This window comes from Bradyrhizobium sp. Arg237L, from assembly GCF_029990105.1.
Taxonomy (GTDB): domain Bacteria; phylum Pseudomonadota; class Alphaproteobacteria; order Rhizobiales; family Xanthobacteraceae; genus Bradyrhizobium.
Map to the genome: position 1 here is coordinate 113,567 of NZ_JAQMIL010000006.1, position 55,778 is coordinate 169,344.

The 55,778-nt window shown below is 63.9% G+C and carries 54 protein-coding genes, 1 tRNA gene and 1 pseudogene (2 of these 56 running past the window's edge); 25 read left to right on the top strand and 31 right to left on the bottom strand.

The genetic code is table 11. The annotated features are described in order from the left end of the window. Positions 1–1,222, bottom strand: partial view of a KUP/HAK/KT family potassium transporter gene (locus tag OZ411_RS05405; RefSeq protein ID WP_282527116.1) — the 5' portion only. 689 nt of this gene lie to the left of the window's left edge; 1,222 of the gene's 1,911 nt are visible here — the first part of the coding sequence; it begins with the start codon at positions 1,220–1,222; its stop codon lies beyond the left edge, outside the window. Between the two features lie 123 nt (positions 1,223–1,345). Further along, entirely contained in the window at positions 1,346–1,603 is a 258-nt protein-coding gene (locus tag OZ411_RS05410; RefSeq protein ID WP_130580989.1) for a hypothetical protein, read from the bottom strand. Between the two features lie 215 nt (positions 1,604–1,818). Here OZ411_RS05410 and coaD point away from each other — a divergent pair, with 215 nt between their 5' ends. The 5 genes from coaD to queA all read left to right on the top strand — a co-directional run bounded on the left by coaD (position 1,819) and on the right by queA (position 5,034). Next, on the top strand, positions 1,819–2,316 hold the full coding sequence (gene coaD / locus OZ411_RS05415; RefSeq protein ID WP_282527117.1) for a pantetheine-phosphate adenylyltransferase: 498 nt from the start codon (positions 1,819–1,821) through the stop codon (positions 2,314–2,316). Between the two features lie 38 nt (positions 2,317–2,354). Beyond that, complete coding sequence (locus OZ411_RS05420) at positions 2,355–2,918, top strand: peptidylprolyl isomerase (protein WP_130580991.1); 564 nt, start codon at positions 2,355–2,357, stop codon at positions 2,916–2,918. A gap of 9 nt (positions 2,919–2,927) precedes the next feature. Continuing rightward, positions 2,928–3,362: a hypothetical protein gene (locus OZ411_RS05425; protein WP_282527118.1), complete on the top strand. Its 435-nt coding sequence runs from the start codon at positions 2,928–2,930 to the stop codon at positions 3,360–3,362. Beyond that, positions 3,338–3,802 (top strand): peptidylprolyl isomerase, encoded by a 465-nt coding sequence (locus tag OZ411_RS05430; protein WP_282527119.1) that lies wholly within the window; start codon positions 3,338–3,340, stop codon positions 3,800–3,802. Before OZ411_RS05425 ends, OZ411_RS05430 begins: the two co-directional genes overlap by 25 nt. A 140-nt stretch (positions 3,803–3,942) precedes the next feature. Continuing rightward, complete coding sequence (gene queA, locus OZ411_RS05435) at positions 3,943–5,034, top strand: tRNA preQ1(34) S-adenosylmethionine ribosyltransferase-isomerase QueA (protein WP_282527120.1); 1,092 nt, start codon at positions 3,943–3,945, stop codon at positions 5,032–5,034. A 91-nt stretch (positions 5,035–5,125) separates the two neighbouring features. Here queA and OZ411_RS05440 read toward each other — a convergent pair whose 3' ends face one another. From OZ411_RS05440 to OZ411_RS05450, 3 genes and pseudogenes are all read right to left on the bottom strand, one after another. Further along, a complete protein-coding gene (locus OZ411_RS05440) occupies positions 5,126–5,689 on the bottom strand; it encodes a PepSY domain-containing protein (RefSeq protein ID WP_282527121.1) in 564 nt (187 codons plus the stop codon). A 699-nt stretch (positions 5,690–6,388) separates the two neighbouring features. Further along, a complete protein-coding gene (locus OZ411_RS05445; RefSeq protein ID WP_282527122.1) occupies positions 6,389–7,102 on the bottom strand; it encodes a TetR/AcrR family transcriptional regulator in 714 nt (237 codons plus the stop codon). Positions 7,103–7,203: 101 nt separating this feature from the next. After that, positions 7,204–8,237 (bottom strand): annotated as a pseudogene (locus OZ411_RS05450) (aspartate-semialdehyde dehydrogenase). A gap of 305 nt (positions 8,238–8,542) precedes the next feature. Between OZ411_RS05450 and tgt the strand changes: the two are divergent. Continuing rightward, complete coding sequence (tgt, locus tag OZ411_RS05455) at positions 8,543–9,679, top strand: tRNA guanosine(34) transglycosylase Tgt (RefSeq protein ID WP_282527123.1); 1,137 nt, start codon at positions 8,543–8,545, stop codon at positions 9,677–9,679. Positions 9,680–9,740: 61 nt separating this feature from the next. Here tgt and OZ411_RS05460 read toward each other — a convergent pair whose 3' ends face one another. Beyond that, positions 9,741–9,956, bottom strand: a complete 216-nt coding sequence (locus OZ411_RS05460; RefSeq protein WP_282527124.1) for a hypothetical protein — start codon at positions 9,954–9,956, stop codon at positions 9,741–9,743. Between the two features lie 232 nt (positions 9,957–10,188). Between OZ411_RS05460 and cysK the strand changes: the two genes are divergently transcribed. Then, positions 10,189–11,166, top strand: a complete 978-nt coding sequence (cysK, locus tag OZ411_RS05465) for a cysteine synthase A (RefSeq protein WP_282527125.1) — start codon at positions 10,189–10,191, stop codon at positions 11,164–11,166. A gap of 2 nt (positions 11,167–11,168) precedes the next feature. Then, entirely contained in the window at positions 11,169–11,408 is a 240-nt protein-coding gene (locus tag OZ411_RS05470; protein ID WP_130580131.1) for a BrnA antitoxin family protein, read from the top strand. A gap of 74 nt (positions 11,409–11,482) precedes the next feature. On the opposite strand, the gene OZ411_RS05475 is transcribed toward OZ411_RS05470, so the two are convergent. Then, complete coding sequence (locus OZ411_RS05475; protein WP_282527126.1) at positions 11,483–12,913, bottom strand: caspase family protein; 1,431 nt, start codon at positions 12,911–12,913, stop codon at positions 11,483–11,485. Between the two features lie 181 nt (positions 12,914–13,094). After that, positions 13,095–13,973 carry a DMT family transporter gene (locus OZ411_RS05480; RefSeq protein ID WP_282527127.1) on the bottom strand — a complete coding sequence of 293 codons (879 nt, stop codon included), beginning with the start codon at positions 13,971–13,973 and terminating at the stop codon, positions 13,095–13,097. 291 nt (positions 13,974–14,264) lie between these two features. On the opposite strand from OZ411_RS05480, the gene OZ411_RS05485 reads away from it, so the two are divergent. Both OZ411_RS05485 and OZ411_RS05490 read left to right on the top strand, forming a co-directional pair. Then, positions 14,265–14,663 (top strand): RidA family protein, encoded by a 399-nt coding sequence (locus OZ411_RS05485; RefSeq protein WP_028165541.1) that lies wholly within the window; start codon positions 14,265–14,267, stop codon positions 14,661–14,663. Between the two features lie 10 nt (positions 14,664–14,673). Next, positions 14,674–14,874, top strand: coding sequence for a hypothetical protein (locus OZ411_RS05490; RefSeq protein WP_282527128.1), 201 nt, complete (start codon positions 14,674–14,676; stop codon positions 14,872–14,874). A gap of 51 nt (positions 14,875–14,925) precedes the next feature. Here OZ411_RS05490 and OZ411_RS05495 read toward each other — a convergent pair whose 3' ends face one another. The 7 genes from OZ411_RS05495 to OZ411_RS05525 form a co-directional block, all read right to left on the bottom strand. Next, positions 14,926–15,477 carry a hypothetical protein gene (locus OZ411_RS05495; RefSeq protein ID WP_165421222.1) on the bottom strand — a complete coding sequence of 184 codons (552 nt, stop codon included), beginning with the start codon at positions 15,475–15,477 and terminating at the stop codon, positions 14,926–14,928. Continuing rightward, positions 15,422–15,778: a hypothetical protein gene (locus OZ411_RS05500; RefSeq protein WP_080663820.1), complete on the bottom strand. Its 357-nt coding sequence runs from the start codon at positions 15,776–15,778 to the stop codon at positions 15,422–15,424. The genes OZ411_RS05495 and OZ411_RS05500 overlap by 56 nt, the downstream gene beginning before the upstream one ends. A gap of 198 nt (positions 15,779–15,976) precedes the next feature. Next, positions 15,977–16,576 (bottom strand): formyltransferase family protein, encoded by a 600-nt coding sequence (locus OZ411_RS05505; RefSeq protein ID WP_130580137.1) that lies wholly within the window; start codon positions 16,574–16,576, stop codon positions 15,977–15,979. A 197-nt stretch (positions 16,577–16,773) separates the two neighbouring features. Then, positions 16,774–18,063, bottom strand: coding sequence for a hemolysin family protein (locus tag OZ411_RS05510; protein WP_130580138.1), 1,290 nt, complete (start codon positions 18,061–18,063; stop codon positions 16,774–16,776). A gap of 270 nt (positions 18,064–18,333) precedes the next feature. After that, a complete protein-coding gene (locus OZ411_RS05515) occupies positions 18,334–18,582 on the bottom strand; it encodes a hypothetical protein (protein WP_282527129.1) in 249 nt (82 codons plus the stop codon). A 119-nt stretch (positions 18,583–18,701) separates the two neighbouring features. Continuing rightward, positions 18,702–18,905 carry a hypothetical protein gene (locus OZ411_RS05520; protein ID WP_130580140.1) on the bottom strand — a complete coding sequence of 68 codons (204 nt, stop codon included), beginning with the start codon at positions 18,903–18,905 and terminating at the stop codon, positions 18,702–18,704. Positions 18,906–18,974: 69 nt separating this feature from the next. Next, a complete protein-coding gene (locus OZ411_RS05525; protein WP_207234510.1) occupies positions 18,975–19,166 on the bottom strand; it encodes a hypothetical protein in 192 nt (63 codons plus the stop codon). 185 nt (positions 19,167–19,351) lie between these two features. Between OZ411_RS05525 and OZ411_RS43350 the strand changes: the two genes are divergently transcribed. Continuing rightward, the gene (locus OZ411_RS43350; RefSeq protein ID WP_165421223.1) at positions 19,352–19,855 is read left to right on the top strand and encodes a hypothetical protein; all 504 of its coding nucleotides are present in this window, start codon (positions 19,352–19,354) and stop codon (positions 19,853–19,855) included. A 409-nt stretch (positions 19,856–20,264) separates the two neighbouring features. Continuing rightward, complete coding sequence (gene greA / locus OZ411_RS05535) at positions 20,265–20,753, top strand: transcription elongation factor GreA (protein WP_282527130.1); 489 nt, start codon at positions 20,265–20,267, stop codon at positions 20,751–20,753. 35 nt (positions 20,754–20,788) lie between these two features. Here greA and OZ411_RS05540 read toward each other — a convergent pair whose 3' ends face one another. From OZ411_RS05540 to OZ411_RS05585, 10 genes are all read right to left on the bottom strand, one after another. After that, positions 20,789–21,019, bottom strand: coding sequence for a hypothetical protein (locus tag OZ411_RS05540; protein WP_028165532.1), 231 nt, complete (start codon positions 21,017–21,019; stop codon positions 20,789–20,791). Positions 21,020–21,361: 342 nt separating this feature from the next. Continuing rightward, the gene (locus OZ411_RS05545; RefSeq protein ID WP_165421224.1) at positions 21,362–21,535 is read right to left on the bottom strand and encodes a hypothetical protein; all 174 of its coding nucleotides are present in this window, start codon (positions 21,533–21,535) and stop codon (positions 21,362–21,364) included. A 47-nt stretch (positions 21,536–21,582) separates the two neighbouring features. After that, a complete protein-coding gene (locus tag OZ411_RS05550; protein ID WP_165421225.1) occupies positions 21,583–21,867 on the bottom strand; it encodes a hypothetical protein in 285 nt (94 codons plus the stop codon). A 663-nt stretch (positions 21,868–22,530) separates the two neighbouring features. Continuing rightward, the gene (locus OZ411_RS05555; protein ID WP_130580143.1) at positions 22,531–22,737 is read right to left on the bottom strand and encodes a hypothetical protein; all 207 of its coding nucleotides are present in this window, start codon (positions 22,735–22,737) and stop codon (positions 22,531–22,533) included. Between the two features lie 1,016 nt (positions 22,738–23,753). Then, a complete protein-coding gene (locus tag OZ411_RS05560; protein WP_130580144.1) occupies positions 23,754–24,194 on the bottom strand; it encodes a hypothetical protein in 441 nt (146 codons plus the stop codon). A gap of 3 nt (positions 24,195–24,197) precedes the next feature. Beyond that, on the bottom strand, positions 24,198–24,566 hold the full coding sequence (locus OZ411_RS05565) for a nuclear transport factor 2 family protein (protein WP_165421226.1): 369 nt from the start codon (positions 24,564–24,566) through the stop codon (positions 24,198–24,200). Between the two features lie 81 nt (positions 24,567–24,647). Beyond that, positions 24,648–25,118, bottom strand: a complete 471-nt coding sequence (locus tag OZ411_RS05570; protein ID WP_028165529.1) for a MarR family transcriptional regulator — start codon at positions 25,116–25,118, stop codon at positions 24,648–24,650. A gap of 384 nt (positions 25,119–25,502) precedes the next feature. Next, positions 25,503–25,578: transfer RNA gene (locus OZ411_RS05575), tRNA-Lys, on the bottom strand. A gap of 258 nt (positions 25,579–25,836) precedes the next feature. Then, a complete protein-coding gene (locus tag OZ411_RS05580) occupies positions 25,837–28,515 on the bottom strand; it encodes a glycosyltransferase (protein ID WP_282527131.1) in 2,679 nt (892 codons plus the stop codon). A gap of 189 nt (positions 28,516–28,704) precedes the next feature. Beyond that, positions 28,705–29,295: a beta-1-3, beta-1-6-glucan biosynthesis protein gene (locus tag OZ411_RS05585; RefSeq protein WP_282527156.1), complete on the bottom strand. Its 591-nt coding sequence runs from the start codon at positions 29,293–29,295 to the stop codon at positions 28,705–28,707. A 244-nt stretch (positions 29,296–29,539) separates the two neighbouring features. On the opposite strand from OZ411_RS05585, the gene OZ411_RS05590 reads away from it, so the two are divergent. Further along, on the top strand, positions 29,540–31,165 hold the full coding sequence (locus tag OZ411_RS05590; protein ID WP_282527132.1) for a beta-(1-6) glucans synthase: 1,626 nt from the start codon (positions 29,540–29,542) through the stop codon (positions 31,163–31,165). Here the strand turns inward: OZ411_RS05590 and OZ411_RS05595 are convergent. Beyond that, positions 31,125–31,505 carry a hypothetical protein gene (locus tag OZ411_RS05595; RefSeq protein WP_282527133.1) on the bottom strand — a complete coding sequence of 127 codons (381 nt, stop codon included), beginning with the start codon at positions 31,503–31,505 and terminating at the stop codon, positions 31,125–31,127. The genes OZ411_RS05590 and OZ411_RS05595 overlap by 41 nt on opposite strands. 96 nt (positions 31,506–31,601) lie before the next feature. Further along, positions 31,602–32,939 carry a hypothetical protein gene (locus OZ411_RS05600; RefSeq protein ID WP_282527134.1) on the bottom strand — a complete coding sequence of 446 codons (1,338 nt, stop codon included), beginning with the start codon at positions 32,937–32,939 and terminating at the stop codon, positions 31,602–31,604. Positions 32,940–33,108: 169 nt separating this feature from the next. Between OZ411_RS05600 and glmU the strand changes: the two genes are divergently transcribed. The 6 genes from glmU (at position 33,109) to OZ411_RS05630 (ending at position 39,910) form a co-directional block, all read left to right on the top strand. Continuing rightward, complete coding sequence (gene glmU / locus OZ411_RS05605; protein ID WP_282527135.1) at positions 33,109–34,467, top strand: bifunctional UDP-N-acetylglucosamine diphosphorylase/glucosamine-1-phosphate N-acetyltransferase GlmU; 1,359 nt, start codon at positions 33,109–33,111, stop codon at positions 34,465–34,467. 403 nt (positions 34,468–34,870) lie between these two features. After that, positions 34,871–36,697: a glutamine--fructose-6-phosphate transaminase (isomerizing) gene (gene glmS, locus OZ411_RS05610; RefSeq protein WP_282527136.1), complete on the top strand. Its 1,827-nt coding sequence runs from the start codon at positions 34,871–34,873 to the stop codon at positions 36,695–36,697. Positions 36,698–36,789: 92 nt separating this feature from the next. Then, on the top strand, positions 36,790–37,572 hold the full coding sequence (locus tag OZ411_RS05615; RefSeq protein ID WP_130581782.1) for a DUF502 domain-containing protein: 783 nt from the start codon (positions 36,790–36,792) through the stop codon (positions 37,570–37,572). Positions 37,573–37,645: 73 nt separating this feature from the next. Continuing rightward, positions 37,646–37,885: a hypothetical protein gene (locus OZ411_RS05620; protein ID WP_282527137.1), complete on the top strand. Its 240-nt coding sequence runs from the start codon at positions 37,646–37,648 to the stop codon at positions 37,883–37,885. A 4-nt stretch (positions 37,886–37,889) separates the two neighbouring features. Further along, positions 37,890–38,966 (top strand): hypothetical protein, encoded by a 1,077-nt coding sequence (locus OZ411_RS05625; RefSeq protein ID WP_282527138.1) that lies wholly within the window; start codon positions 37,890–37,892, stop codon positions 38,964–38,966. Between the two features lie 86 nt (positions 38,967–39,052). Then, entirely contained in the window at positions 39,053–39,910 is an 858-nt protein-coding gene (locus OZ411_RS05630; RefSeq protein WP_282527139.1) for an NAD(P)-dependent oxidoreductase, read from the top strand. A 225-nt stretch (positions 39,911–40,135) separates the two neighbouring features. Here OZ411_RS05630 and recG read toward each other — a convergent pair whose 3' ends face one another. Beyond that, positions 40,136–42,244 carry an ATP-dependent DNA helicase RecG gene (gene recG / locus OZ411_RS05635; protein WP_282527140.1) on the bottom strand — a complete coding sequence of 703 codons (2,109 nt, stop codon included), beginning with the start codon at positions 42,242–42,244 and terminating at the stop codon, positions 40,136–40,138. A gap of 161 nt (positions 42,245–42,405) precedes the next feature. Between recG and OZ411_RS05640 the strand changes: the two genes are divergently transcribed. From OZ411_RS05640 to OZ411_RS05650, 3 genes are all read left to right on the top strand, one after another. Next, positions 42,406–42,690, top strand: a complete 285-nt coding sequence (locus tag OZ411_RS05640; RefSeq protein ID WP_130581778.1) for a succinate dehydrogenase assembly factor 2 — start codon at positions 42,406–42,408, stop codon at positions 42,688–42,690. After that, positions 42,687–46,205, top strand: coding sequence for a transcription-repair coupling factor (mfd, locus tag OZ411_RS05645; RefSeq protein WP_282527141.1), 3,519 nt, complete (start codon positions 42,687–42,689; stop codon positions 46,203–46,205). The genes OZ411_RS05640 and mfd overlap by 4 nt, the downstream gene beginning before the upstream one ends. Positions 46,206–46,387: 182 nt before the next feature. Further along, on the top strand, positions 46,388–46,831 hold the full coding sequence (locus tag OZ411_RS05650; protein ID WP_282527142.1) for a hypothetical protein: 444 nt from the start codon (positions 46,388–46,390) through the stop codon (positions 46,829–46,831). Between the two features lie 9 nt (positions 46,832–46,840). On the opposite strand, the gene OZ411_RS05655 is transcribed toward OZ411_RS05650, so the two are convergent. Beyond that, positions 46,841–47,662, bottom strand: a complete 822-nt coding sequence (locus OZ411_RS05655; RefSeq protein ID WP_282527143.1) for a helix-turn-helix transcriptional regulator — start codon at positions 47,660–47,662, stop codon at positions 46,841–46,843. Between the two features lie 350 nt (positions 47,663–48,012). On the opposite strand from OZ411_RS05655, the gene OZ411_RS05660 reads away from it, so the two are divergent. The 3 genes from OZ411_RS05660 to OZ411_RS05670 all read left to right on the top strand — a co-directional run bounded on the left by OZ411_RS05660 (position 48,013) and on the right by OZ411_RS05670 (position 53,935). Further along, positions 48,013–51,015: an autotransporter domain-containing protein gene (locus OZ411_RS05660; RefSeq protein ID WP_282527144.1), complete on the top strand. Its 3,003-nt coding sequence runs from the start codon at positions 48,013–48,015 to the stop codon at positions 51,013–51,015. Positions 51,016–51,381: 366 nt separating this feature from the next. Next, entirely contained in the window at positions 51,382–52,776 is a 1,395-nt protein-coding gene (locus OZ411_RS05665) for an FAD-dependent oxidoreductase (RefSeq protein WP_282527145.1), read from the top strand. Positions 52,777–53,062: 286 nt separating this feature from the next. Further along, positions 53,063–53,935 carry a hypothetical protein gene (locus tag OZ411_RS05670; protein ID WP_282527146.1) on the top strand — a complete coding sequence of 291 codons (873 nt, stop codon included), beginning with the start codon at positions 53,063–53,065 and terminating at the stop codon, positions 53,933–53,935. 62 nt (positions 53,936–53,997) lie between these two features. Here OZ411_RS05670 and OZ411_RS05675 read toward each other — a convergent pair whose 3' ends face one another. Together OZ411_RS05675 and OZ411_RS05680 are read right to left on the bottom strand one after the other, a co-directional pair. Further along, on the bottom strand, positions 53,998–55,224 hold the full coding sequence (locus OZ411_RS05675; RefSeq protein ID WP_282527147.1) for a GGDEF domain-containing protein: 1,227 nt from the start codon (positions 55,222–55,224) through the stop codon (positions 53,998–54,000). A gap of 186 nt (positions 55,225–55,410) precedes the next feature. Beyond that, positions 55,411–55,778 carry the 3' end of a class I adenylate-forming enzyme family protein gene (locus OZ411_RS05680; RefSeq protein WP_282527148.1) on the bottom strand. 1,135 nt of this gene lie beyond the right edge of the window, so only the last 368 of its 1,503 coding nucleotides appear in the window; its start codon lies beyond the right edge, outside the window — the gene reads right to left on this strand; its stop codon occupies positions 55,411–55,413.

Below are 55,778 nucleotides of genomic sequence, written 5' to 3' on the forward strand. Positions count from 1 at the left end.
CGATCAGCGGCGAGTAGCCCCACTGGATCGCAACCAGCGCCGCCAGCAGCGTGGTGATCGCCATCAATAAGGACACCGCGATGCCATAGGCGCCGGCGAGGGCATCCGAAGTGCCAAAGCCCAGTACCGCGCCAAGCGTCGCGGCGGCGAGCAGCCAGTTCACCAGCGGCACATAGATCTGCCCGATCGCGTCGCTGGTGGTGTGGAGGATGTGCATCCGCGGCAGGAAGCCGAGCTGGATCGATTGCTGGGTCAGCGAGAACACGCCCGAGATGATCGCCTGGGAGGCGATCACGGTGGCGATCGTGGAGAAAGCGACCAGCGGGTAGTGCAGCCAGTCGGGCGAGAGCTGGAAGAATGGATGGTCCAGCGCGCTCGGATCGGTGATCAACAGCGCGGCCTGCCCGAAATAGTTGAGCACCAGCGCGGGCAGGCAGACCGCGAACCAGGCGAGCCGGATCGGAAACCGCCCAAAGTGCCCCATGTCGGCATACATCGCCTCACCGCCGGTGACCGCGAGAAAAGCTGCGCCGAGGATGGCGAAGCTGATGTGGAAATTCTGGTGGATCAGGAAATTGAAAGCATAGAACGGGCTGAGCGCCGCGAGCACTCCAGGCGCCTGAACGATGCCGTGGATGCCGAGCGCGGCGAGAACAAGGAACCAGCCGAGCATCACCGGTCCAAAGATCCGGCCGATGAAGCCGGTGCCCTGCTTCTGCATCGCAAACAGGCCGACCAGAATCACGATGGTGATCGGCACGACCGCCGGCGCCAGCGATGGCGCGTCCACCTTCAATCCTTCGATCGCGCTCAAGACCGAGATCGCCGGGGTGATTGCGCCGTCGCCATAGAGCAGGGCGGCGCCGATGAGGCCGACGACCAGAAGCTGCGCGCGCCAGGTGCCCGGCGGCGCATTGCGCGCGTGGAGCAGCGCCAATATCGCCACGATCCCGCCTTCGCCGCGGTTGTCTGCACGCAGGATCAGGAGCGCGTATTTGATCGAAATGATCAGGATCAGCGCCCACAGGATCAGCGATACCACGCCCAGGACGGCGTCCGGCGTGATAGTGCCGCCATGGGCGGCCGCCCTGGCTGCCTCCTTGAGCGCGTAAAGGGGACTGGTCCCGATATCGCCATAGACGACGCCAAGTGCGCCGATGGTTGTTGCAAGAGGAAGCGGGCTCGGCGGATGGCCTGAGGCAATGGCGGGCGTGCTTGACATCGGCGAGACCCCCGATTGCATCGCACCCACCGGATCGTCCGAAGGGCGCGACCAAGACGGCAGTCTGCGACGAGACGTCGCAAATTACCACTGTGTTGCTGCGGGGGCGGGGGAAAGCGGAGGTTACGGGGTACGATCGGCCGTGACGAGGCGGGCTTCGCGAACACCGTTCTGGGTGCCGGCGTTGCGGAGGCAGGAAGCGTCGAAGTTCGGCCAGGTCTGCTGCGAGCAGTCCTTGGCGGCGGGGCGGATATCCAGCCGGTCGGCCTTGGCGAGAGGGCGGGGCACGCTGGCTTCGACCTGGGGCGCAAAGCCGGGAAGAACGGTGAGCGCGGCGGCAATGAAGGCGGCAACGGCGACGGCGGAAAGTGCCTTGATCATGACGGTTCCCTGTCAGTGGGCCTTGGCGGCCCGTCGTTTCGTTGGCGGGGGTGATAGAGGTCGCCCGTTTCCTGCCGTCTTCACCGGGGGCGAAAATGATTTCGTTGCCCCGGGATTTTGTTTCGTCGGCGCCAGATAGATGAAACATTGGGGTTCAGGGCCGCCTGGGAACCCGGCTGGCTTGCCGGCCAGCCCTAGGCAGGTTAGAGGGGGATATGCCTCGCACCGCGCTTTATCCCGGCTCGTTTGACCCGGTTACCAACGGCCATCTCGACGTGGTCAAGCACGCCGTCGTCCTCTGCGACCGCCTGATCGTCGCCATCGGCGTCCATCCGGGGAAGAAGCCCCTGTTTTCGGTCGAGGAGCGCCTGGTGATGCTGCAGGAGGTATTCGGCCCCGTCGCCGCCAAAGCCGGCTGTGGGTTCGAATGCATCACGTTCGATGACCTTGTCGTCACCGCGGCGCAACGCGCCGGTGCTACGATTCTGATCCGGGGCCTGCGGGACGGCACCGACCTTGACTACGAGATGCAGATGGCCGGCATGAACGAAGCCATGGCGCCCCAGGTGCACACCGTGTTCCTGCCGGCCTCGCCGACGGTCCGGCCGATCACGGCCACCCTGGTGCGCCAGATCGCCGGCATGGGTGGCGATGTCTCCAACTTCGTGCCCAAGGCCGTTGCCGTCCGACTCAAGGCCAAATTCGCCAGCTAGCTCTCGCGCTCTTCTCAGATATCCGTTCCGGAGTTTTCATGATCCGAATCCTCGCCGTTCTCGCCGCGCTCCTCTGTGTGGCTCCCGCGGTCGCGCAGCCCTTGCCGGCCAATCTGGACAAGGCCAATGCAATCGTGATCGACACCAGCAAGGGCCGCATCCTCATCAAGCTTAGGACGGACATCGCACCGCAGCATGCCGAGCGCATCAAGCAGCTCGCGCGCGAGGGCTATTACAACAACGTGCCGTTTCACCGCGTGATCGATGGCTTCATGGCGCAGACCGGCGACGGCCAGAACTTCAACGGCACCGGCGGCTCGAAATACCCGAACCTGAAGCAGGAATTCTCGAACGTCCCCTTCAAGCGTGGTATCGTAGGCATGGCGCGGCGCGGCGACAGCGTCGATAGCGCCAACTCGCAGTTCTTCATCATGTTCGCGGACGGCCCGAGCCTGAACAACCAATACACCGTGATCGGCGAAGTGGTGTCCGGCATGGACGTGGTCGACAAGTTGAAGAAGGCCCCCGCAGGCTCCCCGAGCGGTGCGGTGACCGATCCCGACAAGATGGTGAAGGTGCAAGTCGCATCCGACATCAAGTGAGTTCAGGCGATGCTGCGCGGCAAACCATTTCTCTGGTTTGCAGCGCCGCTGATGCTGCTTGCCTGCACGGCGTGGGCGCAGCCGGCGCCCGAGAAGCTCGATACGCTCAAGGATCTTTTCATAAAGCTGCACAGTTGCTTCAAGCCGCCGCCGCTGTCGCAGGCCAACCCGATCGACATCACCGTGATCGTCAGCTTCAACCGCCAGGGCGCAATCCTCGGCCGTCCCAGGATCACCTATGAGACGGCAGAGGCCAGCGAGAATGACCGGTTGCAATACCGCATCGCCGTGATGCAGGCCTTGGAACGCTGCACGCCGTTGCCATTTACCGATGCACTGGGCGGAGCGGTCGCCGGCCGGCCGATGGCGATCCCTTTCCGAACCCGCAAACGTCAACCCGAAGCCAAAGAGAGGCGAGCATGGCTGTCACCGAAAACACTCTGATCCTCGAAACCACCCAGGGGCCCGTCACCATCGAGATGCGGCCGGACGTCGCGCCGAACCATGTCGCCCGCATCAAGGAACTGGTGCGCGAGGGCTTCTACGACGGCATCGTGTTCCACCGCGTGATCGAGGGCTTCATGGCCCAGACCGGCTGCCCGCAAGGCACCGGCACCGGCGGTTCCGGAAAGAAGCTGAAGGCCGAGTTCAACAAGGAGCCGCATGTCCGTGGCACCGCCTCGATGGCACGCGCCGCCAACCCGGATTCCGGCGACAGCCAGTTCTTCATCTGCTTCGACGACGCCTCCTTCCTCAACGGCCAGTACACGGTCTGGGGCAAGGTCACCGAGGGCATGGAGAACGTCGACAAGATCAAGCGCGGCGAGCCGGTGCAGAACCCGGACAAGATCGTCAAGGCAAGGATGGCTGCCGACGCGGAGTAATTGTTTCCCCTCATGGTGAGGAGGCGCAACGCGCCGTCTCGAACCATGAGGCCCCTATGCTGCCACAGCCGGGCCTCATCCTTCGAGACGCGCGTTCCGCGCTCCTCAGGATGAGGGTCTGATGTACGTCGCTTGGCCCGATGCGCACCGACCTCTTCGACTTCGACCTCCCGCCTGAACGGATCGCGCTGCGACCCGCGAGTCCGCGCGACGCTGCGCGGATGCTGGTGGTGCAGGGGGACGGCGTGCTGCGCGACCGCACCGTGGCCGAGCTGCCGCAATGGCTCGAGCCGGGCGACCAGCTCGTGGTCAACGACACCAAGGTGATCGCGGCGCAGTTGAAGGGCCGGCGCATCGGCCGCGAGACCGAGCCGAAGATCGAGGCGACGCTGATCAAGCGGCTCGATGGTTCGCGCTGGCAGGCGCTGGTGAAGCCGGCGAAGAAACTGGCGGAAGGCGACACTGTCCGCTTCGGCAATGAGGGCAGGGTCTGCCTGCTAGGGCATCTCGATGCGCAGGTCGAAGCCAAGGGGCAGGAAGGCGAGGTGACGCTGTCATTCTCCTTCCACGGGCCTGCGCTCGACCAGGCCATCGCCGATCTCGGCGCTCCGCCGCTGCCGCCTTACATCGCCTCCAAGCGCACGCCTGATGATCAGGACGCCGCCGACTACCAGACCATGTTCGCGGCCAATGAGGGTGCGGTCGCAGCCCCGACCGCGGGCCTGCATTTCACGCCGGCGCTGGAAGCCGCGCTGCGTGGCCGCGGCGTCGATATTGTCAGGCTGACCCTGCATGTCGGGGCAGGGACGTTCCTGCCGGTGAAGGTGGACGACACTTCCGAGCACAGGATGCATTCCGAATGGGGCTGCGTCTCCGCAGACGCCGCCGCCGCGCTGAACGCTGCGCGCGCCAAAGGCGGGCGCATCGTCGCGGTGGGCACCACCTCGCTGCGGCTGCTCGAAAGCGCGGCGAGGGAGGATGGCACGATCCAGCCATTCACCGGCGACACCGCGATCTTCATCACGCCCGGCCACCGCTTTCGCGCGGTTGATATCCTGCTGACCAATTTCCATCTGCCGCGCTCGACCCTGTTCATGCTGGTGTCGGCCTTCTCCGGCCTCGAGACGATGAAGCAGGCCTATGCGCATGCGATCGCGGCGGGCTATCGGTTCTATTCGTACGGCGACGCGTGCCTGCTCTTTCGCGCGCACGAGGGACGCGAGTTTCTGTAGGGCCGGTAGGGTGGGCAAAGCGCAGCGTGCCCACCATCCGCACTCCGCAAGAAATGGTGGGCACGCTTTGCTTTGCCCACCCTACCAACTATCAGCGGCTCTTGCGGCGGGGCGGTTCGAGGATCACCTGCTTCAGATCCAGTCCGCTGACGATGATGACCACGAAGCTCAGCTTGCCGCGTTCGCGTGTCAGGCCTCCGCTGATTGCCTTGCCCGAGGCGGCGCGTTCCGCCACCCGCACTGCATCCGATAATTGCTGGTCAACACCCGACAGCGAGGCGATATTGGTGCGGTCCTCCGCATTGAGTTCCTTCAGGGACGACACCAGCCGATCCGTCGAGATCTCGCCGGTGGCAGCATCGATGGCATGTTCCCAGAGCTGGCCGTCATGAAACGTCCTGACCCGGTACACCGGCGCACCTGATCCCCCATCGAAGCTGACATCGGAGGTCCTCGCGCCGGTATGCGCCCGCTCGGCGATCTCGATCGCCCGGCTGAGCGAGACCTGGGCGGTCCGGAACAGCTCTATTTGGTGGGCGACCGCCTTGTCGTCGGGCTCCGTTGCCTGCTCCTGGCCGGAAGAGGACTCAGGGGTAGAAGGGGCGGCGACAGCGAACGAGGGCGCGGATGCGAGCAGCGTCAGCAGACCGATCACGAGCAGACGCCGTGTCGTTCTGGACATCGCCCTCGTGGAGAGCGTACGCGGACTCACCATCGATCCACCTCCGTGACTCAAAGCATCTGATCTGCAGGCGTGCATCTCGCATCATTTGGTACTTCGATCCGGCATTTTTGAGTTCCGAACCGACATCACACCGCGGCATTTTTCGCTCAACCGCCGCTTATTTGCGTGAAGGCACGAAACAATCTGGTCGGTGTCCGGGATGGAACCGGAGCAAAATCGGAAGACATCGGGTGTGCAGGCCTCGCGCTCTTCCGGCGTTCCCCGATCTTCTGCACCGGCTCGCGCTGTGCATGACAGCGCCGTAATCGCAAGACCGACGACCACGAGTTGGATGCATCTTTGCAACAGGGCGGGGGCCAATGAGAGGATCCTTCCTGGTCGGGACGACGACCGCGCGTTGCGTTCGTGCGCCGAAAGGACACGGCCGACCCGTGTCCGGGCCGGCCGTCCGAACAGCGCAAGCCGGGCTTGGGGGCCAGGAAGACACGGGTTGCGCCGATCGAAGTCTGCGACGGCGTGAGCACTAGGCGGCATCAGGTGCGGCGGACATCGCCGGCTCACTTAACTAAACTGTACGGTATCGTTTCGTTATCGTCAACAGCGTTCCGACGCCGATAGCCGCCCAAATCGCGGGGCAGCCCGCTGCGTCGGGCATGGCTTATCGAGATGTCAGCGGGACGGGCGGGTCCGTGCGCCGGATTTCTGCGGCCGACCGCCAGGTCCGCCGATGCCGGTCATCAAAAGCCGCAAGGACGCCCGCAAGCGTTTTTCCTCAGCCTTCCGGTCAATCGGAATGCCGTTGGTCGCCTGCCGGAAGGTGTGGCCGACGGTGATGTTGAGATAGACCTCGGCGGCGGTTGTCGTGTCCTCGATCTGGACCGCTCCCTCGGCGACCAGGCGATCAAACAGACGGGTCATCGTCGAAACGGCTTTCAGGTAGCCTTCTTCCTCCGCGAGCCTTGCGAGCTCGGGAAAATTGGTTGCCTGCGCCGCCACAATGCGGCCCAGAGCCCCCGGCTCGGGCCCGCTGATCAAATTGAGCATCTGCCGCGCCAGATCGAGGAGAACTTGCTCGACGGAAACGCCGGAAACATCGCTGCACTGCATTTCCGCCGCTGTCGAGAGCGGAGAGAGCCAGCGCGCAATCTCGCGCCGCAACACGGCCTCGAACAGGCCCCGCTTGTCGCGATAGCGGGCGTACACGGTGGGCTTGCTGACCCGCGCCGTTTCCGCGACGGCGTCGATCGATGTCGCCTCGAAGCCGCGCTCCAGAAAAAGCCGGGTGGCAACCTCGATCAACCGCAGGTCGCGCTGGATGGCGGCGCTTTTTGTCGGGCGGCCGCCGCGAGATTTCGCAACGCTCTGCCGTGCCGCCCGTGCCATTAACCTCGTCAGTGGTTCCGTCCTCTCGGCGCTACAATGTCCCCCGCTCTATATCGTGCCGCCGTGCAGCCGTCATCGCCAATCTGCCGGCGGCGCCGGCCTCATGCCATCACGCGCTCGGGCAACAGCTCCGCGATCTGGACCGCGTTCAGCGCAGCGCCCTTCAGGAGCTGGTCGGCGGCCACGAAGATCGAGATCGAATGGCCGCTGGGGTCGCTCAGATCCTTGCGGATGCGGCCGACCAGCACGTCGTCCTGGCCGGAGGCATCGATCGGCATCGGAAAGTAATTCCCGGCGCGATCGTCCACGATCCGCACGCCCGGCGCGGACGCAAGAAGCGCGCGCACCTGGTCCTCGCTAACAGGCTTCTCGCATTCGAAGGTGATGGCCTCGCAATGTGCGCGCAGCACCGGCACGCGGACGCAGGTGACGCCGACTGCTATTCTGTCATCCTCGAAGATCTTGCGGGTCTCCTTGATGACCTTGGTCTCCTCGTCGTTGTAGCCGGTCTCGGGATCGACGGCGGTGTTGTGGTTGAACAGGTTGAAGGCGTAAGGGTGCGGCATCACCTTCGGCGTATAGACCTGTCCGTTCAGATTGGCGCGGGTCGATTCCACCAGCTCCTCCATTGCCGCGGCACCGGCGCCGCTTGCGGCCTGATAGGTCGAGATGATCACGCGCTTGATGCGGTTCTTCTGGTGGATCGGCCACAGCGGCACGAGCGCAGTGATCGCCGCGCAGTTCGGGACGGCGATGATGCCCTTGTGCTCGCGGATGCGGGAGGCGTTGATCTCCGGGATCACCAGCGGCACGTTCGGGTCCATGCGGAAGGCGGAGGAATTGTCGACCACGACGGCGCCGGCCTTCACCGCGATCGGCGCGAACTTCTTCGAGACGCCGCTGCCGGCCGAGAACAGGGCGATGTCGACGCCCTCGAGCGCTCGTTGAGCTCCTCGATGACGATCTTTTGCCCGCGGAAGTCGATGGTCTTGCCCGCCGAACGGCTGCTCGCCAGCGGCTTCAGCTTGCGCACGGGAAAGCCGCGTCGGTCCATGGTGGCGATGAACTCGGCACCGACGGCGCCGGTCACGCCGGCAATGGCAACAACGGGATCGTTCTTCACGGGAGTCTCCATTCATTTGAGCATGATCTTTTTCGGAAAACCGGTGCCCACTTTTCCGGATCATGCTTCAGGCAATAAAAAAAGCCCCGGACCTTCATCAGGCGGGGCTTCGGTTTGAGATGATGCGGTCGGTCCGACTACGCGCGCACGCCTCCCAAGGCCCCGGAGAGCTTTTTGGTCGTGGTGGTGCGTTTGGTCGCGATGATCATGGTGGTGGAACTTATGCGGGAGGTTTTGGGCTCCGTCAACGGCATTCCAGCCGGAAATCGCCGTCAATGCGGTTGAACAGGGGCAGTTGTCACGCCATAAGCGGCCGCATGGACCTTCCCAATCATTTCGAATTGCTCGCGACCGACGGTAATGCCCGTACCGGCCGGCTGACCACGCCGCATGGCGTGGTACGCACGCCGGCCTTCATGCCGGTCGGCACCGCCGGCGCAATGAAGGGCATGCACTGGCGCGAGGTGCGCGATGCCGGCGCCGACATCGTGCTCGGCAACACCTATCATTTGATGCTGCGGCCCGGTGCCGAGCGCATCGCAGCCCTGGGCGGCCTGCAGACGTTCACCGGCTGGAACGGGCCGATGCTGACGGACTCCGGCGGCTTCCAGGTGATGTCGCTGTCGGAGCTGCGCAAGGTCAGCGAGAACGCCGTGACGTTCCGCTCGCATATCGATGGCGCCAAGGTCGAGCTGTCGCCGGAGCGCTCGATCGAGGTGCAGCGATTGCTCGGCTCCGACATTGCGATGCAGATGGATGAATGCGTGCGATTGCCGGCGGAGCGCGACGATATCGAGCGCGCGATGCGGCTGTCGCTGCGCTGGGCCGAGCGCAGCAAGCGCGCGTTCGAGACCGCACCTCACGGCTACATGCTGTTCGGCATCGTGCAGGGCGGCGATGTGCCGGAGCTGCGCAGGCAGAGCGCCAAGGAGCTGGTCGAGATCGGTTTTCACGGTTACGCGATCGGAGGGCTTGCGGTCGGCGAGCCGCAGGCGGTGATGCTGGCGATGATCGAGGAGACTGCGCCGGTGCTGTCCGCGGACCGTCCGCGCTATCTGATGGGCGTCGGCACGCCCGAGGACCTCCTGGAGGCAGTCGCGCGCGGCATCGACATGTTCGACTGCGTGATGCCGACGCGGAACGGACGCCACGGCGTGGCGTTCACCCGGTTCGGGCCGGTGAACCTCCGCAACGCACGACACGCCGACGATCCGCGTCCGCTGGACGAGGAGAGCGCGTGGCCTTCCGCGCACAGCTATTCGCGCGCCTATCTGCATCACCTCGTGAAATCGGGCGAGACGCTTGGGGCAATGCTGCTGTCGGAAATCAACATCGCCTATTACCAGCAGCTCATGCAGGACATTCGCGCCGCGATCGCAGGCGAAAGTTTTGAGGACTTCCAAAAGCAAACGCGCGCCGACTGGGCGCGCGGTGACATCGCTACGAAGCTTTAGGTTGACTGACGCGTTTTCTTCACGCGAACCGGTCTCCACTTCGCTCGAAAACGCTATGTTATCAGTTGCAGGCGAAGCGCTTGACCGAGTGCTTGGTCACGAAACCGTAACCGCAGGTGTCGCAGGTCCAGAGATAGCTGATGATATAGTCGTGCAGATAGGCGGACGCTTCCGCGGCTATCATGGAGTCAGCGCACACCGGACAGGTCGGCAGATCGCACCCGCGCGGGTCCGGACGAACCGCGATGGTCGACGGGATTTCAGCGATTGCTGTCATCGTGACCTCCTGGCGATCTGTGGGGTGTTTAACTCAGGGGTAACTTATACACCGATTTATTTGACGTTGTCGCAACACAAATACGTTGGTTTATCGCGATTTAGAAACATTTCGCTATTGCGATGCAGCGATTTGTTAATCGATTATTTCCCTTCTTGCGCTGCGGCGTGCTCCGTTCCTAACTAACGAGAACCGCGATTTTCGCGGCACATTTTTGTCAGGGAGCCCCGCGATGGATGCGCCTTCAACTACGCGTGCAGTGCAACGACCGGGACGAGGGCTGGTCTATGACTCCATCGTGGATGCGATCGGCAACACGCCGATCGTCCGCCTGCGTCGGTTGCCGCAGGCCCACGGCGCGCACGCGACGATCCTCGCCAAGCTGGAATATTTCAATCCGGCGGCGAGCGTGAAGGATCGTATCGGCGCGGCGATGATCATCGCGATGGAGAAGGCCGGCATCATCAATGCCGACACCGTGCTGATCGAGCCGACCTCGGGCAATACCGGCATCGCGCTGGCGTTCGTTGCGGCCGCGCGCGGCTATCGGCTGAAACTGGTGATGCCGGAATCGATGTCGATCGAGCGCCGCAAGATGCTGGCGTTCCTTGGCGCCGAGCTCGTGCTGACGCCGGCGGCGCAGGGCATGAAAGGCTCGATCGCGGCCGCGGAAGAGCTGGTGCGCACGACGCCCAATGCGGTGATGCCGCAGCAATTCAAGAACCTCGCCAACCCCGAGATCCATCGTCGCACCACGGCGGAGGAGATCTGGAACGATACCGGCGGAAACATCGACTACTTCGTCGCAGGCGTCGGCACCGGCGGCACTATCACGGGCGTCGGGCAGGTGTTGAAGCCGCGCAAGCCGTCGCTGCGCATCGTCGCAGTCGAGCCCGAGGAGAGCTCGGTGCTGTCAGGCGGCCAGCATTCGCCGCACAAGATCCAGGGCATCGGCGCTGGTTTCGTTCCTGACATCCTCGATCGTTCCGTGATCGACGAGATCGTCAAGGTCAACAGCACGACCGCAATCGAGACCTCGCGCGCACTGGCGCGCAACGAGGGCATTCCCGGCGGCATCTCTTCAGGGGCGGCGATCGCTGCGGCGCTAGAGATTGGCAAGCGGCCGGAAGCGGCGGGGAAAACCATCTTGGCTGTGGTGCCGTCGTTCGCCGAGCGCTATCTGTCGACCGTGCTGTTTGAAGGGATCTAGCAATGGCCGATCAACCCAGGCGACCGCGCACGCTGAACGACGCCCGCAGCGAGGCGGAGGCGGCGTTCAAGCGCGCCACCACCAAGGTGGCCGAAGCGCTGCCGAAGAAGAACGCCGCTCCCGGAGTGAAAGAGCAGGTCACGCTGCGCATCGATCAGGACGTGCTGGAATGGTTCCAGGAGAGCGGCCCGGGCTGGCAGGACCGCATCAACGAGGCGTTGCGCAAGGCGGCGGGGAAGTAGCTCCAACGAGGAGCCGCCAGAAACCAGAAAAGCCCGGCAGGAGCCGGGCTTTTCGTTGAACGCTTCCAAGGGCGTTAGCGACGGAACGCGCCGCCCAGCATGCCACCCACGACGCCGCCGACGAAGGCTGCTCCCGGATCGATGCCACCGCCGTGGTGGCGGGGGGGAGGGGGAGCGCTGCCGCCACCACCGCTGCTGGCGCGGCGCCGTGGGCGCTCTTCATCGCTCGAGCTCGTCGACGTGGTCGCCACGACCTCGGTCAGCAGCGCCTTGTGCTGCAGCCTGTTGAGGTAGCCGCTCTTGGGATAGCCGCGCGCGGCCTGCCAGCGCGTGATCACGGCGCGGGTGGGCTCGTCGAATTTGCCCGTGGCCTTGACGTCGAAGCCGAGCCCGTTCAGGCGGCGCTGCACGTCGCGGCGCTGGCCCTTGTCGAGGCCGATCTGGTCCTCGGTGACCTGGCTCGCTTCCTCGGTGAAGGTCGCAGGATCGATGCCGGCGGTGAGGTTGCGCGTCTGCGTGCTCGGTGCCGCACCGCTCTCAAGCGCGGCGATGCGGGCCAGCGCGAGCGAGCGGAACTGGCCGTTCGGATAGCTCGAGAGATAGGCGTTGAACTCTTCGGTCTTGTTGGAGTCCTTGATCGAACGCCAGAACTCGAGCTCGACGTCCGAGCTCGGCGCGGCTGCGACCGCGGTCGATGCCGCAGGCGTGCCCGCCGCGGTGGCCGGGTTGTTCGCCGGCGCGCCGTTGAGATAGACCGAGCCGATCAGGTTGGTGTGACCCCAGGGCAACTGGCCCTTGTTGGTCTCCTCGTTGACCTGGGCGCGGACCTTGGTCATCGCCTGCTGGATCTCGACGCCGGGCTGGGTGATGTTGGCGATCAGTGCGCGCGTGAACGGGCTGTTGGCGCCTTCCTGGCCGTCGAGCGCGGTCTGGCCCGGGCCGGTTGCGAACGCGATCAGCGTGCCTTCGCCGGATTTCATTTCGGCGAGGCCGGCCTGCACGTTGACGCTGCGGGTCGGCGAGTTCGACTTGATCTTGGCGGCGAACGGATTGTCGCGGCAGGCATCGAGGAACACCAGCTTGACCTTGGCGTCGCTCATGGTCTGGTCGAGCGTGAGGTCGATGTTGATGGCCGCGCCGAGCTTGACGTCCATCTCCGACTTGATGTCGGCATCGACAGGCAGGAGATAGTTGGTGCCACCGATCGCGATGCCGTGGCCGGCATAGTAGAACACCGCGACATCGGCTCCCTGCGCCTTCTTGCCGAAGTCGAGCAGCTTCTCGGTCATTTTGTCGCGGGTGAGGTTGGTGCCCTCGACCACTTCGAAGCCGACATTGCGCAATGCGCTCGCCATCGACTTGGCGTCCATGGTCGGATTGGGCAGCGGCGTCACGTTTTTGTAGGCGCCGTTGCCGACGACGAAGGCGACGCGTCGCTCGGCATGGGCGGCGGTTGCGGTCAGCGCCATGCAGATCAGCGAGGCGAGGAGGGTAAGGCTGCGCATTGAAATCCCCCAGCAGAATCGAAAAGACTTTGACTCTATCGCGTTGCGTCAGCCTACACGAAAACACCATCGTTCGCGCAGCATAAAAATACCGCTGCGTCGACGAGAGAATCGCGTCGCCATAAGGCATGCCATGAAACGCGCCGCAGCTACGTGATCTACGTCACAAGCGCGTCGATCGTCAGGTCCCCGCGCGCGCGTGAGCCGGCGCGTTCGGTTTCAAGTTCAGGAGATTACCGGCCAGGATCAGCACCGCGCCGAGCACGGTGAACAGATCGAGCCGTTCCGAATAGATCAGCCAGCCCGCGGTCGCGGTCAGCGGCACCCGGAGGAAGTCCATCGGAATCACGACGGTCGCATCCGCGTGCAGCAGCGCGCGCGCCATGCAGTAGTGCGAAAAAGTGCCGCAGAAGGCGATCAGGACGACCCAAACCCAGACATGCGCCGGCGGCCATGTCCAGACATAGAGCGACGGCAACAGGCCTGCGGCCGACTGCACGACCAGCATCCAGAAGATGATCGCCAGCGTCTGCTCGGTGCGGGTCAGCGACTTCACCATCGCAACCGAAATGCCGAAACCCACGGCAGCCGCAAGCGCGATCAGTTGGCCCGGATTGACCTCGCCCGTGGCGGGGCGGACGATGATGATCACGCCGATCAGGCCAAGCACGATCGCCGTGATCTTCCACATCGTCATGCGCTCGCCGAGGAAGGCTGCGGCGAGGATCGCCGTCCAGATCGGCATCGTGAATTCGATCGCCACCACCTGGCCGATCGGGATCAGCGTCAGCGCGAAGAACCAGCCAAGCTGCGCGCCGTAATGAATCAAATTGCGCGCGATGTGCATGTGCACGCGCGCGGTCTTCAGGATCGAAAATCCGCCACTCGCGTGGATCAGCGGGTAGAGCATGAAGAAGCCGAGGATCGAGCGCGCTTCCATGAGCTGAAACACGTTCATGTCCCGCATGGCTTCGCGGCCGGAAATCGCAATCACCAGCATCAGCGTGAGCCAGCCTGCCATCCACAGCGCGGCCTTGGTCTTGGAAGGGGTGCGGTCCATCGGTGATGCGGAAAAAGGAGAGGGGGCGAGCGGGAACATCCGTATCGGCGAGGCCCACGCGATTTGCAACTCGCAATTCCGGGAAGGCAGCGATGCAGGTCCTTCAGCTTTGCCGTGACCGTCCGTTCGGTGCTAAGCATCGTCCCGCATTCGAGCATGATCCGGAAAAGTGGAAACCGGTTTTCCCTCGCGACAAACGCGAAGCGTTTGCGCGGAGATCATGCTCAAACAAAGAGATGAGATCATGATCCGATTCCGTCTAATCGGATCATGATCTGGGAGGATAAATTCATGCATGTCTTGCAACCGGCCGAATGGTCGAAACCCCGCGGCTTCTCGCACGGCGTCAGCTTCGACGCATCAGGCAAATGGATCGTGCTGGCGGGCCAGACCGGCGGCGATGAGAAGGGCGATTACGCGCCGGATATGGCGGCGCAGGTCGCCACTGCACTGAAGCGGATCATCAAGCTCTTGAGCGAAGCCGGCGCCGGGCCTGAGCACATCGTGCGCCTGACCTGGTACCTGACCAATCGCGCTGAATACGAGGCTGCGGGCGCCGGGATCGGCGCGGCCTGGAAGGAGACGTTGGGGCGCAACTTCCCGCCATCCACCTTGCTTTATATCGACGGCCTGGTCGATCAACGCGCCAAGGTCGAGATCGAAGTCACCGCCTTCGTCCCCGCGGCATAGGGTGGTGAGAATGGCAAACCGTAAGACGTCAGCGGATATCGTGACCGGCTTCGCCACCGGCTGGCCCGAACATCAGCCCGATATCATGGTGCTGTCGCTGACGACGCACAAAGGCGTGCAGGATTTTGCGTTCAACAAGGAGCAGGCCCTGCTGATCGCCAAGACCATCAAGGACACCGCCGAGCGGCTGACGAAGCCGAAGACGAGCTAAACGGGTTTCCTGAATTGTCGCCCGCTTCCGCGGGCGACCGGCGCGCGCGAGCTATCTCGAGAGCGAGATGTTCGCTTCGCGGAACCCGTTGTCGGCCCTGATGCTGACGGATTGCTTGTTGCCGCTCGTTCGCATGCTGAGGTTGGCGTTAAACCCGCCAGCATTGGCGGCCACCTGGAAATTACCGCCGCCACCGCGGCCCTGCAGGCTGCCGCTGATCCCGCGGCTGGCCTCGGTCCAGTTGCCGGAGATCGCGCCGCCCTGGGCGACCACATCGGCTTGCAGGTTGAACTTGTAGGCGTCGCTGGCGCAGGTCAACGACATCGCCATGTTGACGCCGCCGACGCGGTAGACGGCGCGGCAGCGGATGCGCTCCCTGGAGCCGTCGTCCAAGGTCACGCTGCCACCGCCAGACCAAGTGCCGGCCATTCCGGCAAACGGGCCCGACTGAGCATGGCTGGGGGAGACTGTAAACGTTGCCGCAGCAAATGCCGCCGCGAAGGTCAGCCGCCGTGCGGAGGGGAACAGCTTCGAGGTCCGGTGGATCTTACTGACGGGAAGCTTCCCATCGACCGCTGCACGGTACGCCTGCTGATGCCCCATTCCACTTCCCCGATCCGGAGTTGCCACTGAGCTGTCCGTTGGCATATGCACCATTGATCGAGACTCGCACAAGGCCCTCACGGCCGACCCTGCCCGAGATGCCGGCGCCCGGCGCGGAGATTTGACCGTCCGTGACCGTAACCGTGGAAGAGGTCGAAGGCTCGCAGGTTCCGGTTTTGGTGACAACGGTGACCTGCCAGAGGCCGTCATAGGGCTGCTGGGCCGAAACAGGGGCAGAAATCAGGGCAGCAGAACCGAGAAAGGACGCAAACAAGAGCGCGCGAATGCGGTCAGGACGCATGGATCAGATTTCCTTGAAATTTATGTGATCAACTTAGCTTATCCGGACACAATGTGTTCAAAATGGGCCGTCCTGTGGAAGGCAAAAAGTTCCTGTGAGATCAAACACATCATGGTGAACTTGCATAGTGAATGCGCATCGTGAATCGGCGCACCCGGGAGAAGGGTGCGTTCGATTCCTGCGGCAGACCTTAGGCGTTCAGTGCCTGGCGTCCGAGAGACTCGGTGCCTTGGTCGCGAATTGCTCATCCTGCGGCTTGGCGGGAAGGCTGCCGTGAGCTCTGCCGTAGTCGATCACCTCGGCGAGCAGCCGGAGCCCCAGCGGCGCCAGCGCACGCTCCCAGAGCTCTCGCGCGGTTTCGCCCTTCTTGACGAACACCCAGTCCTGCGCCGCGATGGCGCCAGCATCCATGCGGTCGGCGAGATGATAGATGCTGCCGCCGGCGATCGGATCGCCTTCCTTGACGGTCCATTCCACGGCAGCCATGCCGCGATGCCGGGGCAGTAGCGAGGGATGGTAGCCGATCCCGCCGAGTTTCGCGGCGGCCAGCGCTTCCTTGCTGACGCGGGCGTGGCTGTGGGCCGTTACGATCAGATCGGTGTTGGGGGCGATCTCGGAGGCTACGACGAGCTTTGGATTGGCCTGCACCACCACATCGATCCCTGTGGCCCGGGCGGCCGCCGCCAGCCGGTCTTCTCCATCGTGCACCACGACCCTGACGACATCGACTTCGCGTTGGCGCAGCATATTCAAGGTCGCCACGCCGAAATGGCGGGAACCGACGAGGGTAATCCGCATATCTGTGTTCCGTACCTGATCTTGCCGTTATGCCGATAGCACAGGGCAGCCGATTGTCCTGCCGCCGGGGATGGAGAAGTTCCTGGTTATCAACAGCACGGCGCTGCAGCGAGCCGGTCTGGCGCATGGGACGGGTGCGCAACAGCGGTCATGGCGGGGCCGGGAACCGGTGGGGTTCCCAGGCTACGAGAGCTCGATCATGCCTCTTCCACGCGGCTGGCCAAGGCCTTGTCGATCCTCCGGCCGTCGAGATCGACGATCTCGAACTGCCAGCCATGGGCCGTGACCTTCTCGCCGACATTGGGGATGGCGCCGAATTCCTGCAGCAGGAAGCCCGCAAAGGTCTGGTAGGGCCGCGGCGAGGGCAGGGTGATGCCGAGCAGGTCGGCAAATTCGAGCGCCGGCATCCATCCCGAGATCAGGTAGGAGCCGTCATCGCGCTTGACCGAGGCGGGTTCGGCCGGCCCCTCCTCGGTGTGGAACGCGCCGACGATCGCTTCCAGGATGTCGGCGCTCGTCACCACGCCCTGGAAGGTGCCGTATTCATCGTGCACCAGCCCGATATGAACGGCGGAATCGCGCAGGATCGCGATCACGTCGCGTGCGTCGACGGTCTCCGGAATCACCGGCGCCTGACGGACCAGCGAGCGGATGTCCGGCGTTCCCCCGGACAGATACGCATCGAGCAGATCCTTGGCTTGCACGATGCCAAGTGCAACGTCGCGATTGCCGTCGAACACGACCGCGCGCGAATGGTTGGTCTTGAGCAGCGTCGCATGGATCTCGGAAGGGGGATCGGAGAGGTCGATCGAACTGACCTCGTGGCGCGGCGTCATCACCGCGCCGACCGGGAGATCTCCGAGCCGCATCACGCCCGCGATCATCTCTTTTTCGCCGGGCTCGAGCACGCCGGCATTTTCGGCTTCGACCACGAGCGTCCTGATTTCTTCCTCGCTGACCTTCTCTTCGGCTTCGCCGCCATGGCCGAGCAGCCAGAGCAGCGACTTGCCGGAGCGGTCGAGCAGCCAAACCAGCGGCAGCGAGATCCTCGCCATCCACACCATGGCCGGCGCCACCTTGACTGCAATCGCTTCCGGATCGCGCAGCGCAATCTGCTTAGGCACGAGTTCGCCGACGATCAGCGAGGCATAGGTGATGACGGTGACGACAAGACCGACGCCGGCGGCATCGGCGAGCGTCGGGGAGACACCGAGCCCCAGCAGCCATTGCGACACCCGCTGCCCAAGCGTTGCCCCGGAAAAAGCGCCCGAGAGCACCCCGATCAGGGTAATCCCGATCTGCACGGTGGAAAGGAATTTGCCCGGGTCCGATGAAAGCGTCAGCGCTTGCCGCGAGCCGCTCACGCCTTTTTCGACCAATCCCGCCAGCCTTGCCGGCCGGGAGGAGACGATCGCCAGTTCCGACATCGCAAGCAGGCCATTGACGACGATCAGAACAAAAACGATCGCAAGTTCCAGATAAAGCACGATTAAACCTTCTTTGACGCTCAGCGGCGACAGCACCGAACATATAGGAAGCGCAACCGGTTTGGCTGCGGCTTGCCGACGCCGTCCGGAACAGCCGCGCCGCGCGAAGGTGTTAACACAGGTTCGGGTCGGTGTGAGGGGCGTCACATCGTGAAGCGGGGGAGCGGCGGTATAAACTTGGCGACCGCAATAGCTGGCGATAGAGCGACGCAGATGGATGCTCCGGGCCTGACGGCCTGGCGCATGTTCGGTTCTGATCGAATCAGAAGTCTAGCGCCAAGCGAGAATCCGCATCTCCGGTCTTGCGAAGCCGCGCTCCGGCTGCGCGCTCTGCTTCGGCTGCGCCGTGGTGACGCGCGCGAGACAGGCGCGCAAATCGGCGTTGTGCTGCTTCATCTGGTTGCGCAGCTCGCGCCGGCCGAAAGCGGTGAGCGAGGGGTCGGCGAGTTGCTGCCAGGCGGCACGACGCCATTCCTGCAGCACGCGGATGTCTTGATCCAAGATCTCTGGCTGGGTCATGCCGCCAAACCGCGTGAGAATCGATCAAGATGCCAGTAGGTCTGATTCGTCGCAGAACACCTAGGACAAAATAGCGCCAGGGTTGCATTTCAAGCCGCTGATCATCCGGATTGCCATCTTCATTCGACCTCGTCCGGATTCGAGCGCAGCATGTCCATCGCGACCCACATGCCGGCAAGCACCGCGGCGATCATCGCGACGTGCCGGATCTGCGTGGTGGAAAAGCCGAGATCCTCGTGAGCAACATATTCCAGCATGATCGCCGCGTAGCCCGCGACAACGACGGCGGCGATGATCGTGGGCAGGTCGAGCTTGTTTTCCATGGCGGCACCGCGGTTCTTCGGCGCGCTGTCTAGCGCGCCGGAGCGCCGACCGCTGTGACGTGGTTCACGTCAGCTATTCAAACCGTGCCGCCGTCCCGTGTCAGCCCTGGACGGGTAGACCAAGATGACTTGCGCCTCGGGGATTTGGAGCGGGATGTGCGGCGACGTGCTGACCACGCGCTGACTTCCGTCGGTCTCGGTGTGGCTCCTCAGCGTCTCCAGCAGCAGGAAGAATTTCTCGGCAAGCACGGCAGCCTCCATGAGTGCTTTCTAATGTGTGCGGGGCGCGCCGCTAGAAATTCAATCAATTAAACGAGAGGTTGCAGAGGCAAACTGCTGCTGCAGCGCAATCGCAGGAGCCGGTGACGAATCCAGGCAGAGCTTGCTGGACCGTTCTGTCATGCTACGCCGATCGCAAATGCTCGACGCGTCCCGTAGTAGCCCGGATGGATCGCGCCGCGGATTTTGCGTATGACACGACCGTTCCACCAGACATCATCGCGCTGATGGGGCGGGGGATGATGCGACGAGGCCCGGTCTCTAGGGTTGACCGGGCCTCGTCCTTTTTGTTTTGGGTGGTTCGCGAAGATCGAGACGCCGGGCGCGTCGACCTCGCTTTCGATCATGATCCGATTGGACGGAATCGGATCATGATCTCATCTCTTTGTTGGAGCATGATCTCCGCGCAAACGCTTCGCGTTTGTCGCGAGGGAAAACCGGTTTCCACTTTTCCGGATCAGGCTCTAACAGGCATTCTCCTGAGCCCGCTTTTTCAACTCGCGATCAATCAGCGTTTGCGTCCGGCGTATCGCGAGCGCCTCCAATGGCGTTCGCATCAGGCCGGTCCTCGCTTGATCGCCGATCCAGAATACCCAGCGCCAGACGTGGCGCTGCCTGGTTTTCTCGACGGTGAACTCAATCCCTTGGTGCTGCATGGCCAGCGGCTATAGTGAATCTCTGCGCCCCTCATCGTGGACTTGCCTCACCAGAGTCGAATGGTCTGCTGATATTGTCGTGATATCGCGATGTGTCCGCATCGCTCGGTGCGACGAAATTCAGCGGGCTCAATCTTTGCTTCTCAAAAAGTCGGGCCCCGGCTTGCTCGGGGGACAATCGCCGGGGCCCTTGGGAAGGTGGATCATGTCGTCCCAATCGACGGGACGATAACTTGGGAGTCTGCGAGGCGTTCCGGATTTTCCTAAGAATGATGCCGAATTATCCCGATTGAAGTCGAGGAACGACACCGGTTCAGTGCCGTTGGAAATCTCCACTCTCGGAGTCGAAGATGCCAGAAGAGAATGATCGCAAGGGCAAGGTGATGGGCGATCCGCGCTTTGGCCGGACGCGCATGGAAGCAACATGAGCCGCGCTTTTGTCAGGGAAGGCGAGGGTAATCTCGACGATCTTCCCGATCGGCCGATCTCGGACGCGCGAAACGATGTCACCAGGGAAGGCCTTGCCCAGATCGAGACCGCAGTCGCGGCCGCGCAAGAGGCGTTGGCGGCGGCACAGGCGGAAGGCGACCGCTCGGCGATCGCGAGCGCCTCACGTGACCTGCGCTATTGGAGCGCGAGGCGCGCCTCCGCCAATGTGGTGGCAGAGCCCGAGGACGACAGCCAGGTTCGCTTCGGACACGCCGTTACGATCCTCCGCGATGACGGTCGACAACAGACCTTTCGGATCGTCGGCGAGGACGAGGCGGATCCTGCTCACGGCACCGTCTCGCATGCCTCGCCGTTGGCGCGGGCGCTGTTTGGCAGGAGCGTGGGAGACGTTGTCCGCGTTGGCAGCGGCGAGGCGGAAATCCTCAACATCTCCCGCATGAATGCGCTTGGCGGCGAGGGGTGACAGGCCCGCTTGTGCCGAGAGCGCTCGTTCTCAAACTACATCACGTCGGCAAAAACGTCGTCGATAACGGCAAGAGACACCGGGATCACAGCCAGTTCGTCCTGCTCCGAAGGACCTGACGTTCCCTTGATGTCCTGGACCACCCGGCTCTTGAAGTTGCGGAGCCACTGCATCGGCTCCTCGCCGCTCTGCAGTGCTTGCTCGGCCAATATGTGGCGCATGAGAACAAGCATCGCATGCTGGTAACCGACAAAATCACTATCCATAGCGCTTCCTCGAAATGAGCTGGAGCAATTCCTCACGGGCCCATCTTATACTTTTTCTTCCGGCCAATCCGCTTGATGAAAACAAAACCCCCACCGACCGGGAGGAAGGCAGGGGCTCTTGCGGGTGGATGGCGCGAGGCCAGGTGAAACCTAGGTGTCGCCCCAAGGACCCACGATCTTAAGGAAAGCGCCGAGATCCAGTTCCGGCAAGGCGATTTTGTAGGCAGCCATCCGACCCGCGTTAGAGCATGATCCGGAAAAGTGGAAACCGGTTTTCCGAAAAGATCATGCTCAAACAAAGAGATGAGATCATGATCCGATTCCGTCTAATCGGATCATGATCTAGTCGGGCTCTTCGCCGGAGCCGCTGGGGCCGGCTTCATCGAGCAGATTCAACGCGGCGTCGATCTGCTCGAGCAGGCGCTCGATCTCGGCGCGTTCGTTCGCGCCGGGATTCTCCTGCAGCCGCTCGAGCAATTGCTGCTTTTGCGCGAGGAGCTTTGCCGCGGTGGTCATTCGGATCTCCTGGCGCGGAAAGCAGTGCGATGGCGGATCTGCGCAGACTAACGGGACCTGCCACCTGAGCCAGGACCCGTCGGGGCTTCGGTTCCTGCGCCGGAGCCAGTTGTTTGGCTGTTCGGCCGACCAGGAGCGGTCGGCGACGCGCCCGGCTTCTCCTGGTCCGCCACATAGCCGGACTCTCCCGAATTGCGCGTCTTGACGCCCTTATCGGCCTCATCCTGCATCTGAGGATTGTTAGGTGCCGACTGCTGTTGCTGCTGTGCTGTCGCGGGCATCCCGATGGTGGTTCCCAGAGCGACAAGCAGCGCGAAAATCGAAGTTCGCATCTGTGCTCCTCCTGTGTTCGCCCCTTGCTCAAACGCGTGAAGTCGCGAACGTTTCCCGGAGCATTAGAACAAGGCTGGAGCCATACGCTGAGCTACGCCCGATTAGGCGCGATCAACCCAGAGCATGCCGCCGGTATCGTCGGCAAGGAGCCGGCCAAGCATGCCGTAAAACAACGGGCCCCAGATCAGAGCAGTAGTGAACTGGGGTCCGCACCCAAATGGAATGTACCTGCGCTAACCCATCCGATAAGCGTCGAGTGCATGCGCCAGGAAAATTCCCACGCTCACCAGCGCGAGGATTGCTGCAGAGGTCTCGATCATTGCTGCATCTCCCGTTGTGCCAGGGAGGCGAGATACCTGCTGCACGATTGTTCCCAGAACAGGTCCAATATGAACTGCATGTTAGCCATCCCTGTTTTCCTTTTGAAACGTAGATAGCTCGCACTTTGTTTCAGGACTTTTTCGTCGGCAGTGGAAAATGGTTTCGTGCGATGCAAACGTTCCGGCGCCTGACACAGTCCGCCACGCAAGCGACAAGATCAGGCCACAATCCGCGGGGAGTTCGGCTGCGGCGGCGAATACGTGCAAGGCGTCGGGATCAAGGGCCAGACATCCGCACATCATAGTCGCCGCGCGATAGGGAGAGAGACACTCTGCAGCGGATCAGTTCTTGCCCGCGGTACCCGGGCTTGATCCTCCGTACTGCGACGATCCCGTGCCGCTCAGCGAGGTCGGGCCACCGGCTGTGCCGTTCGGGTTACCGTAATTTTTCGCGTGGTGGGCGCGGTGGTGACGCTTGGCGGCATCTGCCGGCACGAAGGTCAGCGAGAGCATGGCCAAAGTGGTCAAGGCAACTGCAACGAACTTCATTTCACTTCCTCCTGGAGGGATAGGTTCGTGTAGTTGGGCGCCCTGCGGAGGAAAACGAGATCAGGTCTGCATCGCCGCCAGCGAGTTTCGTGCGAAATGAAAACGTGAGCGCGAGCAGGAGCCCGGCCGAATTTAATGCCGAGTGAGTCTTTTACGACACACCTTTAGCGTGCAAACGAGTGAGGATATATCACGCTGCCCTGAAAGCGCGAAGGGCGCCCCCCAAAGGGGCGCTCTTACCCACACACCAACCTCCACCACCAGGCGAATAAGCCCGCGAGAAGGGGTGAAGACGTCTGGGAAACCGCTGCGGCTCTCGTGTAGTTGCCGGCGATCTCGAGCATGGCGTTGCGCGACTCGTCGAGGAGGCACAGCGCAGCTTGTTCGCGGGCTACTCGCTCCAATCGACGAGGCTCTGCTGCCTCGTTCGTTGTGGTCCAACTCGGGGGAAAGAGAAGCATTTCCAAACGGTAAATGGGTAGGTCAGTCGTGCTGTCATAAAACTATCATAAAATTCCACTCGGCCCCCATCACTTTTGTTGGATCGATCCTCGCCCGAGCAGGCTACGGGGCGTCGTGGGAGTGAGTTATTTGAAATCATGCCGCCGGTTGCGGGCTCGAGTCCGACGCCTGGCGGACATAAACGCTCTGACGGCATAGCCAACCAGAGCGCCGACAAGAAAGACGCCCGCCAACAAAGCTGGTGCAGGCAACTCCATGGGAGGATCCCTGCTGGGGTCAACAACTGATTAGTGGCCCAAACGCGCTGAAATTCCCCACACAAGCCGGTGAGATTCTGTCCATGGGTGATTAACTCGCTCCACGATCCCCGACTGACAGTCTCAATCAGCGGCGTCTCGGCCTGCTGGAAGGCCGGCAGGTCCAGCGAGAGCGGGCCGCACTTGTTATGGGCGACGGTCCTCGATCGCCACGGCCTGGTCAAGCGTAGCGGCGGGCCGTGCCATCGCGCGCGGCATGCCGCTCTTGGAAGGCGACACCGGCATGAGGGCGGAGCATCAGGAACGCGACGCCAGCAGCAAAACCGCGACAAGATTTGCCACGAACAGCGTCGCATCGATGACGAAGATCCTGAGCATCGGGCCCTTCAATACGGGCCAGTATGCCACCCCGACGCGTCCCCCGCGCATCAGGACCGGGAGGTTATAGGCGAACTGGCTGAAGTGACACGCGGCGAAGAACAGGAACAGCGCAAGCTGCGCGTCAATCGCCTGAAAGAAGGGCGGCCGGGCGAGCAGATAAAGCGACAACAGGCCGATTGGCAGATTGATCCCGCCCAGAAATGCCACGCTGGCCGACAAGGTCGGCGCAATCGGATTTCCGCGCTCTTCCCGGGGCACCAGGATCTTCAGCGTATTGCGCTGGGCAATGCTGAACTGGATGAATGCGCCGCCGAACCAGAGTGCGTTGAGGAGCAGGACGAAATCCGAGAATCGCATGGGCTACTTTCCGTAGAAGGCTTCGCTGCGCACCACACGGCCGGCATCATCGAAGTCCATGAACTCGCTGGCGCGCGTGTCGCCCAGTTGCCACCACACCGTTAGGCGCGCAATCGTTTCGTCCCAGCTCCAGTCCAGGATTTTCAGGTCTGCGTTTTCGATGCCTCCATAAGCCTTGCGCCAGTAGGCGCGAATGTTCTCGGCGCCAACGACCACGGGAGAATCCGTCAGTTTGAGCGCCAGGGGGCTGCGCATCTCGGCGTTTTCGGCCAAATGCGAGACGACGGCGTCGATATCAACCTTGCACCAGTTGGCGCACCACGCCTCGACAAAGCGCCCAGCGGTCGCCCGGTCCATTGTCCGTCCGCTCATGCTTCTGGCCTCCCCGAGTGCAACTGCCGAAGAGTGGCACGGTGCGACAGTGACGTCAATCATGTTGACCTGAGAGCGCAGTCAGTTGTTGTCGGCGATGGCTTCCATAACGGCCATCCACGCGGCCGCGCCGGACGGGCCAGCACGATCAAATGCCTCACGCAGGACCTCCCGCTCGTAGCCCGATGCCCGTTGTTCGATGCGTTGCCCTGCCTGCGTCAGGCGCAGCAATTTGGATCGATGCTGCTCGGGCGACCGCTTCGATGTCAGGAGTTTGCGCTCGAGCAACAGGCCGAGCGGCCGGTTCAAAGCTTGCTTGGAAATGCCGAGGACCTCGATCAGCGAGCCGATCGAGATGTCGGGCCGCCGTGCGACGACATAGAGAATGCGATGGTGCGGGCGTGATAGGCCAAGCGTGGCAAGATACTGGTCGGCCGAGAGCGTCATACCGCGCCAGCCATAGTACATGAGCTCCAGCGCCGCGTCCAAATCGTGGAGCTTGTTGAGCGAGGCGCGGTGCAGGCCCGCGGCGTGAGAAGCAGTTTTTTGCATTTGCCTATCGTGTCGAATTTGCCGAAGAGAATCTACGCTCGCGGGCAGATCCCGCCGCAGCACCTTCCCCGTCGCCGTCATCGGCTGCGTCTCAGGAAGCGACTGCGCCGCCCGTCGACCCAGATGGCGATCATCGGACTGAAGAACGCACGGATGCGCCATAGATGCGCTCGCGTGACTTGGTGCCCATGCCGTGAGAATGCGCCGTGCGGGCTCGCTGCGGCAAGCCGCTAGGGCATGCGGTCGGCGCGGCGAAAACCGCTAACGGGGATGCCGCGAACGAACTTCGAACGAGGGTTTGCCAACTCGGAGCCGAGAATTGTCGACCGCTTGCGCCTAGAACGGAATGAGAAGAATTTAAGGTGCTGATTATATTCTGATTTTTGGTGAGCGCGGTGGGACTCGAACCCACGACCCCATGATTAAAAGTCACGTGCTCTACCGCCTGAGCTACGCGCTCACTTCCCGGAGCGTGACGACGTTCGAAGCCGTCATCCCGTTCCGGTCCTTGTCTGATCATGATCCGCCGGAAACCGACTCCCGCTTTTCCGGATCATGCTCCAGCCCGCGCTGTGTAGGGGGCGGGGGCCGACGGGTCAATAGCGCAAAGGGCGGCAAATGCGTGGTCGTGCGCGCCCGGGATTTCCCTGAGATAGCTGGTGGTTAGCTCCGCTCCTTCAAGCCCGGCCGTGAAATCGATCCACGGCCAGATAGCGGCTCAGTTGGCGTCGCGGCGGATTTCGGAGGCGGCCTGCTGGGAAGGAGCAGCGATCGTGGGCATGGCGACCGGGCGCAGACCGATCAGTTCCGCGGTGCGGATGGCGCTGTTGCGCCAGAACGAGAACGAGTTGATGCGCGAATTCTCCAGGATCGCGATCGCGACCGCGGCGAGGAACGGCAGGCTCTGCAGCACCAGCACGCCGGCGAAGATGTAGATCTCGCGGACCTGCTTGAAGCCGTTGGTGGCGATGAGGACGGCGGCGCCGACCAAGAGGAGGACGCCGATCACCGCTTCCCAGAACGCCTGGAATTCGATCGACATCCGCGACAGGCCGCCCTTGGAGGTGCGGGCGAACGCCAGATGCTCGGTGATCAGTCCCTGCGCCACAGCGCGCGACACCGTCCATTGCACGCTCATCGCCGCGATCATGGCGCCCAGCATCTGGCCCGCCTTCACCTTGACCCGCAGTCGGTACAGCACGACGAAATGCGCGAGCGAGACGACGAAGGAGGCGATGATCGGCAGCGTCAGAATCTTGTCGGGGATGGCGATGTCGGCAAAGGCGACGATCGGCACCCAGATCAGGTTGAGGATTGCGACCAGCACGCCGAGGCTTTCGGCGCCCAGCCAGTTCAGCCAGCCCAGCGAAAATTCGCGTCGCTGGTCGGGCGAGAGCCGGCTCGCGCCCGGCAGGAAACGCCGCCAGTGCTTTTTCACGATCTGGAAGCCGCCATAGGCCCAGCGGTGCCGCTGCTTCTTGAAGGCCTCGTAGGTGTCGGGCAACAGGCCTTCGCCGTAGCGCTGGTTGGTGTAATGCGTCAGCCAGCCGCGCTCGATGATGGCAAGCCCGAGATCGGTGTCCTCGCAGATGGTGTCGCTGGACCAGCCGCCGGCCATGTCCATCGCGGCGCGGCGGATCAGGCACATCGTGCCGTGCACGATGATGGCATTGTGCTCGTTGCGCTGGACCATGCCGATGTCGAAGAAGCCGGCATATTCGCCGTTCATGATGTAGTGCATCAGCGAGCGGTCGCCGTCGCGATGCTCCTGCGGCGCCTGCACCAGGCCGACGCGCGGGTCGGCGAAGACCGGCACGAGGTCCTTCAGCCAGTCTGGATGCACGACATAGTCGGCATCGATGATGCCGATGATCTCGGCGTCCGCCGCGGTCCGGTCCATGGCGATGCGCAACGCGCCGGCCTTGAAGCCCTGGACCTTCTCGGCATTGATGAACTTGAAGCGCTCGCCGAGCGCGCGGCAATGATCCTGGATCGGCTGCCAGAACGCCGGATCTGGCGTGTTGTTGATGATGCAGACGCATTCGAAATTGGGGTAGTCGAGCCGCGACACGGCATCGAGCGTCTGTTTCAGCATTTCCACCGGCTCAAAATAGGCGGGGATGTGGATCGAAACCTTGGGGAAGGTGACCTGCTCGCCGATCGTGGCGGGCGCAACGGCTGCGCTCTTCTGGATCAGCCGGTGGGGGCCGCGGCCGAAGGCAACATCGGCGATCTCCTCGATCCGCGCCATCGCGATCAGGATCAGCGGGACGAGAAGGATCAGGCCGAGCGTCATCGCGAATGCCGAGCCGAACACGAAATAGTGCCCGGCCCAATAGGCGAAGACGGTCGCAACCCAGGCGCCGACGCCGTTGGCAGCAGCCGAGAGCATCAAAGCCTGCATCACCGTCGGACGTTCCAGGCGCAGGATCGGCAGCGACACCAGGATGCCGACGAGGAGGGCGAGCAGCGCGAGCTTCCAGTAGTTCTCGTTGACGATCGGCCCAGTCCAGGCGAATTTCGGCTCGCGGGACGCATTCAGGATGCCCCAATAGGGGCCGACGCCGCCTTCGAAGAATTTCCAGGGCTGATCGATCGCCTCGACAATGTTGTAGTCCATGCCGATGGCTTCGGCGCGGGTGACGAAATTGCGCAGCACCGAGGCCTGCTCGAACGGACCGGGCTCGGCGTTCCGGAGATTGTAGCCCGCGCTTGGCCAGCCGAATTCGGCGATCACGATGCGCTTGCCCGGGAACTGGTCGCGCAGGAGCTGGAACATCGCGACCGCTTGGTCGACGGCCTGCTGTGCGGTGAAGTTCTCCCAGTAGGGCAGGACGTGGGCGGCGATGAAATCGACGGAATTGGCGAGCTGCGGATTGTCGCGCCAGATGTTCCAGATTTCGCCAGTGGTGACGGGGACATTGACCGATTTCTTGACGCGCTTGATCATCTCGATCAGGTCGTCGATCTTTTGCTCGCCGCGGTAGATCACCTCGTTGCCGACGACGACGCCGATCACGTTGCTGTTGCGCCGGGCGAGGTTGATCGCGGCGTCGATCTCGCGCTCGTTGCGCTCGGAGTTCTTGTCGATCCAGGCGCCGACCATGACCTTCAAGCCGAATTCGGCGGCGATCGGCGGAACCAGTTCAACGCCTCCCGTCGACGAGTACAGGCGGATCGCGCGCGTCATCGTCGACAGCTTCTTCAGGTCGGCGCGAATCTTCTCGGCCTGGGGGATATTGTCGACGTCAGGATGCGCGCTGCCATCGAACGGCGCATAGGAGACGCTCGGCAGCATGCCGCGGAAATCAGGAGCCTGCTGTTTCTCCTGGAGAAGGCCCCACAGCGCGGCATGCACAGCGGTAACAAGCAACAGAACGGCGGCGACAGCGCGCATCGCGGCTAAACCATACGGGGCCTGCTATGAAGGAGAAAGCGAACCCGTCCCCTAGGTTCGACCGACATGGCGGTAAACTGCAAGATAATCCTGCCACGCGATTCCACAACTGATATGACCGCATGGCGTTTTGAGGGCGCCACGCAGCTCAAATGACGGAAGTCGCGATCGTTCCAAAGTCGAAGGCGGTTATTTCGCAGCCGGCGACGGCGAGGCCGACGGCGCTGGAGAAGGTGAGGCGGCGGGCGCCGGCGCGGCGTTGCCAGCCGTGGCGGGCGACGCTTGCGGGGCGGGCGCTGCCGCCGCGGCGGCCGCGGCCGCCGGCGGCTGGGCGCCGGGGTTGATCCAGCAAGCATGGATGCGGCCGTCGAGGCTGCGCGGCACCTTGTCGTCGATGGTAGCGCCGAACCGGGTTAGGCATCGGAAGGTCGCCTGCACATGACCACCGGGGCAGCCGAAGCGGTCGTAAAGGTCGAGGTGACGGAAGGCGGTATCGAGGTCGTCAAGCCACATCAGCCGCACCACGCGCCGGCCGAGCCAGACGCATTCCGGGTTTCCGGCCGGGCCGTTGATCGCCTGCGTGGCTTCGACGAATTCGTCGGTCTTACGCTGGTTGTCCTTGGTGGCGTCGGACGGAGCGTTTCCCTGCTTCGACTGTTCCTGCGGATTCGGCGTGCCGCTTTGGGAGAAAGCGGCTCCGGTACCGATCAGAAGCGCGAGGCCGGCAGTGGCGAAATGGCGCAAGACCGCGATTTTGAACTGAAGCACCCGTCCACCCATACCTTCCCCGATCGATTTCCCGCCCAACAAATCATCCCAAACGGCCATGGCGTAATGCCGTCCAAATAGGTCTCCAGTGCGGCGGAGACGCTGGCGGAATCCCATGACCGGTATTTCAGATTTTGTCCAGCAAAGTCACAACTTTATCGCACCAGCGCAAAACTGTCGCAGGACAACCTTGGTATTGCCCGACTCGTGCTCTTGGCAGACGGTGCCTGACCGGTTAATCGACGGTCCCCGGAGGATGGAACTGATTTCTCTTCGTACGCCACTGGCGCTTCTCCTGATATCGCTGGGTATGATTGCGGCCGTGTGGTGGTGGCTCGCCACGCCGATTACGTTGTCGCGCGCGCCGATCGATCCCAATGCAAAGCTGCAATGCGTCTCCTATGCGCCGTTCCGCGACACCCAGACGCCGCTGATCCGCACCACGCACATTCCGGCCGAGCAGATCGAGCAGGATCTGACTGATCTCGCCAAGGTCACCGAGTGCGTGCGCACTTATTCGATCGAGAACGGGCTCGACCAGGTACCGGGTATCGCGGCGAAGGTCGGGCTGAAGGTCATCCAGGGCATCTGGCTCGGCAGCGACCGGATCAAGAACCAGACGCAGATTGCGGTCGCGGTCGGGCTCGCCAAACAATATCCGGGCGTGATCACGGCGCTGGTGGTCGGTAATGAAGTGCTGCTGCGCGGGGAAATGACGACCGCGGATCTCGCCGCCTATGTCCGCGCGGTCAAGGCGCAGGTCCAGGTGCCCGTGACCTATGCCGATGTCTGGGAATTCTGGCTGCGCAACCGCGAGGTCTATGACGCCGTCGATTTCGTCACCATTCACATCCTTCCTTACTGGGAAGACATGCCGGTGCGGGCGAAATTCGCCGCCGCCCATGTCGATGCCATCCGCAAGCGGATGGCTGTGGCGTTCCCGAACAAGGAGATCCTGATCGGCGAGACCGGCTGGCCGAGCATGGGCAGGATGCGCGAGGGCGCGCTGCCGTCGCGCACCAACCAGGCGCGGATCGTCTCGGAAATCCTCGATCTCGCCAAGCGCGAGGGTTTCCGCGTCAACTTGATCGAGGCCTATGACCAGCCCTGGAAGCGCCAGCTCGAGGGTACGGTCGGCGGCTATTGGGGCCTGTTCGACTCCGTCAACCGTGTGGTGAAGTACCCGCCTGGCGTCGCCATCAGCAATTACCCGCTTTGGAAATGGTACATGGGCGCTGGCCTTGGGCTGGGCTTCGTCACCTTCCTCGTGGCTTGGCTGGCGGTCCGGCGGCGGCCATGGGCGCCGCGGATCATGTCCTGGATCGCGGTCGGCATCTCCTCAACCAGCGCCGGGATCCTGCTCGGGGTTGCCATCGACAAGATGATCTATGAGAGCTACGGGACCGGCGGCTGGGTGCAATGGGGAACGCTGCTTGCGGCGGCCGTCTTTGCGCCGATCCTGTCGGCTCACGCGCTGATGGCGGGGAAGTCGCTGCCGACCTTCCTCGAACTGCTCGGGCCGCGGCAGTACCGGCACGGCACCTTGCTCACAGCGCTGCTCGGCCTGTCGCTGATCGTGACGACCGTGATCGGGGCGGAAACAGCGCTCGGGTTCACTTTCGACCCGCGCTACAAGGACTTTCCGTTCGCCTCGCTCACCATGGCTGTGGTGCCGTTTGCGCTGCTGATGCTGCTCAACCGGCCGCAGGAGGGCGTAAGGCCGATCGCGGAGGCCGTGTTCGCCGGCCTTCTGCTGGTTGCCGCCGGCTATACCTTCCTCAACGAGGGGACCGACAACTGGCAGTCGGTCTGGACCTGCGCGATGTATGTGTTGCTGGCGCTTACGCTGTGGCGGGCGCGGGTCGCGCAAAGCCCAAAATGAGCAGGCCGATCGCGATCCCCGACAGCGCGACATTGTAGAGCACGATCCCGAACCCCGCCGCGATCAGCCCGCCGGTCATCAGGACGATCGACGGCCGCAGCACGTGCAGGGTCGCGATGACGAGCGCGACGATGCCGAACACGGAATTCCGGAACAGGCTCGTCGCCAGCACCCGCATCTTGCAGTTCATGGTCTGCAGGCCCGCATCGCAGGCGAGCGCGACGGTTGAGAATTCGATCACGAGATAGCGCAGGTAAAGCGCGTAGCCGACGGCGAGGAAACCGACGATCAGCAGGAATTGCACCTGATAGGGCGTAAGGCGGAACGGGCTCTTTGTCATCGCGCGAATATGGTCGGGAAAGAGGATCAGGACAAGCCGCTTCAGGCGGCGTGAAAGCGGGTGAAAATGTCGCCGCAATGTCTTGCGGTCACGCCATTATTGCTCCTTGCGACCGAACATCGAGGTGATCGCCGAGACCGCGGAAGGTGGCTCCGGCTTCTTCGGCGGCTCCTCGACCGCCACCGGAGCTGCCGCCGCTCGTTTCGGTGCTGCGTGCCGGCGTGGTGCGGGTTTGTTGGGAGTTGTCGTGGCCGGCGGCGGCTCGTCCTTGAGCGTCAGGCGCTGACCGTCGAAAACAGCGGTTTCGCAAGCGCGGCCGTTCTCGGCGAGCACCGCGCAAATCTTCGCCGCGGCGCCGGCGTCGCGCAGCGGGCCGGCAACCAGGCGGAGCTGCATGCCGAGCCCGTTGGCGCCTTCCTTGATGACGATGATCGGGCGCAAATTGAACAACGGCGCGTTCGAGCGCGATTTCAACAGGCCCCGCCACAGCGCGCGCAGCCCCGGCACCGAATTGGCGGTGCCGAGATCGACGCCGAATTCGGTATGCTGCACCTCGGCTTTCGGCGCGCTGGCGTCCTCTTTCGCTTTCTCCGCGTCACCAGCGGCAGGCGCCGCGGCGACCACCTCGGGCATGGGGCTGGCGGTGACCGTGGCAGCGGGCTTGGCCGGCTCGACTGGCTTGCTCGCGGCAGGATCGGGCGGTCCGATCATCGACTTTGCGGCGACGAGCGGCATCGCGGGCAATGACGCTGCCGGGGCACCGGCCGGGTCCGAATTGCTGGCTGGCACGGCGGCGGCGGGCGCTGTGTTGACAGCAACGACCGGCGGTTTCTCCACGGGCGGCTTCTCGCTCGCAGCGGCCGGCGGTTTGTCCGAAGCCAGTACCGGGGGCTTTTCGGCGGCTGGTTTCTCGGGCGCGGTTGGAGCGGGTGTCGTTGCCGCGACTGGGGCCACGACCGGGGCGGGGGCCGAGGCAGAATGCGCTGCCGGCTCTTGCACCCACGCAGGATATGGTGAGGGGGCGGGCTGTGGCGCGGCCGCCGTGCTCTGCTTTGTGATCGCGCCGGTAACCGAATCCAGTCCTTGCTCAAGCACGGTGACGCGGGCGTAGAGCCGGTCGCGGTCGGAGTTGAGCGTCTCGATCGCGGACGCAAGCCGCCGCGCTTCGTTCTGGCTCTCCTTCGTGAGTATCTGGATCTGCTGCGCCTGCCGCGCCACCTCGGCGCCGGCAACCTGGTCGCGCCGCCACCCGAGCGAGGACTGGTTGGCGAGGACCGCGAGCGTGACCGCGCCGACCGCGGCAAAACCCCAGGAGCCGAGGCGCCACAGCGTGCGGCGGTCGAATTCGTCTTCCTCGGCAAGCAGGCCTGTGAACAAACCGCCGGTGCTTTCCGCGCCGAGATCGCCTGCCAGATTGTCACGATCTTTGGCCAAAACCCCTTTGGCCCTCCTCAAGGCCCGCCGAATCACGCCGCAAAGATTAACAGGAAATGCGCGGGGAACCTGAATCCGGGCTGTCACGGGAGGCGGATAGGTTTCTTCTGCCGGGGAAACCAATTAAGACGGCTTGGCGCGATCGGCGCACGGTATTTGAGGGCTCTTGATGATTGCTCGATCCAGCCTGACGGTGGTGCTCGCGGCCGGCGAGGGCACGCGGATGCGATCCTCGCTGCCGAAGGTCCTGCATCCCGTCGCCGGCCAGTCGCTGCTGTCCCATGTGTTGCGTGCCGCGCCGAATGGCGAAGGCGCTTCGCTGGCGGTGGTGGTCGGGCCGGACCATGAAGCGGTCGCGGATGAAACGCGGCGGATCCGTTCCGATGCCAGCACCTTCGTGCAGCGCGAGCGGCTCGGCACCGCCCATGCGGTGCTGGCGGCGCGCGAGGCGATCGCTGATGGAGCCGACGATCTCCTGATCGCCTTTGGCGACACGCCGCTGATCTCGGCGGAAACCTTCGAGCGACTGCGTGCGCCGCTGAAGAATGGCGCCGCGCTCGCGGTCCTCGGCTTTCGCGCCGCCGATCCCACCGGCTACGGACGGCTGGTGGTCGAGAACGGCAAGCTCGTTGCGATCCGCGAACAGGCCGACGCCAGCGCCGAGGAGCGCAAGATCACGCTGTGCAATGCCGGCGTGATGGCGTTCGACGGGCGCAGGGCGCCCGGCATCCTCGATGAGATCGGCAATGCCAACGCCAAGGGCGAATATTACCTGACCGATGCCGTCGCCATCGTGCGCAGGCAAGGATTGGAGGCCGTCGTGATCGAGACCAGCGAAGACGAAGTGCGCGGCATCAACACCAAGGCGCAGCTTGCGGAAGCCGAAGCGGTGCTGCAGGCGCGATTGCGCAAGGCGGCGATGGAAGCCGGCGTGACGCTGATCGCGCCGGAGACCGTCTATCTCGCCGCCGACACCAAATTCGGCCGTGACGTCACCATCGAGCCCTTCGTGGTGATCGGCCCCGGCGTGACCATCGGCGACGGCGCGGTGATCCACTCCTTCTCGCATATCGTCGAGGCCACCATCGGCAAGAAGGTCTCGATTGGTCCCTATGCGCGGCTACGGCCGGGCACCTCGCTCGGCGACGGCTCGCGGATCGGCAATTTCGTGGAGACCAAGGCTGCGATCCTGGAGGAGGGCGTCAAGGTCAACCATCTCTCCTACGTCGGCGACGCCCATGTCGGCGCCAATTCCAACCTCGGTGCCGGCACCATCACCTGCAACTATGACGGCTTCCTCAAGCACAAGACCCTGATCGGCAAGGGCGCCTTCATCGGCACCAATTCCTCGCTGGTCGCACCCGTGAAGATCGGCGCCGGCGCCTATATCGGCTCGGGCTCCGTCATCACCAGGGACGTGCCCGACGATGCGATGGCCGTCGAACGCAGCCCGCAATCCGTCCGCGAAGGCGGCGCTGCGCGCTATCGCGAGATCAAGATGAAAGCGAAGGCCGCGAAGGGAAGCTGACGCCGTAGTCAGTAGGATGGGTAGAGCGCAGCGAAACCCATCGCGATGGAGCAAGCCGCGCGAGTGACGGGTTTCGCTGCGCTCCACCCATCCTTACGATGTCGTCCCGTCCTTCGTCAGGACGACGCTGTCATTCCGGGGCGCGCGTAGCGCGAGCCCGGAATCCATTTCTCCGCTTGCGCCTGTGGCCTGATGGATTCCGGGCTCGTCCTTCGGACGCCCCGGAATGACGGCGGCGAACGGGAGGGGCAGGTTGGATATGTCCTTAACTCACCCGTTAATCTTCCCTTTAACACTGTCTCAATCCGCAATAATTATTGAGTTTGTTGGTGCCCGCGTTTCCCGTTAAGGGAGCGTGTCGTCGGTTTGGCAAATTTTCGGCGATTTGGGGATTTTGATCCGCATGTGCGGCATTATCGGCATTCTCGGACGGACACCGGTTGCGGAGCAACTGGTCGATTCGCTCAAGCGACTCGAATACCGCGGCTACGATTCCGCTGGCGTCGCCACGTTGGAGGGCGACCATCTGGTGCGGCGGCGCGCGGAAGGAAAATTGAAGAACCTGGAAGCGCGGTTGCGCGCCGAGCCGCTCGATGGCCACACCGGCATCGGGCATACGCGCTGGGCGACGCATGGCCGGCCGACCGAGGGCAATGCGCATCCGCATGCGACGGACAATGTCGCTGTTGTCCACAACGGCATCATCGAGAATTTTCGCGAGTTGCGCCAGGAGCTCGAGAAGCAGGGCGCGAAATTCTCCAGCGAAACCGACACCGAGGTCGTCGCCCATCTCGTCAACTCCTACCTCCTGAAGGGCAGTTCGCCGCAGGAGGCGGTGAAGGCGTCGCTGCCGCAGCTCCGCGGCGCGTTCGCGCTGGCGTTCCTGTTCAACGGCCACAATGATCTCCTGATCGGCGCCCGCAAGGGCTCGCCGCTCGCGGTCGGGCATGGCGACGGCGAGATGTATCTGGGATCGGACGCGATCGCGCTGGCGCCGTTTACCGATACCATCAGCTATCTCGAGGACGGCGACTGGGTGGTGCTGTCACGTGAAGTCGGCGTGATCTATGACGAGCACGGCGCGGTCGCCAACCGCGAGGTGCTGAAGTCAGGCGCATCGGCATTCCTGGTCGACAAGGCGAACTACCGCCACTTCATGGCCAAGGAGATCCACGAGCAGCCGGAAGTGGTCGGCCACACGCTGGCCCGCTATATCGACATGGCGACCGAGCGGGTCACGTTGCCGGTCAAGCTGCCGTTCGATTTCAAAGATATCCAGCGCGTCTCGATCACCGCCTGCGGCACCGCGAATTATGCTGGCTATGTCGGGAAATATTGGCTGGAGCGGTTCTCGCGTCTGCCGGTCGAGATCGATATCGCGTCCGAATTCCGCTACCGCGAGGCGCCTTTGCGGAAAGGCGATCTTGCGATCTTCATCTCGCAATCCGGCGAGACTGCCGACACGCTGGCCGCGTTGCGTTACGCGAAAGAGCAGGGCGCGCATACGGTTTCGGTGGTGAACGTGCCGACCTCGACGATCGCGCGCGAGAGCGAGACCGTGTTGCAGACGCTGGCCGGCCCCGAGATCGGCGTCGCCTCAACCAAGGCCTTCACCTGCCAGCTCATGGTGCTGGCATCGCTCGCGGTCGCCGCCGGCAAGGCGCGCGGCGAACTGTCTGACGCGGACGAGGCCAGGCTCGTGCACGGCCTCGTCGAGGTTCCCCGATTGATCGCGGCGGCGCTCACCACGGAGCCGCAGATCGAGAAGCTCGCGCGCGAGATCTCCAAGTCGCGCGATGTGCTCTATCTCGGACGCGGCACCAGCTATCCGCTCGCGCTCGAGGGCGCACTGAAGCTGAAGGAAATTTCCTACATCCACGCCGAGGGCTATGCTGCCGGCGAGCTCAAGCACGGGCCGATCGCGCTGATCGACGAGAACATGCCGGTCGTGGTGATCGCGCCTTTCGACAAGGTGTTCGAGAAGACCGTCTCCAACATGCAGGAAGTGGCCGCCCGCGGCGGCAATATCATCCTGATGACCGATGCCAAGGGGGCCGCGGAGGCGACCGTCGATTCCCTGGTCACGATCGTGCTACCGGACATGGCGGCCGCCTTTACGCCGATAGTCTATGCCGTTCCGGTGCAACTCCTCGCCTATCATACCGCTGTCGTCATGGGCACGGACGTCGACCAGCCCCGCAATCTCGCGAAGTCAGTCACGGTCGAATAGCCGCAACCGCCCGGATTACGTTGGCCCTTCAAAAACCTGCTAGGATGGCTTAGCTGGGAGATTCTGGCTGCGCCTTGCGACCTGGAACCATAATGAACCCCGAGAATCCGTCTCCGATCCCGCCCCCGGAACACCCCTCGCCAGACGGCCCGCGCGGCCTGATGGCCCGCTTTCGAAACTATTTCCTGACCGGGCTGATCGTCACGGGACCGGTGGCGATCACCCTCTATCTCACCTGGTGGTTCGTGACCTGGGTCGACGGCCTGGTGCGACCCTTTGTGCCCTCGGCCTATCGTCCTGAAACCTATCTGCCGTTCGGCGTGCCCGGTTCCGGACTGGTCGTCGCGGTGATCGCGCTGACGCTGCTCGGCTTCCTCACCGCGAACCTGATCGGGCGGACGCTGGTCGATCTCGGCGAGCGGCTGCTCGGGCGGATTCCGGCGGTGCGCGCGATCTATCGCGGCCTCAAGCAGGTGTTCGAGACGCTGTTCTCGGGCAACGGATCCAGCTTCCGCCGCGTCGGCCTGGTCGAATTTCCCTCGCCGGGCATGTGGTCGATCGTCCTGATCTCGCAGTCGCCGAGCGCGAACATCGCCGCGAGCCTGCCGGGCGAGGAGGAGCACATTTCGGTGTTCCTGCCATGCTCGCCGAACCCGACCACCGGCTTCTTCTTCTACGTGCCGAAAAGTAAGATCATCGAGGTCGAGCTGAGCGCCGAGGACGCCGCGACGTTGATCATGTCCGCCGGCGTCGTGCAGCCGGGCAACGGCGATGCAAAGCGCATGGCCGCGCTCGCCGGTGTGGCCAACGCCGCCCGCATCGCCAACTCCGCCTCCGCGCTGCAGCCGAAGCCCGCGCCTGCGAAGGTAGAATAATCTCGCAGCGGTTGCTGTCATTTGATCGTCACGCTGCAGCGGATTCGCCGTGTTAGCCTGTGACAGGAACTGCTTGCTGCGCACGGGAGCGCGTGCCATTCCGGTGTCAACCGGATACCGCCTGTTCGGCGGCCCGGATTGCACCGACAATTTATTCTTGAAAGCCCGGGTTTTCTTGCCGGGCGTCGGGTGCGATCTCGATGCAGGATTGTGGATGGCGTTTTGCCTGTCGCTCATTGCGGACGAAGCTGGTTGTTCTCGCCGGGGTGATGTTGCTGCTCGCCTCGATGGCGATCCGGACCGCAAGCGCTGATGATATGAAGCGAAGGACCGGCGACGCCTTCTTCAAGGGCCACCGTCTCGTGACCTTCATCAACGACATGACGCGTCAGGCGACCATCGAGCTCGACGACCGCGAGATCCTTGCGAAGGAGGACGTTGCCGAGATCGGCAAGATCAACACCTACGACCTCGATGGTTCGGTGCTTTACATGCTCCACCTCAAGACGAGATCGGGATGCGGCTCCAATGTCATCGTCCACGCGATGTTGACCGGCGATTCCGGCAAGAACCAGATCCTGTCCGACTTCGCCGCATGCAACGACCTGGTCGAGATTCAGTTGACGACGCGCAAGGGATGGGCGCTCTGGGCTGCCGTTGCCTATCGCAACGACCGGCCGACCGCACGGATTGCATACGTTATCGCGAACAAGCTCGAAAGCCAGGAGATCAAGGCGCCGTCCTGCCTGTTCACGCGCGTCGATCAGTTGAACTGCCTGCAGTCGCTGGTGGCGGAGGCGTTCGGTTCGGGCGAGCTCGGACTGCCGACCGGTTCCGGCTCGGCCGCCGATCACAAGGTCGAAACCTTCCACAACAAGCAGACCGGCAAGGCGACGCTGAAGCTCGACAATCGCGTCTTCCGCACCTTCGACAATGCCAAGGATTTCTTTCTCGCCTCGGTCGAAGGCGGCAATGAGCTCGGACTGTTCGTGCTCTTCCTCAGGCCTGCGACGGGATGCGCGACACGGCCGCTGCTGTTCTTTGCGGACCGCAAGGGTGAGCCGAGCATCACCATGGACTACGCGCCCTGCGCCGATCGCATGGCCAGCCTGACGAGCACCAAGGGCGCGCAGGTCCAGTGGATGGGGCTTGCGTTCAAGGCTGGTGAGCCGCGCGGCTATATCGCCTCGGTGCTCGACCGCAAGCTTACGACGCGCACCACTATGCTTCCGGCCTGTATGCTGGAGGCGGACAAGATGAATGACAATCGTTGCGTGAGCGAGGCGCTCGGCAAGTCTGGTCCCCAATCATCCGAACCGCCACAGCTGCGGGTGATCCCGATGCCGCTGCCGGGCGCCGCCCGCAAGCCACCGCCGCGCACGCAAGGAATCTAACGCCGTGTTTTGAAGGTGAGGCGAACTCGCGTTTGCCGCCGGATCGTTCTACAAATACCGTCTCTCGGAACTCTCGAGGACCTCTCATGTCCAATACGATCGCGATCCTTGCGCCGGGTGCCATGGGCAGCGCAGTGGCGCAGCGCTTGGCCGAACATGGCGCCCGCGTCCTGACCTCGCTACACGGCCGGAGCGAAGCGAGTGCCAAGCGCGCAGCGGCCAGCGGCATGGTGGCGGCCGCCGACGCCGATATCGCCGCAGCCGATATCATCCTCTCCATCGTTCCGCCGGGGGAAGCGATTGCGCTGGCCGAGCAGTTGGCCGCCAGTATCGTGAAATTCCGAACGAGACCTGTCGTCGTCGATTGCAATGCCGTCAATGTCGAGACGGTGCAGAAGGTTGGCGAAATCATCGCTGCTTCCGGCGCGCGCTTCGTCGATGGCGCGGTCATCGGCTTGCCGCCGAAACCAGGCTCAGCCGGACCAGCATTCTATGTCTCGGGCGAGCATGCGCAGGACCTCGCCGTGCTCAAGCAGTTCGGCCTCGACTTGCGCATCGTCGAAGGGCCGGTCGGCGCGGCTTCCGCGCTCAAGATGTCCTATGCCGGCATCAACAAGGGGCTGACGGCGGTCGGCGCCGCCATGGTGCTGGCGGCCACGCGCGCGGGCGCCGCCACTGCCTTGCGCGACGAACTGGCGCTGAGCCAGCCGCAAATCCTGGCGCGGCTTGGCGTCGCGCTGCCGGACATGGTGCCAAAGGCGTATCGCTGGGTCGCCGAGATGCGCGAGATCGCGGCTTTCCTCGGCCCGGATCATCCAGCCAATCTCGTCTATGAGGGATTCGCCAGGCTGTTCGAGCATATCGCGGCCGATGCCAACGGCGAGGGTACGGACGTTGCGAAGCTCCGAGCGTTTGCCGAGAGCTGCAACGTGAAGAAGGCGTAAGGCGCCACCACCGTCATTGCGAGGAGCGAAGCGACGAAGCAATCCATTGCCTCCGCACGTGCGGTGACGGTGGATTGCTTCGCTGCGCTCGCAATGAGGGAGACTAAGTTCTGCGGTTCGGCTCGCCACAACGCCGTCATTGCGAGGAGCGATACCGACGAAGCAATCCATTCTCTCCGAGTTTGCGGTGGCAATGGATTGCTTCGCTGCGCTCGCAATGACGAATTAGCCCGCGCCGATCAGCGGGATCGCTTCGTCGCGTTCGAATAGATAGAGCAGGCAGCGCAAGGCTTCGCCGCGCTCGCCTTTCAGCTTTGGATTATCCTTCATGATGCGCAGTGCTTCGTCGCGGGCCTGTGCGATGAGCTGGCCGTGCACCTCGGGCCGCGCGATGCGGTAGCCGGGCAGGCCGCTCTGGCGGATGCCGAGCACGTCGCCTTCGCCGCGCAGCTTCAGGTCTTCCTCGGCGATGCGGAAGCCGTCGGTGGTTTCGCGGATCACTTTCAGCCGCGCTTTTGCGATCTCCCCGAGCGGCTCCTGGTAGAGCAGCAGGCAGGTTGACGCTTCCGAGCCGCGCCCGATCCGGCCGCGCAGTTGATGCAATTGCGCAAGCCCAAAACGTTCGGCGTTCTCGATCACCATGATGGTCGCCGCCGGCACGTCGACGCCGACCTCGACCACGGTGGTGGCGACCAGGAGCGTGATCTCATGCGCGGCGAACTGCGCCATCACGGCGTCCTTTTCCGCGCCTTTCATTTGGCCATGGACGAGGCCGACACCGTCGCCGAAACGCTTCTGCAGGCTCTCGAACCGCTTGGTCGCGTTGGTCAGGTGTTCGGTGCCTTCGGCCTCGGATTCATCTACCAGCGGGCAGATCCAGTAGACCAGCTTGCCTGCCTTCAGCGCGCGGCCGACGGCGTCGATCACGTCGCTGATGCGGCTTGCCGGCACCGCGCGGGTATCGATTGGCTGGCGACCGGCCGGTTTCTCGCGCAATTCGGAGATGTCCATGTCGCCGAAATAAGTGAGCACCAGCGTGCGCGGGATCGGCGTGGCGCTCAGCACCAGCACGTCGACGGCTTCGCCTTTCGATGTCAGCGCCAGCCGCTCGCGCACGCCGAAGCGATGCTGCTCATCGACGATCGCAAGCGCCAGCGACTTGAAGATCACGTCGTCCTGGATCAGCGCATGCGTGCCGACCAAAAGATCGATCTCGCCGGCCTCGAGCCGGGCCAGCAGTTCGCGTCGCTCCTTGCCCTTCTCGCGGCCGGTGAGGATCGCGACACGAAGGCCGGCGCGTTCGGCGAGCGGGGCGATGGTCTTGATGTGCTGGCGCGCCAGGATTTCGGTCGGCGCCATCAGCGCGGCCTGCTTGCCGACTTCGGCGACGGCCGCGGCCGCAAGCAGCGCCACCACCGTCTTGCCGGAGCCGACGTCGCCCTGCAGCAGGCGCAGCATGCGCACCGGCTGGCGCAGATCTTCCGCGATCGCCGCCATTGCGGAGCGCTGCGAAGCAGTCAGTGCATAAGGCAGCGCGTCGATGATCTTGTTGCGCAGATGGCCATCGCCGGCGTTGCGGTCGCCGGCAGGGCGGCGGAGCTGGGCGCGGATCAGCGCCAGCGCCAATTGGCCGGCGAGCAACTCGTCGAAGGCAAGGCGCGACCAGAACGGGCCGTCAGGCAGGATATCGGTGAGCTCGACCGGCACATGGACACGCTGCAGCGCTTCCGCGATCGGCGGAAAGCTGCAGCGGCGCAGCACCTCGGGGCTGATCCACTCGGGCAATGCGGGCAGTTTCTGCAACGCCTGCGCGATGGCGCGGCGGAGCGAGCCGAGCGCGAGCCCCTCGGTCAGCGGATAGACCGGATCGATGCCGGAGAGTTTTGCAAAGCCTTCTTCGTCAACCACGCGGTCGGGATGCACGATCTGGGGGATGCCGTCGTACATCTGCAAGGTGCCGGAGACATAGCGCTTGGCGCCGACGGGAAGCAGCTTTTCGACATAGCCCGGCTGGGCGCGGAAGAAGGTGAGCACCACATCGCCGGTGTCGTCGCTGGCATAGACGAGATAGGGAGCGCGCGAGTTGCGCGGCGGGGCCGGGCGATGGCGGTCGATCGTGACCTCGAGCGTCACTACCGTGCCCGGAACCGCGTCGCGGATCTTCGGCCGCGCGCGGCGGTCGATCACGCTTGCGGGCAGATGCAGCAACAGATCCACCAGCCGCGGCGTCTCGCTGCGGTCGAGCAGATAGCGGAGCAGCTTGTCCTGCTTCGGCCCGACGCCCGACAGGCTCGTGACCGGCGCGAACAGGGGATTGAGCAGAGCAGGGCGCATGGCATCATCCGTCATCAGCCAGCCGCGCGCCGTCAAGCCCGGCGATGACGCAACAGTTGATAAATCGGGGAACAAGAAGGGCTGACATTGGTCTCCTCAGCCGCTATATCAGCCCCGCCCGGCACGTCCGGGCTTTTGGCGTTTGGATGGATTTTGGCGACATGACGGGAACGACACGGTCGAGCGACGGTCTCGACAACCGCCGCAAGCGGCTATTGTTTCGCTGCTGGCATCGTGGCACCCGCGAGATGGACCTCGTCCTCGGCCGCTTCGCGGACGCCGAAATCGGCAATCTCTCGGACACTGAGCTGTCCGAACTGGAGCACCTGCTCGAGGTGCCCGATCCCGATCTCTATGCTGCGCTGATCGGCGACAGGCCGCTTGAAGGGGCAGGCGCGCTGTTTGCCCGCATCAAGGCGTTTCGCGCGGTGGAACAGGACGTATGAAGCCACAAGCCAAATCACCCGCCGCACTGCTGGCCCCCGGGCGCGCGGTGACCTTTGCCAATGTCGCCGAGGGTGCCGAGGGGCTGGTTATCGCCGATCTGGCGCGCGCGATCGCGGCGAAGCCGAAGCGTCCGGCCGTCAGCCTTGCCGTGGTGTGCCGCGACGGGCCGCGGATGCAGCAGCTCGCCCGCGCGCTGGAATTCTTCGCGCCCGATCTTGGCGTGATGCAGTTCCCGGCCTGGGACTGCCAGCCCTATGACCGCGTCTCGCCGCATGGTGGCGTCCTGGCGCAGCGCCTGACCACGCTGGCGCGATTGTCGCGGCTCGCCGGCAGCGACAATCCGCTGATCGTGCTGACCACCGTGAACGCCATCGTGCAGCGAGTGCCGGCGCGCGAGGTGGTGGCGGCGCAGGCGCTGTCGGTCGCGCCGGGCAATGTCGTACCGATGGACTCGATCGTCGCCTGGCTCGAACACAACGGCTATACGCGGTCCTCCACCGTGCGGGAGCCCGGCGAATATGCCGTGCGCGGCGGCATCCTCGATCTGTTTCCGGCCGGGCTCGACCAGCCGGTGCGGTTCGACTTCTTCGGCGATTCGCTGGAGTCGATCCGCAGCTTCGATGCCGAGACGCAGCGTACGCTCCTGGACATGCGCGGGCTCGATCTCGTTCCGGTCTCGGAATTCCAGCTCACCACGGAGACCATCCGCCGCTTCCGCATGGGCTATGTCGCCGCTTTCGGCGCACCGGAGCGCGACGATGCGCTTTATGAAGCCGTCACCGAGGGGCGTCGCCATCCCGGCATGGAGCACTGGCTGCCGCTGTTCCAGGAGCGGATGGACACGCTGCTCGACTATCTCGACGGCGCGCCTGTTGCGATCGAGCCGCAGGGCGAGGACGCCGCGCGCGAGCGTTTCAAGCAGATTGTCGATTACTATGACGCGCGGCGTGAGGCGATGGAGCATCCCGGTGGCGGCGCGATCTACAAGCCCTTGCCGCCGGACCAGCTCTATCTGACCGAGGCGGAATGGACGCAGCGCCTGAACGACGGCGCGCTGGCGCGGCTGACGCCGTTCGCTGTCCCTGAGGGCAGCACGGAGGTGTTCGACGCCGGCGCGCGGCAGGGCCGCAACTTCGCGCCGGAGCGCACTGATGCGTCCGTCAACGTGTTCCAGGCCGTCGCCGCCCATGTGCAGGCCCTGCAGGCGCAGCGCAAGAAGGTGGTGATCGCGCTGTGGAGCGAGGGCTCGCGCGACCGCATGGGCTCGATGCTGCAGGACCACAAGCTCCACAATGTCACCAACGTCAACACCTGGCGCATGGTGCAGGCGACGCCGCGCAACGAGGCGATGCTCGCCGTGCTCGGCATGGAAAGCGGCTTCGAGACTGACGACGTCGCCGTCATCAGCGAGCAGGATATCCTGGGCGACCGCCTGGTGCGGCCGCGCAAGGCGCATCGCAAGCTCGACAACTTCATCTCAGAGGTCACGAGTCTCGCGGCCGGCGATCTCGTCGTCCATGTCGAGCACGGCATCGGCCGCTTCGTCGGCCTGCAGACGCTGGAGGTCGGGGGCGCACCGCATGACTGTCTCGAATTGCATTATGCGGCGGAGACAAAACTGTTCCTGCCGGTTGAGAACATCGAGCTGCTGTCGCGCTACGGCTCCGACGGCGCCAATGTCGAATTGGATCGCCTCGGCGGCACCGGCTGGCAGGCGCGGAAGGCCAAGCTCAAGAACCGTATCCGCGAGATTGCGGGGGAGCTGATCAAGATCGCAGCCGAGCGCATGCTGCACGAAGCGCCGAAGATGCCGGTGCAGCCGCATGTCTATGACGAGTTCTGCGCGCGCTTCCCCTATGACGAGACCGAGGACCAGCTTGGCGCGATCAACTCGACGCTGAAGGACCTCGAGAGCGGCCGTCCGATGGACCGGCTGATCTGTGGCGACGTCGGCTTCGGCAAGACCGAAGTGGCGCTGCGCGCAGCGTTTGCGGTTGCGCTCGACGGCAAGCAGGTTGCGGTCGTGGTGCCGACCACGCTCTTGGCGCGCCAGCACAGCAAGACCTTTGCGGAGCGCTTCCGCGGCTTCCCGGTCAATGTCGCGCAGGCCTCGCGGCTGATCCCGACGAAGGAGCTGACGCAGGTCAAGAAGGGGCTCACCGATGGCAGCGTCGATATCATCGTCGGCACGCATGCGCTGCTCGGCAAGTCGATCAAGTTCAAGGATCTTGGCCTCCTGATTGTCGACGAGGAGCAGCATTTTGGCGTCGGCCACAAGGAGCGGCTGAAGCAGTTGCGGGCGCAGGTCCACGTGCTGACGCTGTCCGCGACGCCGATCCCGCGCACGCTTCAGCTTGCGCTGACCGGCGTGCGCGAGCTCTCGATCATTGCCTCGCCCCCGGTCGACCGGCTCGCGGTGCGCACCTTCGTCGCGCCGCATGATCCCTTGATGATCCGCGAGGCGCTCTTGCGCGAGCGCTATCGCGGCGGGCAGGCGTTCTATGTGGTGCCGCGCATCGAGGATCTCGCTGGTGTAAAGGACTTCCTCGACAAGAACGTGCCGGAAATGAAGGTCGCGGTGGCGCACGGCCAGATGCCGCCGACCGTGATCGAGGACATCATGTCCGCGTTCTACGACGGCAAGTACGACATCCTGCTATCGACCACGATCGTGGAATCCGGGCTCGATATCCCCAACGCCAACACGCTGATCGTGCACCGTGCCGACATGTTCGGTCTCGCCCAGCTCTACCAGCTCCGCGGCCGGGTCGGGCGCTCGAAGCTGCGCGCCTACGCGCTGTTCACGCTGCCGGCGCAGCAGAAGATCACGCCGCAGGCCGAGCGGCGGCTGAAGGTGCTGCAGTCGCTGGAAACGCTGGGCGCGGGCTTCCAACTCGCTTCACATGACCTCGACATCCGCGGCGCCGGCAATCTTCTGGGCGAGGAGCAGTCCGGCCACATCAAGGAAGTCGGCTTCGAGCTCTATCAATCGATGCTGGAGGAGGCGATCGTCAATCTCAAGGCCGGCGTCGCCGAGCCTGCCGCCGACCGCTGGTCGCCGCAGATCACGATCGGCATGCCCGTGCTTATTCCGGAGGATTACGTCAACGATCTTTCGGTGCGGCTGTCGCTGTACCGGCGGCTCGCCGATCTCGACAGCGAGGAGGAGATCGACAATTTCGCAGCCGAGATGCGCGACCGCTTCGGCGTGCTGCCGGACGAGGTGCGCTATTTGTTCAAGGTCGCCACTATCAAGGCCTATTGCCGCACAGCCAATGTCGAGAAGGTCGATGCCGGTCCGAAGGGCGCGGTGATCGCGTTCCGCGATAATGCCTTTGCCCAGCCCGACCGCCTGGTCGCCTTCATCCGCCAGCATGGCCAGGCCGCGAAGGTGCGGCCCGACATGAAGGTCGTGTTCTTCCAGGAATGGAAGACTCCGGAAGAACGGCTTGCAGGGACAACGGAAATCCTGCGGCAACTTGCCAATCTCGCAGAGAACAAGAAGGCGGCATAAGCTTGCCTTCCTGTTCGCGGGACGCTGGTCGCACAGGCGCTGCCGATCCCGATGTTTTGAGGCAATGGCGCGCTGTTAATATTACTGCTTAACTACCAGTTAAGGATGTGTTTGCCGGCACGAAAGCGCATAGCCTAGCGTGCGCCGAGTGCGGCTCCGTAACCGGCAAGTTGGTGCGTACCATGAGCAATCGAGTCTGTGGCGCGTTGATCGCGTCTGTTGGCGCAGCAGCGCTTCTGTTTGCTGCGAACGATGCATCCGCGAGGTCGGGAGGGGCGGCGCGCGGAGGGGTTGCTTCGGCACCCTCGGTTGCACGTGGGCACGTCGGCCCATCGTTCCGGCCGCACCGGAGAGGCTTTGTCGGCGGCTTCTGGCCGGGCACGGCCGGCTATTTCGATGCGCCAGCGGCCAGCGAAGGCATCGCCGGCATTCCGCAATCGCAATCTGTCTCGGGCGACTTCCGCAACACTTACACCTATGACGTCCCCTGGGACTGGGCCCATCGCTATCCGCCGATGGTCGCACCTTCCGATCGACCCTATGTGTCGAGCTGTCCCTCCGAGAGCGTGATCGTCCCCGGCCGTGGCGGCGGAGAGCAGACCGTCAACATCACGCGCTGCTACTGACGAAGAAGCTCACGGCTGCGCCTGGCCACCCCACGCGTCGAGATCGAGCTTCCAGAGCGGCGGCAGATCGGCGAAAGGCGGTGCGGTGTGCGCGATGACGATGGCCGCACGGCGGCTGTCCGAGTCGATCTTGCTGTTGATCGCCTTGACGTGTGCCTTGATCGCATCGACGCCGATATCGAGGATCCCGGCGATCTCATCGTTCGTCTTGCCCAGCGCAATCCACGATGCCACCTCGATCTGGCGCGGCGTGAGTGCGGGGAAGGCCAGCCGCAGCCGATCGGCCGGAGTGAGCTTGGCGAGAGTGCGCTCCTGCGCCTGCCGATAGCTTCGCAGAATGTGCGGACGGAACGCTTCCAGGCGGTCGCGCTCCAAATCGCTGAAGGGCGGGCGATCCAACACACGATGGCCGACGATCGTGACCACATAGTCGGCATGCTGCAGCACGATCGCCATCATGCGACGGGCGCCTGACGGCAGGAACGCTTCCCTGGCCATCGGGAGTTCGACGTACTCTTCATCGGTGAAAAAATCCGACTCGCGCAGCGCACGCTCGCCGTAGAAGGCGGGATCATATTGCCAGAACGGATGCGAGTGCCGGTGACGGGCAAAGGCCTGCATCGCGCGCGCACGCTTTTCAGGATCGTCTTCGACCGAAACCAACGCGCGAAAATCCTGACTCGCGTGATGGAACTCGGAGAAGCTCACAACTTCCGCGTCGATCAGTCTGCCGATGCTCGTGAACAGCAGGCGGGGTAGTGCGTGAAGATCGGGTTCCGACTCGTAAAGATGGATGATCTCGGCGTCGAGATTATTGTCCCTGTTGTCCATGGGATTCTGCGTTGCAGTTTCTGGTTGAGATTGAATCTATTTTGCGCGCAGTTTGCAGCAATCGGGAACCCGATCTGTTGCAGCAAAGCCTCGCTCGTTTTCCTTATCGCTCACAGCGACGCCTGTATACCCCTTCGGGTAGTGGTCAGATCGTCATTCATCTAAGACTGTTCGCAACGCATCCGCGTGCGTCACAGATTGATGTGATCAGAAATCGTGCGGGTGGTTTCGCGACAACAGAGACGTGCGCGGAAAATTGGTAGTGGGTCGTGGGGGCTGCAATGACGTGGAAATGTTCGGACCGCCAGTCGCGGGGCCACGATTGTCATCGCCGGCACGTTCGGCGCGTCATGCGCGTCGGTTCCACCGCTTTTTGTGTGGTTGTCGGCTTCACCATGGCGGCGTGGGCTGACGGAGGTCAGGGCGGCGCCGGGTTCGGCTGGACCCCTGGGGGTGGCGGCGCTGGTTACACCGGGAATCCGGGCGATAGCGTACGTGCTGATTCGCGCGCTGGCGCCGGCGGCGGCGGCGCGGGGGGCGGTAACGGCGGTAGCGCGTTCAGCGGTCTCCCTGGTGGCACTGGAGGTACCGCGAGCGATCCGAACGGTCACGACGGACAGAGTGGCCTCTTCGGCGGCAGCGGCGGCGGTGGCGGCTACAATGGCAACGGTGCCGGTACGGCCATCCTGACCAACACCGGGACGATGATCGGCGGCCGAGGCGGCAAGGGCGGCGACGGCAATCCGGCGACGACGGGCGCGGGCGGCGGCGGCGGCGGGGCAGGCGGCTACGGTGCGGTGATCACCGGCAGCGGCGCCAGCAGCAATAGCGGGACCATCACCGCTGGCAGTGGCGGCGACGGCGGCAAGTCGGGAAGTTACGGTGGCCCCCCGTATCCTGACACCGGCGGTGGTGGCGGCAGCGGTGGCGTGGGCGTTCAATTCAGTGCCACAGGTGCCAGCTTCACCAACACCGGGACAATCGCTGGGGGCACCGGCGGGACGGCCGGCGCAGCCGTCGGCGCTGGAGGTGGTGGCGTCGGAGGCGCTGGCGGTGCCGGCCTCGTCGGTGCCGCGCTTTCGGTCATCAACAATGGCAACATCACCGGCGGTACCGGCGGCAGCGGCGCCGTGGGACTGGGTGGTGTCCTTGCCCCCGCTGGGAGCGGTGGCGCGGGCGTGTCCCTGAGCGGCGGCTCGTCGCTCCACAACCGCGCCATCATTCGCGGCGGTCTCGGAGGCGGCGGCGGTGGGGCGGGCGGCAGTGGTGGCGGAGCCGGTGCCATTCTGTCGGGTTCATCGCTCACCAACACAGGATCGATCATCGGGGGAGATGGCGCCAGCGGTGGCACCCTCGGCGGCGGTGCCGGCATCGTCGGCACGAATGCCACTGTCATCAACAACGGCACGATTTCAGGCGGTTTGTCCAACGACGGTGTGACACGCGCCAATGCTCTCACGTTTCTTGGTGGGGCAAACACACTCATCTTCGGCAACTCGAACCCGGGCCTGACCGGCAATATTGCAATCCAGGCCGGTACGCTGACGTTTGACCAATCCCCGGACATCACGCTCAACAATGTCATCACCGGAGCCGGTGCCCTCATCAAGGCCGCTCCCAATACCCTGGTTCTCAACGGCCAGAGCACCTACACCGGCCCGACGACGGTCAACGCCGGCAAGCTCGTGATCGGCGACGACAGCCACGCCGGCGGGAGCCTCGCCAGCGCCGTCACGGTGAACGGCGGCGGCGCGCTCGGCGGCATTGGCACCATCGGCGGCCTCGCTGTTGCGAATGGCGGCGCCGTGGCGCCCGGCAATTCGATCGGCACCCTGAACGTCGCCGGCAATGTCAGCTTCGCGGCAGGCTCGATCTACCAGGTCGAGGTCAATGCGGCTGGCCAATCCGACAGGATTGTTGCTACCGGAACCGCAAGCCTTAATGGCGGCACCGTACTGGCGCTGGCGCAGAGCGGCACCTTTGCGCCGCAGACCGCCTACACCATCCTTACCGCCAACGGCGGTATCACCGGCACGTTTGCCGATGTCAGCAGCAGCCTCATCTTCCTGGCGCCGACGTTGAGCTACGATGCCAACGACGTATTCCTGACTTTCACTCGTAGCCGCACAACATTCTCCGACGTTGCGGAGACCCCGAACCAGCGCGCGGCGGCCAGCGCCTTGCAGGAGAGTTCACTGACCAGCCCGCTGGTGATTGCCGTGCTCAACCAGAGTGCGGCCGGCGCGCGGCAGGCGTTCGATGCGCTGTCGGGCGAGGTGCATGCCAGCGCGCAGACCGCGATGCTCGACGACTCCCGCTATCTGCGCGAGGCCGTACTCGGGCGGTTGCGGCAGGCTTCATTCACGGGCGACGCGGGTCCGATGGCCGCGCTCACCTCCGGCGGCCCGCAACTAGCCGCGATGGAGTCGATGTCGGTCAGTTCCGCGCTCGCCTATGCGCGGGCGCACAAGTCGGCGTTCCCGATGAAGGCGCCGCCCGCAGCGCCGGCGTGGCGTCCCGAGACGGCGTTCTGGGCGCAGGGCGTCGGCGCCTGGGGCCGGTTCGACGGCGACGGCAATGCCGCCGGTATGCGGCGCGATCTCGCCGGCTTCTTCAGCGGCGTCGATCATCGCATCAGTCCCAACTGGATCGTGGGTATCGCCGGCGGCTACACCAGTTCAACCGTCCGCGTCAGCGACCGGGCGAGTTCCGCTGATGTCGAGACCGCGCATCTCGCCGGTTATGTCGGTGCGACCTACGGCGCACTCAGCCTGCGCGGCGGTGCGGCGGCAAGCTTCAGCACGCTCGACACCAGCCGTTCGATCATGTTCCCGAATTTCTTCGACACTGCACGCGCCCGTTACGACGCGACCACCGCGCAGGTGTTCGGCGAGGCGGGTTATGGGCTGACATTCGGACAGGTCGCGCTCGAGCCCTTTGCTGGGCTTGCCTGGGTCCATCTCGACACCAACAGTTTCAATGAGACCGGCGGCAGCGGCATCGCCGCGCTGCTCGGCTCCGGCACCAAGGAAGACGTCGGCTACTCAACGCTCGGCGCGCGCATCGCCACCAGTTTCCTGCTGACCAACGGCATGTCGCTGACGCCACGCGCCTCGGTGGCGTGGCAGTACGCTCTCGGTGATGTCACCCCGACAGCGGCGCTCGCGTTCCAGAGCACGGGCGCGAACTTCATGGTGGCGGGCGTACCGCTCGCGCGCAACGCGGCGCTGGTCGAAGGCGGGCTCGATCTGCGGGTCACGCCGCAAGCCAGCGTCGGCATCGCCTATGTCGGCCAACTCTCCGACCGCGTGCAGGATCATTCGGTCAAGGGCAGCTTCACCTGGAGATTCTAGAGCAGGATCCGGAAAAGTAGAAACCGGCTTTCCCTCGCGACAACGCGAAGCGTTTGCGCGGAGATCATGATCTCATCTCTTTGTTTGAGCATGATCTTTTCGGAAAACCGGTTTCCACTTTTCCGGATCATGCTCTAGGAGCGCAGCAGCAGAGGCGCGACGCAAACCCCGCCACACGCGACGAGTGTCGCGCGCGGAACTTCGGCGCGGCGGCAGCCAAGGCAGCGCTCTCCACCGCGAAGGTTCCAGCCGCAACCATATGCATGAGCGCGATCACGATCAGCGGCGCATAGCGGTGGCGCTTCTGGCGCAATCCTATGTCCTCGGAGGTAAGGGTCCGTTTCGGAGACAACACGGAGATCATCCATGTCTCAGGCTGAACACTTCGATATCGTCATCCTCGGCAGCGGTCAGGGCGGAAAGCAGCTCGCATGGCATCTTGGCCGTTCCGGCAAGAAAGTCGCCGTGGTCGAGCGCCGCTGGGTCGGCGGTGCCTGCCCGGCAGTCGCCTGTCTCCCATCGAAGAATGAAATCTGGAGTGCGCGGGTCGCTCACCTCGTGCGGAACGCTGCGCATTTCGGGTCACTGACTGGTGCGGTCAAGACCGATATGGGCAAGGTGCGCGCTCGCAAACAGGGCATGGTCGATCGCGAGATCGCATTCCACCTGAACGCCTACAAGGAGAGCGGCGCGGAACTCATCATGGGCAGCGGCCACTTCGTGGGTCCGAAGACCCTTCAGGTCGCGTTGAACGATGGGGGTATCCGCTTGCTCGCGGGTGACGAGGTTGTCCTCAATGTTGGTACGCACGCAGCCATTCCTGATATCGCCGGTCTCAAGGCCGCGCGTGCGCTTACTCATATCGAAGCGCTGGAGCTCGACTACGCGCCGTCGCACTTGATCGTACTCGGGGGCGGCTATGTCGGTGTCGAAATGGCGCAGGGCTTCCGTCGGTTCGGCAGCCGAGTGACGATCATCGAGCCGGGTCGCCAGCTCATGGGACGGGAAGATGCCGATGCGGCCGAAGAGATTCAGCGCATTCTGAGCGGCGAGGGGATTGACGTGCTGCTGAACGCCCAACCCGTCAGTGTCCATGGTGTTTCCGGCGATACCGTGTCGGTGAGCGTGCGTACCCTCAAGGGCGAAGAGAAGATCGAAGGCAGCGACTTGCTTGTGGCAGTTGGCCGGGTCGCCAACACCGCAGGCATCGGGCTCGATGAAGCTGGAATAGAACTCGATGCCCGCGGCTTCATTCGTGTCAACGAACGTCTGCAGGCGACTACGCCCGGTGTCTGGGCCATCGGCGAATGCTGCGGCAGCCCCCAGTTCACGCATGTCTCGGTCGATGACTTCAGAATTGTAAGGGACAACATGGCAGGCGGCACCCGCAGGACCGACGATCGCCTCATTCCTTATGTCGTGTTCACCGATCCGCCGCTCGCACGTGTCGGCCTCTCCGAGCAGGAAGCCAAGCGGCAGGGTATCCCTGCGCGTATCGCGAAGCTGCCGATGAGTCATGTCCTGCGCACGGAGGCAACCGACGAGACCGACGGCTTCATGAAGGTTGTCGTCAGCGCGAACGACGACCGTATCCTTGGCTTTTCAATGATCGGTTCCGAGGCCGGCGAGGTCATGGCTGTCATCCAGGCCGCAATGCTCGCCGGCTTGCCGTACCCAAAGTTGCGTGATGCCGTGATAGCGCACCTCACCATCGCGGAAGGACTAGGCCCGCTGCTGGCAAACGTGCCGCCGCGGTCTTGATCGCACGCAGCGGCAGTGGAAACGATACCGGTGCTCCAAGACGAGCGCCGGCATCGGACGGCGGCCTGAATGCCGCCAGAGGGCCGAAATTCACATTTGAGAAAACCATTGTGGCCCCAAGGCCGTGTGGCGCGGCGCGTCGGCGTCTCACAGGAACCTTCCCAACGAGCTGCGATTATAGCCGGTGGAGGAGGACTGAAATGAACCAGCTAATCTATCTGATTGGCCTGATCGTCGTGATAATGGCCATCCTTTCGTTTTTTGGTCTGCGCTGAGGAGTTCGACCATGACAATCGAAGCTCCTACGCTCGTCGAAGACGAAGCGCTGACGCTAGCTGACGAAGTCCGATATCTGCATTGGACGCCCATAGTCGGGGGCGCGCTCGCTGCTGCGGCGTTTGCCTTCATCCTGATAACCTTTGGCGTCACCATCGGTCTTGGCGTCAGCTCGGCCTCTCCAACCTGGCGAGACGCATCCGCCGCGCTGGCGTTGCTGTCGGGGCTTTATCTGATCTTGCAGGCGATCGTCAGTTTCGGTCTCGGCGGGTACATTGCGGGTCGCACGCGCTGCGGCTTTGATGCGGCGCGCAACTTGGAGACGGAAACGCGGGACGGTCTTCATGGCCTGACGGCCTGGGCGCTCGCGGTTCTCCTCGGGGCCGCACTGGCGGCAATTGTGAGCGCAGCCGCGGTCAACCGTTCGTCTCCATCGCTTACGATGGGAAGCACCACCGCCGCCGAACCGCTTCTGAGCTACGAGCTCGATCGGCTGCTGCGCGCGCCACGTCGGCCTCCCAATGCTGATATCAGCGCCGAACGCGCCGAGGCCGGCCGGATACTCATGACGTCGTCGAGCCACAATGGGGTGAACGGTGATGACCGGACCTATCTGATTCAGCAGGTCCAGGCGTGGACCGGCCTTTCCGCTGGCGATGCCGAACGGCGAGTCGATCAGGCGATTGCGAGTTCGAAGACGGCGATCGCTCGCGCGCGTCGCAGCACCATCATCCTGGCGTTTTCGGTGGCGGTCGCCGCCTTGCTCGGAGCCGTCAGCGCCTGGGCGGCGGCAGTTGCGGGCGGTCGGCACCGCGACGGCGCGCCGCTTCCGGAATGGATGGCGTTTGCCGACAGGTTCGAGCCAAGAATTCCGGCGCGATAGCGGACTCGTCATCATCCACGTTCTTAAGATCGGCGGTCGCCGCGCGCTCTTCGACTGCGCTGCTACGACGCCGCGCGATGCGCCTCGTCATGTAGCCGCGCGAGCAGTGATCTTGCCGTGTCGTTCGACAGCAGCGTTGCGACGCTCACGCTGGGATCGGAACGCATATCGCGCTTGCCGTGGCTGGTGTGGCGCATGACGCTGGAGAGGCGACGCGCGATCGCATGGGCGTTGCGCAGGTCGGCGCCGGCGAACACGACGATGACTGATCCGTCTTCCTGGGCCGCGCCGAAATCCATCTGACGCATCAGGCGGCTGATGATGCGCGCGCCGTCGAACTGCGCGCGGGGATCGGCGGGATCGAAGGCGAAGCGCGCCACACTCAGCGCGCCGCCGTGCTCGGTGGTCTGATAGACGGCGGTGGCGAAATCGCGCTCAAAGGCAATGCGGGTGAGCAGGCCGGTGCGCGCATCGATCAGGCCCTCGGCGTCGATCGCGCGCAGCGTCCGGCTCAAATGCACTTCGAACGCGTGCTGACGCACCAAAGGCAGCGCGGTCGCGGCGACGACGGCCGGCTCGCCACCAATCAGCTCGAGATGCGGCAATTCGTAGCTCGGAGCGAGCCCGTCCGGCGTCGCCACGACCGGCAGATTGCGGAAGCGGGCATCTTCGGCGAGTACCGTCAGGAAGGCATCGATCACACGCAGCGTGAAGCCTTCGCCGAGCACGATGCCGTCGACGTCGCGGGAATTGAGATGCTTGGCGGCCGCCTCGATGCTGAGCGCGCCGACCACGCCGCAGCGCTCGCCGAGCACGACCGAGAGCGCCGGGTAGGCGCCGCCGCGGCCGATCAGGAGCACGGTCGCGTCGCGGCTGGTATCGATATCCGAAAGCAGGATCGGCGAAGGTGGCACCAAGCGCCGCATCACGGTCGAATGCAGCGAGCGGATGCGCAGCGCCGCGTTCAGACGCGCGAGCAGGCGGCTCGGGTGCTTCTCGGCGTGAAAGAACGGAATCGCATTGTCGGGCAACGCCGCTTCGGGATTGACGGCGATCAGCGGCAGATAGGGCTGGCGCGGCGCGATCATCGCTGCCAATTCGGCAAGTCCCGCCTCATCTCCGGTCGAGGCAGCGGCGATCACGGCGGCTGGCTGTACCTGGGCGACTGCGCGCGCGGCGTCAGTCCATGTGGTCTCGATCACCGGAAACAGCCTGCTCTCATCGAGCGCGCGCGCAAAGGCTGGCCGACCTTTGGTCGAGGCAATCAGGATCGGGCCTTGCTGGGGCATTCGGCAACTCGGATCGGGCGGAAGCTTTGGCCGCCATGCTAGTTGCCGCCGCTTAATGCAGCGTCAACGTGAGATCATGATCCGATTAGGCGGAATCGGATCATGATCTCATCGCTTTGTTTGAGCATGATCTTTTCGGAAAACCGGCTTCCACTTTTCCGGATCATGCTCTAACGCGGGGTTTGCTCAGATGCGGCCGGTCCGATCGCGAAAGGCTTCGACCATCAATGGATTGAGGCCGAGTTCTGTCATGGCGTTGCGGGCGCGCGCATTGTCCTGGGCGCGCCCGGCGAGGCGATGGCCGGCGAGGCGGTCGGGCAGAGCGGTGAGCAGCGCGCCCTGGCCGAGCCGGCGCGACCATTCCTGCAGGTCGTTGGCGAGGAAGCGGTAGCCACCAACCGCCATGATGCCGGACGGCGGCGCGGTGATATTGATGGCGCCGGTCGAACGGTCGAGCCGCGCTGCATATTCGGTGTCGACGTAGTCGCGGGGCGGCGGGGCTATCAACGCGTCGTTCGGCACTTGCGGCGGTGCGTAGGCTGCGGCGGGCACCA

What these genes read in the sequence shown, in the direction of transcription:
- OZ411_RS05410 (WP_130580989.1), bottom strand. Translation starts at nt 1,603, where the DNA reads ATGATCAAGGCACTTTCCGCCGTCGCCGTTGCCGCCTTCATTGCCGCC.
- coaD (WP_282527117.1), top strand. Translation starts at nt 1,819, where the DNA reads ATGCCTCGCACCGCGCTTTATCCCGGCTCGTTTGACCCGGTTACCAAC.
- OZ411_RS05420 (WP_130580991.1), top strand. Translation starts at nt 2,355, where the DNA reads ATGATCCGAATCCTCGCCGTTCTCGCCGCGCTCCTCTGTGTGGCTCCC.
- OZ411_RS05425 (WP_282527118.1), top strand. Translation starts at nt 2,928, where the DNA reads ATGCTGCGCGGCAAACCATTTCTCTGGTTTGCAGCGCCGCTGATGCTG.
- OZ411_RS05430 (WP_282527119.1), top strand. Translation starts at nt 3,338, where the DNA reads ATGGCTGTCACCGAAAACACTCTGATCCTCGAAACCACCCAGGGGCCC.
- queA (WP_282527120.1), top strand. Translation starts at nt 3,943, where the DNA reads ATGCGCACCGACCTCTTCGACTTCGACCTCCCGCCTGAACGGATCGCG.
- OZ411_RS05445 (WP_282527122.1), bottom strand. Translation starts at nt 7,102, where the DNA reads ATGGCACGGGCGGCACGGCAGAGCGTTGCGAAATCTCGCGGCGGCCGC.
- tgt (WP_282527123.1), top strand. Translation starts at nt 8,543, where the DNA reads ATGGACCTTCCCAATCATTTCGAATTGCTCGCGACCGACGGTAATGCC.
- OZ411_RS05460 (WP_282527124.1), bottom strand. Translation starts at nt 9,956, where the DNA reads ATGACAGCAATCGCTGAAATCCCGTCGACCATCGCGGTTCGTCCGGAC.
- cysK (WP_282527125.1), top strand. Translation starts at nt 10,189, where the DNA reads ATGGATGCGCCTTCAACTACGCGTGCAGTGCAACGACCGGGACGAGGG.
- OZ411_RS05470 (WP_130580131.1), top strand. Translation starts at nt 11,169, where the DNA reads ATGGCCGATCAACCCAGGCGACCGCGCACGCTGAACGACGCCCGCAGC.
- OZ411_RS05475 (WP_282527126.1), bottom strand. Translation starts at nt 12,913, where the DNA reads ATGCGCAGCCTTACCCTCCTCGCCTCGCTGATCTGCATGGCGCTGACC.
- OZ411_RS05480 (WP_282527127.1), bottom strand. Translation starts at nt 13,973, where the DNA reads ATGGACCGCACCCCTTCCAAGACCAAGGCCGCGCTGTGGATGGCAGGC.
- OZ411_RS05485 (WP_028165541.1), top strand. Translation starts at nt 14,265, where the DNA reads ATGCATGTCTTGCAACCGGCCGAATGGTCGAAACCCCGCGGCTTCTCG.
- OZ411_RS05490 (WP_282527128.1), top strand. Translation starts at nt 14,674, where the DNA reads ATGGCAAACCGTAAGACGTCAGCGGATATCGTGACCGGCTTCGCCACC.
- OZ411_RS05495 (WP_165421222.1), bottom strand. Translation starts at nt 15,477, where the DNA reads ATGGGGCATCAGCAGGCGTACCGTGCAGCGGTCGATGGGAAGCTTCCC.
- OZ411_RS05500 (WP_080663820.1), bottom strand. Translation starts at nt 15,778, where the DNA reads ATGCGTCCTGACCGCATTCGCGCGCTCTTGTTTGCGTCCTTTCTCGGT.
- OZ411_RS05505 (WP_130580137.1), bottom strand. Translation starts at nt 16,576, where the DNA reads ATGCGGATTACCCTCGTCGGTTCCCGCCATTTCGGCGTGGCGACCTTG.
- OZ411_RS05515 (WP_282527129.1), bottom strand. Translation starts at nt 18,582, where the DNA reads ATGACCCAGCCAGAGATCTTGGATCAAGACATCCGCGTGCTGCAGGAA.
- OZ411_RS05520 (WP_130580140.1), bottom strand. Translation starts at nt 18,905, where the DNA reads ATGGAAAACAAGCTCGACCTGCCCACGATCATCGCCGCCGTCGTTGTC.
- OZ411_RS05525 (WP_207234510.1), bottom strand. Translation starts at nt 19,166, where the DNA reads ATGGAGGCTGCCGTGCTTGCCGAGAAATTCTTCCTGCTGCTGGAGACG.
- OZ411_RS43350 (WP_165421223.1), top strand. Translation starts at nt 19,352, where the DNA reads ATGGATCGCGCCGCGGATTTTGCGTATGACACGACCGTTCCACCAGAC.
- greA (WP_282527130.1), top strand. Translation starts at nt 20,265, where the DNA reads ATGAGCCGCGCTTTTGTCAGGGAAGGCGAGGGTAATCTCGACGATCTT.
- OZ411_RS05540 (WP_028165532.1), bottom strand. Translation starts at nt 21,019, where the DNA reads ATGGATAGTGATTTTGTCGGTTACCAGCATGCGATGCTTGTTCTCATG.
- OZ411_RS05545 (WP_165421224.1), bottom strand. Translation starts at nt 21,535, where the DNA reads ATGACCACCGCGGCAAAGCTCCTCGCGCAAAAGCAGCAATTGCTCGAG.
- OZ411_RS05550 (WP_165421225.1), bottom strand. Translation starts at nt 21,867, where the DNA reads ATGCGAACTTCGATTTTCGCGCTGCTTGTCGCTCTGGGAACCACCATC.
- OZ411_RS05555 (WP_130580143.1), bottom strand. Translation starts at nt 22,737, where the DNA reads ATGAAGTTCGTTGCAGTTGCCTTGACCACTTTGGCCATGCTCTCGCTG.
- OZ411_RS05560 (WP_130580144.1), bottom strand. Translation starts at nt 24,194, where the DNA reads ATGCGATTCTCGGATTTCGTCCTGCTCCTCAACGCACTCTGGTTCGGC.
- OZ411_RS05565 (WP_165421226.1), bottom strand. Translation starts at nt 24,566, where the DNA reads ATGAGCGGACGGACAATGGACCGGGCGACCGCTGGGCGCTTTGTCGAG.
- OZ411_RS05570 (WP_028165529.1), bottom strand. Translation starts at nt 25,118, where the DNA reads ATGCAAAAAACTGCTTCTCACGCCGCGGGCCTGCACCGCGCCTCGCTC.
- OZ411_RS05580 (WP_282527131.1), bottom strand. Translation starts at nt 28,515, where the DNA reads ATGCGCGCTGTCGCCGCCGTTCTGTTGCTTGTTACCGCTGTGCATGCC.
- OZ411_RS05585 (WP_282527156.1), bottom strand. Translation starts at nt 29,295, where the DNA reads ATGGGTGGACGGGTGCTTCAGTTCAAAATCGCGGTCTTGCGCCATTTC.
- OZ411_RS05590 (WP_282527132.1), top strand. Translation starts at nt 29,540, where the DNA reads ATGGAACTGATTTCTCTTCGTACGCCACTGGCGCTTCTCCTGATATCG.
- OZ411_RS05595 (WP_282527133.1), bottom strand. Translation starts at nt 31,505, where the DNA reads ATGACAAAGAGCCCGTTCCGCCTTACGCCCTATCAGGTGCAATTCCTG.
- glmU (WP_282527135.1), top strand. Translation starts at nt 33,109, where the DNA reads ATGATTGCTCGATCCAGCCTGACGGTGGTGCTCGCGGCCGGCGAGGGC.
- glmS (WP_282527136.1), top strand. Translation starts at nt 34,871, where the DNA reads ATGTGCGGCATTATCGGCATTCTCGGACGGACACCGGTTGCGGAGCAA.
- OZ411_RS05615 (WP_130581782.1), top strand. Translation starts at nt 36,790, where the DNA reads ATGAACCCCGAGAATCCGTCTCCGATCCCGCCCCCGGAACACCCCTCG.
- OZ411_RS05625 (WP_282527138.1), top strand. Translation starts at nt 37,890, where the DNA reads ATGAAGCGAAGGACCGGCGACGCCTTCTTCAAGGGCCACCGTCTCGTG.
- OZ411_RS05630 (WP_282527139.1), top strand. Translation starts at nt 39,053, where the DNA reads ATGTCCAATACGATCGCGATCCTTGCGCCGGGTGCCATGGGCAGCGCA.
- recG (WP_282527140.1), bottom strand. Translation starts at nt 42,244, where the DNA reads ATGCGCCCTGCTCTGCTCAATCCCCTGTTCGCGCCGGTCACGAGCCTG.
- OZ411_RS05640 (WP_130581778.1), top strand. Translation starts at nt 42,406, where the DNA reads ATGACGGGAACGACACGGTCGAGCGACGGTCTCGACAACCGCCGCAAG.
- mfd (WP_282527141.1), top strand. Translation starts at nt 42,687, where the DNA reads ATGAAGCCACAAGCCAAATCACCCGCCGCACTGCTGGCCCCCGGGCGC.
- OZ411_RS05650 (WP_282527142.1), top strand. Translation starts at nt 46,388, where the DNA reads ATGAGCAATCGAGTCTGTGGCGCGTTGATCGCGTCTGTTGGCGCAGCA.
- OZ411_RS05655 (WP_282527143.1), bottom strand. Translation starts at nt 47,662, where the DNA reads ATGGACAACAGGGACAATAATCTCGACGCCGAGATCATCCATCTTTAC.
- OZ411_RS05660 (WP_282527144.1), top strand. Translation starts at nt 48,013, where the DNA reads ATGCGCGTCGGTTCCACCGCTTTTTGTGTGGTTGTCGGCTTCACCATG.
- OZ411_RS05665 (WP_282527145.1), top strand. Translation starts at nt 51,382, where the DNA reads ATGTCTCAGGCTGAACACTTCGATATCGTCATCCTCGGCAGCGGTCAG.
- OZ411_RS05670 (WP_282527146.1), top strand. Translation starts at nt 53,063, where the DNA reads ATGACAATCGAAGCTCCTACGCTCGTCGAAGACGAAGCGCTGACGCTA.
- OZ411_RS05675 (WP_282527147.1), bottom strand. Translation starts at nt 55,224, where the DNA reads ATGCCCCAGCAAGGCCCGATCCTGATTGCCTCGACCAAAGGTCGGCCA.